Here is a 57,671-nt window from a genome sequence, read left to right as displayed (position 1 = left end):
ACGACAGGAAGCAATGCGACGGGGTGGGCCTACGTGAAGGAAGTTATTCACCATATGACGCTGCCTGTCGTGGTCATGACCTTGCTTGGAGTGGGCTCACTGACACGTTATTTCCGTAGTAACATGATTGATGTCATTCAACAAGATTACATTCGGACGGCGCGTGCCAAGGGGTTAACCGAAAGAACGGTGCTCTTCCGCCATGCGCTTCGCAATGCACTGCTTCCAGCGATTACGCTGGTGGGGTTTGAACTCCCAGGCTTGTTCGGTGGATCCATCATTATTGAGAAGATCTTTAACTGGCCTGGAATCGGCCAATTGTATATGCAGTCGTTCGGGTCACGGGATTATCCGCTGTTGATGGGCTTTACCATGTTCATTGCCGTGTTGACGGTTATCGGAACGTTAATCTCAGATATCTTATATCATCTCGCCGATCCGCGCGTGAAATTGTAAGGGGGGAAACATCATGTCTACGATGAGCAGTGAAGTCGTTAAATCAAGTCGGCAGGACCATACAGCCGTGAAATCCTCCTTATGGACGCAATCGATGCGTAAACTTCGTAAGAATAAGTTAGCCATGTCAGGCCTTATTTTTGTGATCTTGATGTTCCTGGCTTGTTTTGTGGGTCCTTTATTCTCGCCTTATACCGATGGGAAAATTAATGTAACCGCGATGAACAAGGCACCAAGCCTGAAACATTGGCTGGGTACGGATATGCTAGGCCGTGACGTGATGACTCGGCTGCTGCAAGCAGGACGGATTTCGTTGACCGTCGGATTGGCATCCATGCTGCTGTCTGTCTTTATTGGCTCCATTCTTGGTGCAATTGCAGGTTACTATCGCGGTATCGTCGATCAAGTAATTATGCGTATCGCAGATTTGCTGCTGACCATTCCGGGGCTGCCGATTCTATTCATTTTAGGTGCGCTGCTATCCGAATGGAAAGTACCCGTTGATTCACGGATGTACATTGTTATGTTGATGTTAAGTTTTGTAGGTTGGCCTGGTCTTGCGCGGCTTGTTCGCGGACAGATGCTGAGTTTGCGGGAACGTGAATTCATGCAGGCAGCCGTTGTGCTTGGTTTACGCGACCGTCGGAAGCTTTTTAATCATTTATTGCCGAACCTGTTCCCTCTATTAATTGTCGTTGCCACCTTAAGTATCGGGGGGGCGATTCTCTCAGAGTCTGTACTTAGTTATTTCGGACTGGGTGTGACACCGCCTACAGCGACATGGGGGAACATGATAGATTCGGCCAATAACGTGATTGACTTCGAGAAGCATCCTTGGCTCTGGATTCCGCCGGGATTTGCGATATTCTCCACGGTCATTGCGATTAATATTTTCGGTGACGGGCTTCGGGACGTTCTGGATCCTAAACACAAGAAGTAGGTGGCTACAATGAAAAATACACTTGAAATCGATCGTTTAAGTACCTATTTTTACACGGAAGAGGGCACGGTGAAGGCGGTCGATGATGTCAGCATCCGTGTTCGCGAAGGCGAGACGGTATGTATTGTCGGGGAGTCCGGCTGCGGTAAAAGTATTACAGCGATGTCCGTTATGGGACTGATCGAAGGAACGACGGGGAAGGTCGTGAACGGCAAGATCGGATTTGACGGCGAGAACTTGCTCGATCTCAGCAAGAATGAATTGCGCACCATACGGGGCAATGAGATCGCGATGATCTTCCAGGAACCGATGTCTTCCTTGAATCCGGTCTTACCGATTGGACAACAGATCACGGAGCCATTAATGCAGCATCAGAAGCTTTCGAAGAAAGAAGCGCGTCTGCGTGCCATTGAATTGATCAAGCAAGTGGGGATCTCGCGTGCGGAGCAGATTTTCGATTCGTATCCGCATGAGTTGAGCGGCGGCATGCTGCAGCGGATTATGATCGCGATTGCGATCTCGTGTCATCCAAAGTTGTTGATCGCAGATGAGCCGACGACCGCCTTGGACGTTACGATACAAGCACAGATTCTGGACATGCTTCGCGAGATTAAAGAGAAATCAAACATGTCGATTCTTCTCATTACGCATGATTTAGGTGTCGTCGCCGAAATGGCGGATTATGTGGTGGTGATGTATTCCGGCAAAGTAGTGGAAGAGGGTGAGGTTGTTGAACTCTTCAACAATCCGAAGCATCCCTATACGAAGGGATTATTGAAATCCAAGCCGATCATTAATCAGCGTCAAGAGCAGCTGTACTCGATTCCGGGCCAAGTCCCGAATCCCCTGTCGCTGAAGGAGTCCTGTTATTTCCACGAACGCTGCGCACAGTGCATGTCGATCTGTGAGACGCAGCAGCCTAAGTTGAAAGAAGTCGGAGGCAGCACGCAAAAAGTGGCATGCTGGTTGTACGAGGAGGGAATTGCTGATGTCTGAGCCATTAGTTGAAGTGAATCATCTGAAGAAGTATTTTCCGATCAACTCCGGCTTATTGAATCGTACGGTAGGTCATGTGAAGGCGGTCGATGATATCAGCTTTTCCATACAACCGGGGGAAACGTTCGGGCTCGTCGGCGAGTCAGGGAGCGGGAAGAGTACGGTGGGGCGTACGATCCTTCGTCTGCATGATAAGACAGCGGGTGAAGTCAAGTTTAAAGGTATAGACGTTCATGAATTATCAGGTAAAGAGTTACGCCAGATTCGCCCGCAAATGCAGCTGATTTTCCAAGATCCATATAGCTCATTGAATCCTCGCGTTCGTGTAGGAGATGCAATTGGCGAGGCGCTCTTGGATCATGGGATGCTGCAGAAAGGCGAGATTCGCGATCGCGTAGAAGAAGTGCTGGCGTCCTGCGGTTTGTCGTCATATCACTATGACAGGTTCCCGCATGAATTCTCGGGGGGACAGCGGCAGCGGATCGGAATTGCGCGCGCGTTGGTCCTGAACCCGGATTTGATTATTGCGGATGAACCCGTCTCGGCACTCGACGTGTCTATTCAAGCACAAATTATTAACCTCTTTCGGCATCAGCAGGAGACACGCGGTTTGACGTACTTGTTCATTTCGCATGATTTGAGCGTCGTGGAGCATTTATGTTCCCGGATCGGCGTGATGTATCTCGGCTCGATGATGGAGACGGCATCGCGGGATGAATTGTTCCGTAATCCGCTCCATCCGTATACCAAAGCCTTATTGTCAGCGGTCCCAATCCCGATTCCGAAGCTGAAACGCGATCGTATCGTGCTGAAGGGAGATATACCGAGCCCGGCGAATCCGCCGACAGGCTGCAAGTTCCATACGCGGTGCCCGTTTGCTACGGCAATGTGCAAAGAACAAGTTCCTGAATTCCGCCATGTCGGGCATGAGCATTATGTAGCTTGCCATTTGGTGTAGGATCTAAGAGTCCAACTCTCGTAGATGGGCTCTTTTTTTGCGATTCGGGGAATGTATGTTGTTTTTATTCTATGATCGTGGAATTAAATTCGGTATAGTAGAAGCAGGAGCGTGAAGCGGATATGGAAATATACATCGAGCGTCATCTTATGGATTCGACACCGGATGAAGAATTGGTTTCTGTATGTTTTGAGCCGCTCATTGAGGCATATAAAGAAGCATTTCGAATGGAGACGCATGTGGATGCGTTAATTACGAAGAAGCAATTCTATCAAGGTTTAAGTACGGGGCAGCGCGCTCTGTTTTTTTTCAATTCTTACTATTATCATGTGACGAAATCTCAGGCGGAATTTTACTGGTGGAGTGCGTACTTCTATGCGCAGCCGATACAGTGGCAGGGGATTCGATGGAGCATGGAGTATTTCCAAGACCCGACGATGGCGAAATTGTTGGAGGAAATTGAACATATCTTTGATTCGCAGCAGCAAGCGATCAATCCCGAATATTTTCCGCTGCATCCTTACAATCTAGGATTCGATGAGACGATGTATGCCATATTGTCGCCGTTCGATAAGATGTTCCATCAATTTGCGCCCATCACGCGGGCGCGAATTGGAGCGTATATTCGTTCCCATGCAGAGGAGTTTGTTCAATTTAAGAACTAAAATATGATAGAGAAGTGAAATGAATGGTGTGGTGTGCCATCGTAACCGGCGCGGATCGCGGAGTCGGGTTAGCGCTTGTGCGGCGCTTATTAATGGACGGATACCATGTGTTTGCAGGCCGCTATATGGAAGCGTTAAGCGATTCGGATGACCTGCAGAAGCAGTATAAGGATCAATTGCAGGTGATGAAGCTTATATCGGAGGAAATGAAAGCGTTATAACTTTTGCGGAGCGTATCGGTCGTATCACGAATCTGTTTGAAAATAATGCCACGATGCTTGGGGATGTTGAGGCGACGGTGTTATATCCCTTAGATGATTAAGAAATGCTAGGCGTGTATAACGTGAGTACGCTAGGAACATTACGTGTGATCCATGCATTGATGGCATTGCTACACTAATTGCAGCCTCCCCCGGTTATATTGGATAAATCCAATGTAAGAGGTCAAAATCAGCGCGAATCCTCCTCTATAGTGGACGAACTCTTAGGCCCCCTAATTAAACTGGAGTCTTCCTACCCAAATAATTTAAACTAGGAATAAGGGAGATGATTCGTATGGGTGGCAAGAGATTAAAAGAGGAAGTACGACTTAAAATTGTGAAGGAAGCGTTGGCTGGTATCAAGGTGGGGGTATTAGCCCGCTTACATGACATCCATCCTGAAACCATTCGGTTGTGGGTAAAAGAGTACCGTGACTCCATTCCCACAGAAGAGATTCCAATGACTGACGAGTACTTACAAGAGCTGCAACGACTTCAAAATGTGGAACAACGCTACGAAAAAGCAGTTAAAGTTCTTGGCGAGAAGGAACTTGAGATTGAGATACTGCGTGAGTTGCTAAAAAAGAAAAACCCTGCTTATCCGAAAAATTCGAAATAGCGGAACCATTCATTAAGCGGGGCGAACCAACAGCAGTGGTTCTGCGTATCCTTGGCCTCTCAGAGTCCACATATTACGATCGTAGGAAGAGGGCCGCTAATCCTGGGCCGGAACGTTCCACAGAAAGCCGAAAAGGACGCCCTGTACCGGGATATTCCCATACGTTAACGGGTGAACAAGTGAGTGATGAACAAATCAACGAGTGGCTGCTTGAGCTCATCGAGGGCGAAGAACACGTCTACGGCTACAAGCTTCTTGCGCAGTGCATTCGTGATCAATATAACGTTAGTTTGAATAAAAAGAAGGCCTACCGCTTATGTGATGAGCTAGGCATTCTTCAGAAACCACGTCAGCGCATACAGAAGCACCCGCGAAGACTACCGAAGAACCGATTAATAACAGGATCTAACCAATTGTGGCAAATGGATATTAAATACGGCTATGCCGTCGAGCAGAAGCGCTTCTTTTTTATACTCAGCATCATTGATGTGTTTGATCGCGTCGTTGTTGGCCAGTACAAAGGTCTAGTATGCGAGGCCAAGCATGCCGTCCAGACGCTTTGTTATGCTTTACAGAATCGAGTTAACCCGGGTGAAGAGAATCCTGTGATCCGCACAGATAATGGGCCGCAATTTGTCAGCAAACTATTCGGAGACATGTGTGAGTGCCTAGACATCGTTCATGAACGCATCCCACCGCGAACGCCTAATATGAATGCTTACATTGAGTCATTTCACAGTATTCTAGAGCGCGATATATTCAGTAAAAGAGAATTCATGACCTTTGAAGAGGCTTGTGAGGTACTCGATAAGTACATGGATTTCTACAATAACCGCAAGATGCATGGTAGCTTGAAACGGATGGCTCCAGCGGTATTTTCCAAGTGGGTCAAAACGCTGGAGGACACCTCGGCATTCCATAAAGCAATGTAATGGCTCGAAAAAAAGAGCTATGCTACGAACGAGTGATTTTTGTAGGGTAAGACTCCGGATTTAAGGGGCCTAGCCGCGAATCCAATATAGAAGTAGAAATATGCACGAAATGGGCAGATATCCACCGTAGTTATTGGATTTATCCAATATAGAATCGATAAAGCGGTAAATGGGTGTTCTATATTGGATCCATCCAATATAGAGGTTAGTCTACTAACGATGCTGATAAGGAGGGAAGCCCTATAACTAGTGGCTAGTGCGCCAGCGATGATGTCCCTAAAAAGATGGACCGTATCCCTACACCATAAGATGGCGCGTCCTTTACGAAGTGTGCTGCTACTCCAGCGATAGAGAGTAGCAACACGCTTTTTTTGTCGAGATTTTGTCGAGAAATACCTGTGAGGTCCTAACGTTCACAAAAATGACTGGTACTGCCGATACATTATAATAACTAATAAAAAAAGCTCATCACCCCTTATAACTAATTTAATATTTAATTATTCCTAGGTCTTTAGTTGGATTTTATAGCGTTTGTATGGTTCTTTTCCCGAAATGTCAGTAAAATGAGGGGTGTGAACATACAAAAATATACAATTTAATTAAAAATGGGAAGGGGTTGTATGATGTATACGGTAGTTCAGAATCATTCGCAATTGTTGGTGTTTCATCACATTTGGACAGAGGTATGGCGTGAGAAGGGGTTTGAGCTCGAATATGAGCAAGAAGTCCTGGATCGGATGATCGTAAGCAATGAAGAAGGGGTGAGTGTAGGGACTTTCGAAATTAAGCCTTATTGCACAGAAGAGAGCAACCCCATTCATCAAATCGCACCATTTCATGAGCAGCCAGAATTGATGGAACCTACTGCGCATGTCGCAGAGGTGGACAAAGTAGCTCTATTAAAACAACATCGGGGAGCGAACATCTCGCGTTTGCTGTCGGCGATGGTGAATTATGCGGACAAGCATCATTTCAATTATTATATTTGCTTGCTAGAGCCGGTATTTGCCCGGGCTCTTCGTGTATCGTTCCATATCCCTGCACGCCAGATTGCTGGCCGCATCGCATATAAAGGGGATGATGTCATACCTACGATTATCCACGTGGGTAAAATTTGGGGGAACAAATCTGAATTTGAATGGTTGCTGCCGGATACGCAAGAAGTAGGGGTGGCCACGCTGGTGTAAGATAAATCAAGGAATGGGATGTGGGTACGTTTTGAAAGAGCATCATATCTTAGACAAAAGGAACCGATTGTTCGTCAAAATATTATGGGCGATGATCGTGCTAGGAACGGCAACGAACCTTGCGGCAGGGGCTCAAGCCAGCATGGTGTATACTTTAATCATTGGCGGCGTAATAGGCTGTGGATTAGCAACATTCTTGACGTATAAGCGCATTGCAGTTAATTACATCATGTATTTGGTTCCGGTAATTATGTCAGGACTTATTCTATTACTTATGGTCTCGGACCCGAACCCTATATTCAGTACGTATCTCCTTTTGTATGTGAATATGGGCATCATGACACTTTATTCGAATTATCGACCTGTACTGCTAACCGGCGTCCTTAGTTTTGCGACAACGCTGTACGTGTTCTATCATCCGGTTTTGCACGAAGTTTTGTTTGCGAAGGAACCTCTGATTTATTTACTCTTGTATGTGGTTCTAGCGACGATCGTATTGTGTGCGGCAGCCATCTTCAGCGAGAATCTGCAGCGGCAAGTGCTGGAGAATAGTGAAGCAGCACTGCAATCCAAAGCACAAGCAGAGAAGCTCTTAACCGAGATTCGGGCATCGGTCACGATGTTAAATGAATTTAGCTTGGAGCAAAAGGAACGCGTGGTTACGACGAGCAGTATCTCCCGTGAAGTCGTGGGGACCTTTGCCCAGATCTCAAGCTCGATTGAGCAGCAGACGAGTAATCTTCATCAAATGAATGTTTCGGTTCAAGCCGTGGAACGTTCACTTCGTCATGTCGGCGAGGGAAGCGGGCAGTTGGATGAATATGCTACGGAGACGCTGCAGCTGGTGACGCAAGGGAATAGCCAGATATCCACGCTCGTCCAAGAGATTGGCCATGTTCAGACGATGATCCGTGAAACGGTGCAATTGATGAATATGCTTACGGCTCAGACAGATCAAGTGGGAAGCATCGTGCAGACCATTAGTGAGATTTCCGCGCAGACTAATCTATTGTCATTGAATGCGGCGATAGAAGCGGCTCGCGCAGGGGAACATGGTTCAGGATTTGCGGTCGTCGCGAATGAAGTGCGCAAGTTGGCAGATCATTCACAACGTGCCGCACAGGATATTGCCTCCATCCTTGAAAGTATTCAGAACCAGATTACGGATGCGGCGAAGCTCATCGATCAAGGCGAAGGCGCTGTAACATCGAGCGTCGAGGCGACGAATGCTGTGGAAAGCATCGTACAGTTGATTATGGGGAACACGAACCAAGTCAACAGTCAGGCAGAGCTGATGCGTGTTGCGGTAACCGATCTGGAACAGCAGTATGGTACGGTGGCCCAAGGTATGATCTCTATTGCTACGAGTACGGAACAGCATATGATGTCGATTGAAGAGGTGACAGCGAGCATGGAACATCAGGATGGGCAGATTGAAGCACTCGTTCAAGGATATGATCGTCTTGATCAACGGGTATCCAGCCTGAAACAATTAGCAGAACATCAAGAATAACCCTGATGTAATGCTGATCTTCATTTCGAATACATAACAAAACCCCGCAGTTCGGAAAAGGTCCATGTTAACCTTCCCAGATCTACGGGGTTTGTTGTATTTCAAATGAGTCGGATTAGCTATTCTCTACAATAGTGTTGTAGGTTGTGCGATCCGTATGTTTGACCAATTGAACGAGCAATTCTTTGGCTGCATCGATATCATCTGTATGTACGATCGAAGCAGGCGTGTGAATATAACGACCTACGACACCAATGATGGTGGAAGGCACGCCTTTCCCACTGAGGTGAATTTGACCCGCATCCGTACCGCCTGGCGATACGAAATATTGGTAAGGAATTTTGTGTGTATCGGCAATATCCTGCACGAATTCAATCAATCCGCGGTGCGTAATCATCGTCGGATCGAAGATACGAAGAAGTGCGCCTTTGCCTAAATGACCGAAGGAGTTACGGTCACCTGTCATATCATTAGCTGCACTGCAATCGAGCCCGTAGAAAATATCGGGTTGGATAAGGTTTGCGGCTGTACGCGCTCCGCGTAACCCCACTTCCTCTTGCACAGTTGCGCCTGCGAATAACGTGTTCGGTAATTTAAAGTTCTCGCGATGCAAATCTTTAAGCAATTCTATCGCAAGACCTACCCCGTAGCGGTTATCCCACGCTTTAGCCATAATTTTCTTCGGATTAATCATCGGCGTAAATTCACATACAGGTACAATTTGTTGTCCTGGACGGATTCCAGCAGCTTCGGCTTCTTCACGGCTGTCTGCACCGACATCAATATACATCACTTTTGGATCTACGGGTTTGTTCGCTGTTGCTTCATCTAATAGATGCTTCGGAATGGAGCCCACAACACCGCGAATCGGTCCGTTTGGTGTGATCACATCCACTTGCTGCGCGAGGATGACTTGTCCCCACCAGCCGCCGAGGGTCGTAAATTTAATCATACCTGTGTCCGTAATTTGCGTGGACATAAATCCTACTTCATCTAAATGTCCTGTCACCATTACGCGCGGGCCTTGATCGTCTCCACGCATCACGCCGAACACGCCACCGAGTGCATCGTGAATAATTTCATCGGTGTATTTCGAGATTTCACTTTTTACAAGCTTACGAAGTTCTCTTTCGAACCCGGATGCCGCTGGGAATTCAGTTAAAGTACGGAACAATTCCAATGTCTCTTGCTGCATATGTATGGACTCCTTTGCCAATTGAAATGGTAAGCCTACATCGGCTTCTGACTATTCTACCCCTATAGTATGACCTTATCGCACGGAGGAAGCAAGTTTATTGGTAAATATATACTTTGTGAAGCGTGTCACTCCACCTAGGAAAGTCATGCGGTTATGATGAAGAGTATCTTTAAAATTATTAGTAAAAATTTGGAATATACAAAGTGAGGGATTTTCATCATATGGCTGTTCTAAAATCGAACGTTGAGAAGATCATATTCCTGGTGTATGGAGGATTATACGTGATTCTCTACATGGGATTTGATTGGTTTGGAGAGCGTAATCCGATCCAACCTATATTTAAAATAACGACACCGGTTCTAGCTATATGTGTCATGCTGTTCGGGTTGAAATATATCAAGAATAGAACAAAGAAACAAGTCGTATGTATCATTTTTGCGTTGGTCGTATCTAGACTGCTGTACATGATCGGGGATGGGCCGTGGGCAGGGTATGCTATGGATCAGAACATCGTGTTTGTGAAGCAAATATGTCTAGCAGCTAGTAAGGTTATGAAGGTGATTTCCTTATTAGTAGCCGTATCCATTGTTCGATCCGCGATGAATCGCATTCATTTAGCAATCGAGATTCTGCTGTATCTATGTTATGGAGCCATATTCGTTCTATTATCTACATATCATGGGCAAGAAGTCATGTTGATGAGATGGACCTTCTATACGCTCATGGACTTGAATGCATTATTGCTTGCCATTCTAATCTGCCGAATGTATACGAGATACCTTTCTCGCTTTATGAAAGGGTTGCTTATCTTCAGTACAGCTGCTTTTTTAGCGTATACCATACTAGTTGCTTCCTATAAATTGACCTACGGAACGTTGGATCATAAGTTGTTGGACTATGCCGGAATTGTTGGCACGCTGACATCGTTAGGAGTGGGTCTTGTCGTGTTATCCTTCTTGCGGAATACAAAGGAAGATTCAACGCTTGTTCTTCAGGGATATACATTTTCGAAAAGTATGTTGAAGAACGTGCTGCCGTTATTCTGGTTATGTCCAACCTTATATTTCAGCCTCAATATGCGATTTGAACCCATCGTTCAATGGACGCTCTTGTTCAGCGGTATTCTCGTTTTGGTCCGCCAGTTGTTAGTTACAAAGGAGGACTATACGTATTTAAACCGTTTTTTTCGTCTGAATGACGATTTTAACGGGGCCATCGAAGAGAGAACACGAGAATTGCTTGTGAATGAACAACGCTATCGTTCCTTATTTGACCAGATGGAAGAACCGCTTGTGATTTTGGACCGAGATGGCGCAATCCTGACGAATAATCTATCTTATCATCAATTTGTCTATCAACAATTCCAGACGATTGAGGAGTGGGATGGTATGCAGTGTATCATGCGGAATGAAGAGAATATTTGGAAGCAGCATATGAAGCAGGCGATGCGAAGCAAAAAGGTCGCATTTCGCTCCCATGTCATCAATGCGTCAGGAAAAACGCTGTACTTAGATGTGAAAATCTTTCCTTACCTGCTGAAGGATGAAGTGTTGGGCGTCACGATCCTCATGAAGGATCAGACCAAATTCCTGGAAAGCCAGGAGCGCATTCAACACCTTGCTTATTTCGATCAATTGACGCAATTGTCCAATCGCCATGCCTTCTATCGCGAAGTGAACAGTTTATGGGGTACCGTTCATTCCCAAGCTTCGATTTTATTTTTGGATTTGAATCAATTCAAGGAGATCAATGATACGAAAGGCCACGAGTTAGGCGATTATATCCTAAGGGAAGTCGCGCAGCGAATTCGCGCTGTCACACATGGACGGGGGATCGCCTGCCGTCACAGCGGAGATGAGTTCATCATTTTTTTGCCGAATATGGGACATGAGCAGGTGGAGAGCTTTGTGAAGCAATTCATAGGCGAATTGGAACCTCCCGTTATCCATGAGGAGCACCGGATACATGTGAGCGCGAGCATAGGGATTGCTGTATATCCAGAGGATGGGATGATGTTGAGTGAACTGATTGCGAACGCGGACTTAGCGATGTACTGGGCGAAGCATAGTTCGGGAGAGATGTACTGTTTCTACGATGAGTCCCTTCGTTCGGAAGTGGAGCGTAAATCGGTCCTTCAACAAGAAATGCATCGCTGTATCGCAGAAGATCATTTGAAAGTGTATTATCAGCCCAAATACGATGTGATAAGTGAACAAATCATAGGCATGGAGGCCTTGATTCGTTGGATTCATCCAGAGCTGGGATTCATACCGCCTTCCGAGTTCATTCCCATTGCCGAAGAGAACGGCATGATTAACCCCATTGGCGACTGATCATCCATTCTGTGTGTAGTCAGTTGAAGAGATGGGAAGCGATGGGCATTGAACTGCCGGTAAGCATAAATATCTCGCTGAAGCAGCTGGAGCAAGCGGATTTCGTAGGCCATCTGATAGCGATTGTCGAACAATATGGGGTGGATTACGCTATGTTGGAGTTGGAAGTTACGGAGACGATTGCAATGAATGACGTGGATGATGCGGCCAAAGTATTGCGGGAACTCCATGCACAAGGGTTCTTGATCTCGATCGATGATTTCGGGACGGGGTACTCCTCGTTATCCTATCTCATGTTGTATCCAATCCATACGCTTAAGATCGATCGGGCGTTTATTCGGGATATATCCTCTTCGGATGAAGTGAAGCTGGTCGATATCATCATTAACATGGCTCATCAATTAGGGGTGGATGTCATTGCGGAAGGGGTAGAAACCAGGGAGCAGATGGAATACCTCAAAAACCATCATTGCCGTTATATCCAAGGGTATCTCATTAGTAAGCCGTTGCCGGTTGAAGAGATAACGCAGATGTTGATTCGATCTCAATCCCAGCCCGTATTTTATTAGAGGGTGAATCCCTATTCGTTCATTACCGCAGTAATTGTAAAACCCCGTTGTTCAGATCGGTCATCCGTTCTGCGGCAGCGGGGTTTTTGTATGAGTTTTGTGATTAGGGGTTGTTACTTTGGTGGATTTTATTTACAATATAAATGAGAATTATTCTCACTAATAGGAAAAGAGGATTTTATGATGCTTCGTCGTTTTTTTTCGTATTATCGTCCTTATAGAGGATTATTTATTCTGGATTTCGGCTGTGCCGTATTCGCCGGGTTGTTGGAATTAGGCTTTCCGGTGGCGGTCAACCAGTTCGTGGATCATCTTCTGCCTAGCGGAGACTGGTCACTGATTCTATGGGCTTGTATCGGTCTGCTTATCATCTACGGATTGAATACCATCATGCAGTTCGTGGTCACTTATTGGGGGCATAAGCTGGGGATCAACATCGAGACCGATATGCGCAGCAAGCTGTTTAACCATTTGCAGAAGCTCTCGTTCCGTTTCTATGACAACAACAAGACCGGGAACCTGCAATCCAAGATGACGAACAGCTTGATGGAAATCGGGGAGGTTGCGCATCATGGACCGGAGGATTTATTCATCGCCGTGATGACGCTTGTGGGGGCCTTCGCATTAATGCTCTCCATTAATGTAAAGTTGGCGTTGATTACGGTGCTGGTGGTGCCTGTGCTCATCTGGACCGCAGGTTATTTCAGCGGGAAAATGTCCCAAACCTTCCGACGGATGTACAATGATTTAGGAGAATTTAATGCGCGGATGGAAGAGAATATCGGTGGAATGCGTGTTGTTCAATCCTTCGCAAATGAAGAGCATGAGAAGAAATTGTTCGCCGTTAGCAATGGACGGTATCGCTTGACCAAAATTTTATCCTACAAAATCATGGCCATGAGTACGTCAGTCAGCTATATGTTAATGCGGCTGGTATCCCTCTTCGTATTGGTGTGCGGTACATGGTTCGTGATTCAGAAGGAATTGTCGTATGGGGAATTTATCGGCTTCTTATTATTGTCGAATGTATTCCTGGCACCGATTCAGAAGATTAGCTCAATCATCGAGACGTATCCGAAAGGAATCGCTGGATTTAGGCAATATGTTGAAATGCTGGATACGGAACCCGATATTGCAGATGCAAAAGATGCCGTGGAAGTGAAACATGTCCAAGGGGATATTCAGTTCAAGGATGTTAGCTTCGGCTATGAGTCAGAGAGCCAAGTATTACAACATATCCATCTTCATATTCGTTCAGGGGAGACGATCGCGTTCGTGGGTCCTTCAGGAGCGGGAAAAACAACGCTGTGCAGCTTGCTGCCGCGTTTCTATGAGGTGGACAGCGGTCAGATTACGGTTGATGGGCTAGATATCCGCAACATTAAATTGCAGTCCCTCCGTAAGCAAATCGGGATTGTACAGCAGGATGTGTTTTTGTTCAACGGTTCTATTCGTGAAAATATTGCTTATGGGAAACTGGATGCCAGTGAAACGGAAATTTGGGATGCGGTCAGACGGGCACAGTTAGAGCCGTTTATTCGAGCGCTGCCGGATGAATTAGGTACAGTTATCGGGGAGCGGGGTGTGAAGCTCTCAGGCGGTCAGAAGCAGCGGCTTGCGATTGCTAGAATGTTCTTGAAGAATCCGCCGATCCTCATCCTGGATGAAGCGACATCGGCACTCGATACCGAGACGGAAGCGGCGATTCAGAAGTCTTTAACTGAATTATCGAAGGGGCGGACCACGCTCGTGATTGCCCACCGTCTAGCGACGATTAAGAATGCAGATCGCATCATTGTTGTGACGGAACAAGGCATCGAAGAACAAGGACGCCATGACGAATTGATTACGCTTGGCGGCGTATATAGTCGATTGCATCAAGCACAGTTTGGCGGGGTATAGCAAGAAGAGTCTCGAAGGAGACTTTTTTTTCTAGTTCTGTGGTAAGATGGGAATTGTAAAAGGCTGGGTTGAATTAATTCGTATTGCATAAGGAGTGTGCATGTTAAACGTATGAGATTCATTCGAAATTACCCGAAGATCATGATTGGTATGCTGATCACAGCATGTATCATCCCATTGTTCGTGCCTTATCCATCAGCGAATGCTGCCACAGGAGATGTATCTTGCGGTCCAGGATGCAGTCGGTATGATGTTGTCGTCATTGGCAGTGAAATCCAAGGCGTCCTTCTTGCCAAGTCGGCACGCGACCTGGGACTGAACGTAGTCATTCTAGATCCGCGTAGTAAACCAGGTGGCGAATTGATTCAAGGGCAAATGATGGTTCTAGATGAACCGAATGACAAGAAGAAGCGAAGTCTTGTTCAAGGTGAATTGAAGAATCTATACGCTGGATACAAGGCGGGATCGATTCGGAAGCAAGCCGATTTTCAACGGTATTTTCAAAAGTTAATTCAAGGGATTCCGATACGGAGCGGTATTGTGATCCAATCACTCGATATTGATTCTTCGGATGCGGATAAGTCTATCCGATCGCTGTCATATAAGGCAAAAGACGGTCATAATTACACGGTTCAAGCCAATTATTGGGTAGAGAATACGGATCATAACGCATTAACCGGCAAATTGGGCGTCAAGCGTATTCCAGGGATGGAAAGTATCTATAACGGCAAGAAGCCGGATTATATGGCAGCGACCTTCATGTTGAAGCTTAAGAAGGTGAATTGGAACAAATTGCACCTAGCCATCCTTGAGGATTATCCGCTTACGCATGTTCAAACGAAATATGGTCCGAATTCCTATGTAGATTGGAACTTTGCAACCGGATTTAGCAATATAACAAGCAATTACAAACCGCTAGATTCACAATTGATGCTGAGAGGTTTGAACGCAACGGATCAGAAAAATGGGGAAGTAATCATCAATTCGTTGTTGATTTTTGATGTAGATCCTTCCAACCCGAAGTCGGTTGCATCGGCAGTCACCAAGGCCAGGGCGGAGGCCCCGCATGTTGTGCAATTTCTGCGCAAGAATATTCCCGGCTTTGCCAAGGCAGAGTTAAACGGATATCCTGATTACTTATACATAAGAGATTATAATCGGTATGAGACGGACTATGTGCTTACCGAACAAGATGTGATGGGCAGTAAAATGTTCTGGGATAACGTGAGCATCGGCGGTTATGGTATGGATCTACAGGGAACGAGGGTGATGCCGAAAGGCAATAATGTCGGGACGCCGGATCGGTACGGACTTCCGCTGCGATCATTTGAATTAATGTCTTTTGAGAATGTTATTGTTGTCGGGAACAACGTAGGGGCAACGATTAAGGCATATGGCAGCGCACGGATTGTACCGAATACCGCTTTGGCGGCACAATCGATTGGCATTATTTTAGGACGCGAGTCGAAGCATAAACGGCTGAAAGAACTGACAGCTGCTGATTTCACACGGATTCATCAGTACCTTCAGAAGGATTATGGCATCGTACTTCGTAAGTAGCAGAGTAGTAGCAGAGAGAAGGTGATTTGGTGAAGATGGATCGTTTGCTCGCCATGACGGTTCTCCTGTTGAACCGCGGGCGACTTAGCGCCAAAGAATTGGCGGATCGATTTGAGGTATCTACCAAAACTATATATCGCGATATGGATACGCTCAGTCAAGCGGGGATTCCGATCGTGGCGCATCAAGGGACGGCTGGTGGATTCGAAATGATGGAGGAGTTCACCATCTCGCGCCAGTTCTTAACCTTAGAAGAGATTCAGGCCATCGTCGCGGCTGTCAAAGGCATCAATTCCGCCATGGACGACAATAAGTTAGATCATTTGCTAGAAAAAGTGAATGCGGTGCTTCGCAAATCGGATAAGCTGCAGTCCGCTTCGCAAGGGGAGAAATATATTTTCGATTTTAACCCTTGGGGGCAAGGACCTGACATGCGAGATAAACTTAACCGTCTCAAGCAGGCGATTGAGGAGAAGCGACTGCTGGATTTTCGTTATATGAACATGAACGGGAATGAAAGTGAGCGCCGAGCAGAACCCACCGCGTTGATATTGAAGGGGAATGTATGGTATCTGCAAGCGTACTGCATGCTTCGCGGGGAGTTCCGCATTTTTCGGTTATCCCGGATAAGGGATTTAACAGTCAGCGACATCCGATTCGAGCGCCGGGAAGTTCCTGCATTGGATGGATATGCTTGGGATGAGACATGGAATCAAGTTCAAGAGAAATGGATCATGCTGAATTTTAGCAGAGAGGTTCGCTACCGGGTAGAAGATATGTTCAATGCTGATCAAGTATCGGTTCTGCCGGATGGAACGGTTCGCGTGGAAGGGCGGTTCAGCGATGATGAGTGGTTCTATGGCATGCTGCTGAGCTTTGGCCATTATGTTAAAGTCGAGCAACCGGCTTCGGTGGCGGAGGAAATCATCAGTCGGGCGCAACGAATTATGGAGCGGTATACCAACTAGACAGGCAGTTGTCCAATTTTCCAATATATAATGGGTTCATAACAAGCGAAAAGAGGATAAGCCATGAATCAGCAGTTTACGCATTACCCAGCCATAGAACTTGTAGGGATCAGCACACGCACGACAAATGCCGAGGAAACAGGGCCGAATGGACGCCTGCCGAAGTTGTGGGAGACATACTTCCAATCCAATATGCAGGCCCAAATCAAGGGTGACAATGCCCACCTTCTGTATGCGTTATATACGGATTATGAGAGCGATGCATCGGGAGCCTACACCGTATTGCTCGGGCATGAGAAGGGTGACGGGACGGCTCATTCCGAAACAGAATGGGTCCATGCTACGGTTCCGGAAGCGAAGTATATGGTGTTTACAACGAAACCGGGCCCTGTCTATGAAGTCGTATATGAAACGTGGCAGACGATCTGGGCTTTTTTCCAGGATTCATCCATCAAAAGAGCTTATACAGGTGACTTCGAGCTGTATCGTACGCAACAATTTGATCCAAACCACGCTGTCGTGGAGATTTATATCGCCGTTCAATGATGTCAGAGGATGCCTGCGGGCATCTTTTTTTGATCCCTTTTTAGCCATAAAAAAATCCCCTCCGGTGGAATACGATAAGTCCATCATACAAATGGCCTTTTTCGTATGTCTACCTAAAGGGGTTAAGTGGAATAGGCGCTGTTATCCTCTTCCGATAATGCTTGATCTGCGATCAACTGCTTCCGGTATACGTATCTCGATACAGTAACGCTGATTTCATATAACACAATTAACGGTACAGCCACCATGAGATGCGAGATAAATTCCGGAGGTGAGATCATCGTTGCGATCACGACCAAGATGAAGTAGGCATAGCGGCGAAATTTGCCAAGCTTCTTGGGGTTCAGAATCCGCAATTTCGTCAGGAACATTACGAGCACAGGCAATTCAAAGGCAATAGCCACGGGAATCACGAGACTGAACATGAAGCTGAAATATTGGGATATGCCATACGTTGGAATAAGATGCATATTCTCCGTCATGCGTGTCGTAAATGTAAACGCCATCGGAAAGACAACGAAATACGAGAAAGCTAGTCCGATGAGCAGCATGAAACAGACAAAAGGGATATAACGCAGCGTCGCCTTCTGTTCCTTCTCGCGCAGACCCGGCTTCACGAACTTCCATACTTGGAACAAAGCAAAGGGAAGGGTGATGAGACACGCGAGCAATAAGGTTACATTCATATAAATTCTGACCGCGTCCCAAGGGGAAAAAGCATTCCAAGAAATCGTCGAAGCAGGCGGAACGCTTTTGAAATATAGAATGATTTTCTGTGCAAAGAAGAGCCCCGCTACAGCAGTGAGCAGAAGCATGGCTAAGGTCCATAGGATGCGCTTTCGCAACTCCCCGACATGCTTCAGTAGTGATAGTAATTTTTCAGACATGATTGATCACCGGCCAGATTGCTTATTATTGTTTGTTCGTTTCGTTACTTGCAGATTCTGCTTTGACAGCCGTTTCTTTTGGAGCAGGTTCATCGTTCGAGATCAGTCCGTTCGTTGCATTCTTGAATTCACGCAGCGTTCTTCCGGCCGCACGACCCAATTCAGGTAACTTATTAGGTCCAAATATGATAAGAGCAAGAACAATAATCATGATAAAACCGCTTACCCCAATGTTTCCAAACATGTTTATACGCCTCCGTCATCAATGACATTCAGTTATTTACATCTTAACCCATTATAAACGCTTTTCAAGCAGAAGAACAATGTCGTTTCAATGAATAAAATCACACGAATGCCTTCCAATGAAAACCTTTAGACAAACTAATAATAACCCGCTATCATTTATCTAGATGGGGGTGTTTCGATGCGCAGAAGAACAAAAATCATAAGCTTTTCGATCCTTGGTCTGATTATAATCGTATTCGGAGGATTAGCCTTTGCAGGCAATTATTTCTATAATATCGCTCTAAATCCACATGCAGATCGTGCATTTTTGCAGAATAATCTGGATTTGGGAGATTCGGAGCAAGCCGCGGCGATGGATGAGCAAGCCGAGGCAGATGCGGAACGGGAAGCTGATGCGGCTTGGATGGAGAATACACCGCATAAGGACGTAAGCTTAACTTCCTACGATGGTCTGAACTTACGCGGTTATGAATATCTACAGGAGAAACCGTCGAACAAGTGGGTGATTATCGTTCATGGATATATGGGTTGGGCGAAGCAAAATGGATTTGCGGCGAAAGAGTTCCGTGCTCAGGGGTATAACGTTCTTGCAGTAGATTTACGGGGACACGGGGAAAGTGAAGGGGATTATATCGGGATGGGCTGGCATGATCGCAAAGATATCGTCGATTGGATTAACGGCATTGTCCGTGAGAATTCAGATGCTGAAATTGTATTGTACGGGGTATCGATGGGGGGTGCCACGGTTATGATGACATCTGGCGAAGATCTTCCTGCGAATGTCAAAGCGATCGTGGAAGACTGCGGCTACACGTCAGCGAAGGATGAATTTAGCTACCAATTAAAACGGATATTCCATTTGCCATCGTTCCCGATTCTAAATGCAGCCGATGTGGTAACGCAAATTCGCGCAGGATACAGCTTTGGCGAGGCTTCGGCTGTGAAGCAAGTAGCGAAGAGCAAAACACCGATATTGTTCATTCATGGGGATGCCGATACGTTCGTGCCTTACGAAATGGTGCATGAAGTATACGAGGCTGCCACAGTGGAGAAGGATTTGCTTATTATTGAAGGAGCAGGTCACGGGGAAGCCCACAAAGCAGGCGATGTCTATTGGAATAAGATATGGGATTTTACGAATCTATTTATGACGGCGTAAACCTAGGCTGAACGGAAATGTTGCAGCTCCTTCTGAAATGAGAAGGGGTTGCTTTTTTTATTGCTCGGATTAATTAAATCATGTCGTAATATTAAATAGTGTTGTCGCAATATTATACTGTATTCTCTTGGAATCATGTGATAGATTAATGGCAGGATGTCTTAATATTAAACATAGAGGTGAGCTGAATCATGATTAGAATCGGCAAAATTAGTTATTGGCATGTACACGCATGGGATTACACCAAACAAGCCCAAGAACATCCAGAGGCAGAAATTGTAGCGGTATGGGATGAGAATCCAGAACGGGGTAAGGAAGCAGCGGAGAAACAAGGGGTTACCTTCCACGCATCTTTAGATGAAATGCTGCAGCGTGATGATATCGATGCGGTGATCGTAGATGCGCCTACTTCGATGCACCGAGAGGTCATGATTGCAGCTGCGCAAGCCGGAAAGCATATTTTCACCGAGAAAGTCATTGCTGCTACGTTACAAGAAGTTACGGACATTATCCGTGCCGTAGATCAGAACAATGTGAAGCTGACCGTCTCCCTTCCACGATTAAATGATGGCTACACATTAGCTATTCGCAATATATTGGATCAAGGCTTATTAGGTAAAATAACACTCGTTCGTGTGCGTCTATCCCATAATGGAGCGACAGCGGGGTGGCTGCCGGAGCATTTCTACAGCTTGGAAGAGTGCCGCGGCGGCGCGCTTATTGACCTTGGATGCCATCCGATGTACTTGACACGTCTCTTCTTAGGCGAAGAACCTGTCGAAGTCAATGCGCAGTTCGGGTATGTAACAGGCAAAGAAGTTGAAGACAATGCGGTTGCCATGCTGTCAACGGCGTCTGGCGCCGTGGGCATTGTAGAAGCAGGCTTCGTGAACAACTTCTCGCCGTTTACGGTCGAAGTTCATGGCACGGACGGAACGATTCTATTCGGCACACCTGACAATAAGATGCTTCTTCGTACATCGCAAGAAGAGAAGTATTCCACGGAATGGGTCGAGGTGCCACTGCCAGATAACCGTGAGAGTGCCTTCCATCAATGGATTAGCCATATTGAACAAGATACATCGGCAGATGAGAATATTGCACTTGCCATTGAATTGACGAAGCTCATGGAAGCGGCGAATACGTCGGCCCGTGAACATCGCGCGGTTCGATTGGATGAATTGCAATCCTAATACCGTTGTATTGGGAAGCGTGAAGGAACGAGGTAATCATGAACGGTTTTCCCTATGAAGTCATGCTGGATAAGCAAGATGCATTAGAGCGTCTGGATTTGCGCGTCTATTGGGGGAATTATGAAATTCGGGTGCTTCGTTGTCATCTTACTTCTTTTCCCCCGGGCAAAGTCGTATCCTTCCATAAGCATGCTGAATTTGAGTTTCATTTTATTCCCCGTGGGAAAGGTATGGTGATTCTGATCGATGAGCCGTATCACCTGCGTGAGGGAATGTTCTATTTAACCGGACCGAATGTGGTTCATTACCAAGAAGCAGATCCCGTAGAGTCGATGGAGGAATTGTGTTTACACATCGATATTATTGATCTGGGTGCAACAGAGGAAGAACAAGAGGGACACCGCCCGTATGCGGACCCTTGGGAGATCGCGGAAGCACAGGATTGCATCGAGAAGCTCAAGAGCCTTCCGTTGAAGCCGACGATGGATGTCCATCGGGCGATGCCCTGCTTCTTAGAGGCATATCAAGCTTCTCAGCAAAAATATATCGGGTTATATACGACCATTAAGCAGACGATTGTTCAAATTCTGCTGCGCGCAGTTCGATCGTATGAGTCGAATCCGATGGAAACGGATCTGCCTTCGAGGGATATGAAGGCATATCGTTATCAGCTGGCACTTGAGTATATCCATGCCAATTCCAGCAGCGAGGTCGTACTGGACGATGTGGCAGATAAGCTGCGCATTAGTTCCAGACAACTGCAGCGTATTTTGAAAGAACAAGGAGAAGGTCGTTCCTTTAGCGAGATTCTAGAAGACGTACGTCTGGAAGCGGTGTGCCGCAGACTCGTAGAGACAAAATGGCCGATCGATAAAATTGCCATCCAAGAGGGCTTCTCGAACGGAAGCTACCTACACACGGTGTTTCGGAAGCGTTATGGCTTTACACCTTCGGAATATCGAAGAACGAATGTTAAATCTTAGGAGGATAACAAACGGATGGGAAGAATGTTTCGGATCGGTATCATTGGAAGCGGCGGCATTGCTGGAGAGCATGCACGGGCTTATAAAAACATCGAGGATGTTCAAATTGTAGGGGTTGCGGATATTCTGCCCGGCAGAGCCGATCAATTCATTGAACGCTGGGGGCTAAAGGATGCGGTTGGATTTGATGATCACCGCCGCCTTCTGGAATTGGATTTAGACGGCGTGAGTATCTGCACCCCGAATGTAGCGCATTATCAGACAACGGTTGATGCACTGCGTGCCGGTAAACATGTCATGTTAGAGAAACCGATGTCCGTTACCTTAGAGGAAGCAGCGGAGATGGTGCGGGCGTCCAAAGAAACGGGCAACATGCTGAATGTAGGCTTTCAACCTCGATACGACCCGAATATGGGCATGATTAAAGACTTGGTTCAATCCGGACAACTCGGCAAAGTCTACTATGTGGAGACAGGCGGCGGGCGACGCCGCGGCATGCCGGGAGGAACCTTTATCCGTCAGGACATCGCAGGGGCCGGCGCGATGGCAGATATCGGCTGCTATTCGTTAGATCTTGCACTTAATACATTGGGTTATCCAAAGCCGCTTACCGTATCGGCGTACACATCCAATTATTTCGGTACAAACCCGAAATACCACGGGGAGTCGAGTAAATTCGATGTGGAGGACTTCGGTGTCGCAATCATTCGTTTTGAAGGGGATTTGGTATTGAACTTCAAGACCTCTTGGGCGATGCATATGGATACATTGGGGGCAACGATGTTCCTCGGAACAGACGCAGGGCTCAAAGTGACACCGGCAGGTACAGGTCCATGGAGTGGGGTATGGGATGGTCGTGTTGGCTCCATTTCCATGTTCCATGATATTCAGGGGCACCATACGGAGAGCTCTATCCCACTGGTTCACCATCAGCTAAATGTCTTTGAAGAGAAGATTAAAGATTTTGTACGCGCCCTTCGCGAAGGGACGACAGCTCCGATTCCAGGCGAACAGATTCTGCGCAATCAAGCCATACTTGATGGAATTTTACGTTCATCGTTAACCAAACGTGAAGTCGAAATCCAAGTGGATTAATATCGAAGGACTGACAAAAAGCGATCTGCCGTGAAGGCGATCGCTTTTTGTTCTTCGTTAACCACGTCAGAAAGTATAGCTCGAAATACTCCGATAGGAGTTTTTCTCATCGCCCAGGAAGAATTCGCTTCACGGCATCTACCGCTTCATCGATCGTCTGAGCTTGGATGAAGTGGGATTCCTTCTCGTATTGACTCATCGCATGCTCATATCTAGGATCATAGTAGTGCTCCAGCAGCAGCCTTACTGCACGATCGTAATGTCCGATGAGTAAATTTGCTTCAATCTCCTTGGCAATCGGGGTATGAATCCGAGTTTTAATACGTTTGAAGGCGTGAAGGATCTCGCCTTTATGTGCTGCGGGCTGGTAATCTTCTAAGATATGACGAACTCGTTCTTCGATGGGGAGTTCTATGAAAATTTGAGTACCAGCTTCTTTCTTCTCGACCATAAAGCGAGGAAGGACGGCCTTGCCAATTCGTTTGCTCTCGCCTTCCATGACGATGAATGGCGCGTCCTGCAACTTCAATAGTTGCTCGAGTAGTAAAGCTTCAAAGGTCTTCTGATTGTTCGTTCGTTGTCCGACGTGACCGAAGATGGAGCCTCGGTGGTCTGCCATGTACTCCAGATCCAGTATAGGATACCCTTCGGATTGCAGACGTCGCAATATTGCCGTCTTGCCGGTACCTGTATGCCCGTTCAAGATCATCGCAGGAGGTTTGAAGTCAATCGACTCAAGCGTATGGACGACCCATTGCCGATAGGAACGAATCCCGCCGGCGAGTCGGTAGGCATGAATATCCATTAAGGAGAGTACGGTAGCCGTGGTTCGGCTGCGCATGCCTCCTCGCCAGCAGAAGACCGCCTTCGGACCCGAAATGAGCGAAAATGCCTTAATAAATGCGGGAAGCTTCGCAGAGACAATTTCTAATCCGCGTTCTTTCGCTGCTTCCACACTCACCTGCTTATAGGTTGTTCCAATCTCCGCGCGCTCCTCGTCATCGAAGATCGGGATATTCAAGCTTCCCGGAATCGTTCCGTCGAGATACTCGGAAGGTGAACGTACATCAATGATGGTGAGATCTTTGGTATTTTTGCGAGCCAGTAATTCTTCGATGGTTATATCTTGAAACACGGTATTCGACCCCTTTACAGTACGACGATTCGACCTGGTTCATTCGCAGTTGCCTCACCAATGATGCTGGCTTCGACACCGGCAGATATCAGCTTCGTTAGGAGATCGTCCGCTTGTTCCCCGGCCACAGAGATCAGTAATCCGCCTGATGTTACCGCATCACATAAAATCCATTGGCCGATTTGGTCCAATTCGGCAGGGAACGTAATTGACTCAGACACGTGGGCAAAGTTATTCTTGGTTCCGCCCGGAACAAATCCGTTCTCAGCAAGCTCTCGTACACGCGGCAATACAGGTACTTGATCCGCATAGACGCGCAATCCCACGTTGCTGCCTTTGGCCATTTCAAGTGAATGTCCCATTAATCCAAAGCCGGTCACATCCGTGCAAGCATGCACATCGTAAGGCTCCATGGTCTCAGCTGCCGTTTTGTTCAAAGTAGCCATAACTTCCGTAACGCGCAGAATTTCAGCTTCACTCAATTGCTCCTTCTTAATGGATGTCGTGAGGATGCCGACACCGATTGGTTTTGTTAGAATAAGCTTATCCCCTGGTTGTGCACCTGCATTGGTGCGTATTTTATCGGGATGTACAAGCCCTGTCACAGCAAGTCCGAATTTCGGCTCTTTGTCGTCAATGGAATGTCCGCCAACAAGGGTAACCCCGGCTTCGGCCATTTTATCTCCGGCACCGCGCAAAATATCGCCGAGGATTTGTTTGTCGAGCGTATGAATCGGAAAGGCTACAATATTAAGCGCCGTTAAGGGTTTACCGCCCATGGCATAGATGTCGCTGATCGCATTGGCTGCAGCGATTTGACCGAATGCATAAGGATCATCTACAATCGGCGTGAAGAAGTCTACGGTCTGCACCATCGCGATGTCGTCTGTTAGTTTATAGACACCGGCATCGTCGCTCGTATGGATGCCGACAAGAAGATTAGGGTTAGGTAGGGTTGGCGGGAGAGTCCGAATGACTTGCGAAAGATCTGCGGGACCAATTTTGCAGCCGCAGCCGCCTTTGGATGAGTATGAGGTAAGTTTAATGTTATTTGTTGTAGACATATCCGTGTTCCCCTTTCAAATTTGTTCGATCACGATAAGACAAGCTATTCTTCCATGATAACCGATTTGGCCTTTTAATATCTAATCTATCGATAAAATATCGTTATCTTTTTTTACGAAAAAGGAGGGATTTCCATGTGCGGACGTTATACCGTTACGATGACTTATGAGGAATTAGTCGTCCGATATTTTATTGAAGAAACGAATAGCCCTTTCTATCAACCACGCTACAATGTGGCTCCGATGCAGGTCGTGCCGGCAATTATTAACGATGGAAGCCGCAATCGTCTTGGACCGCTGCGTTGGGGGTTGGTACCGAACTGGGCGAAGGATCAGAGCATGGCAGGACGTATGATTAATGCCAAATCCGAAACGCTCCTGGAGAAACCCTCATTCCGAAATCTGGTCTATCGCAAGCGATGCATCATTCCTGCGGATTCGTTCTATGAGTGGAAGAGTTTCGGTGGCAAGACGAAGCAGCCGATGCGGTTCCTGATGGAAGACGAGCGAATTTTCAGTATGGCAGGCTTATATGATAGCTGGGTGAATCCCGACGATGGCGAGAAGGTCAGTACGTTCACGATCATTACGACAACGCCGAATGACCTCGTATCGGATGTCCATGACCGGATGCCTGTAATCTTGAAGCAAGAGGATGAAGCGGTCTGGCTGGATCGTCAGAATACGGATGCAGGCTTGCTGTTATCGCTGTTGAAGCCCTATCCAGAACAAGAGATGAAACGCTATCCCGTATCGAACATCGTAGGGCAAGTGAAGAATGATACCGCAGATTGTATTGCCAAGGTAGAACCATTGCAGGTATGATCAAGACAAAGACTTGTCCGGAAGGAGGATGCGGTCATTGGAAAAAGAAAAACCCCTATCTCGGATGGCTAAATTTGGTCGCCAATATCAGACCTCGAAGGGGATACGGCAGGATGAAGGCGCAACACCTGCAGATTCAATCAACCTTCGCCACACGATGATGATTGGGCTAATTGTCACGGCTTTAATTTATATGTTTAACTTTGCGAGTGAATTAGAACGGAATATCTTTGAAGAACATCTGATGGATTGGAATGTATCATGGAATATCGCTGTGTATGTAATCAAAGGCGTAGTGTGTTCGATGATGATTCCGATCGCGTTATATCTCCTCCATGTTATGCTCTATTTCATCCAAGATACCCGATACGCCCTGACCCAAGTGAAAGAGTCCTATCATCAGGTATTACGATATGGTGTGTTATGTGTTCTATTAGGGTTCATCATGCCTATGGTGATTGTATATCTTTTACATCCCAATGAAGGATCTATCGTAAGTTATGGGATTCTATTATTGGTGCTGTTGTTCATCATTACTGCCTATTATGTGATTGTTCCCAAAGTATCCACACATCCCCATCCTGTCAAAGGCATGTGGATATACATTGTGAGTATGCTCATATTCATCCTGGGTTTCTCGTTATATCCTTCGACCTGGAACCAGTGGTTTCCATCGATTACGGTTGCCAAACATGAATTCTATGCCTCGCAAGATCATGTTGCTATGGTGGGATTTACTGGGAAGGTGGAAGAAGCTTATCTTGTGCGATCACCATATACCAAGGAGCAGGGAGTTAAGAATGGCATTCGCTTACGAGAATTGGATGGACAGGGACCCTATCATCAATTTCTGATTGATTTCACAGATCCGCGGATCACAGCCGCTTCCTATGATATTGTAATATCGTATCAGGATACAGGCCTATCCACCTTGTTCGGGGATACAAAGGAACGTCCGCTGAAGACCATGACCCAACGGATTTCATACCTGTTTGATGGCAGTGAAACATCGAAAGAGGCGTATGTTGGGAAATATATTGCTTTGTTCAAAAGAGTAGGGACACCATCCGGCATGACCACGGAGGTGTGGGGCCAGACGTTGACGAGGTTAGCGAATACGCTAAGGTATAGTCATTACGATGGCTGGAATCCCAATGTACAGTCCCAATACATGAACTTGAAGAAGATATTACCAGCCTCCGCACAAGATATTCTCGCGGCGATGATGTCTGATCCCGTTCTTAGTCCAATCAAATCATAACATGGATGAAAGCTAGGTGAGGCGATCAGATCGCATTTATCTAGCTTTTTACTTGATATAACTTCAACAGCGACGCTGCTTGTTCAATAACGTTCGTACGAAGCTCCTGCGGCTCAAGCACAACGGCATGCGGGCCATAACTGAGAAGGTAGGAACAAGCCGATTCAAGGGTATCGAACTGAATACGCAGGATCATCCATTCTGGATCTTGTTCATCTGCCATTCGTGACAGTATGCTCGCATATCTTGCATGCTGCAGTGTGTTTAATATGGAAACGTGAATACGTAACAGCGCTTCATAACGGGGAAGGCTCTCTTTAAATTGCTTCATCGATTGCTCCCAATAGGACTGGAGTTGAAATGAATCTGGACGGATGAAGGATTGCCCTGTTCGTTCCAGATGTTGAATGCGAGAGATTCGGTAGGTGCGGTATTGAAGGTTGTGGCGAGCGACGACATACCAGACGCTTCCTTTGGCAACAAGACCTAAGGGCTCAATGATTCGTTCGCCTTGATCTGACGACACCCCTGAAGAAGGATAATGAATTCTTAATTGATGCGCTTCCCAGACTGCATCTTGAATGATCGGAAGCCAATCATTGCTCTCGTGGGTTGCATGCCAGCTTACGCCATCAATATGAATGCGTTCCCTGACAATCTCTGCGTCAGAACGTATGGCAGCAGGTACGGAAGCCAGCAATTTCGTCCATGCGTTTTCATAGTCTTTATGTAATCCCAGATCGGATAAGACTTGCGAAGGGTGTGCGAGCAGCAGCGATTGGAGCTCATCTTTATGCAATCCTGTCAGGTTGGTTCGATAACCTTCTGCTAGTCGCCATCCTCCTGTGTTTCCCCGCTCTGCATAAACAGGTACGCCAGCCACACTTAGAGCCTCCATATCTCGATGAATCGTCCGTTCGGACACTTCCAGTTGTTCTGCTAACGCCGAGGTTGTCATTTTTCCATAACTTTGAAGCGATAATAAAATGGAGAGTAATCGATCGCCGCGCATGCCAAGGCACTCCCTTTTCGAAAATTTACTGTGATATATGACAGTAGTTGTCATGATTCTAATGATACACTACATTTATTAAAAGAAGTAAGGTGGTTGGAACATGACAAATTCTGTACGTTCGTTAGAAGGTAAAATTGCTGTTGTAGCAGGAGGAACACGCGGTGCAGGGCGCGGTATCGCCGTTGCGCTTGGCGCAGCGGGAGCAACCGTATATGTTACAGGTCGGAGTGTGCGAGGGCAGGCCTCGGATATGAATCGCAAGGAGACGATTGAAGATACTGTGGACATCATTCATACGAACGGTGGCGTGGGGATCCCGGTTCGTGTGGATCATACGGTCGAGTCCGAGGTGCGGGAACTGTTCGAGCGGATTCGGCAAGAGCAGCAGGGACGATTGGATATTCTAGTGAATGATGTATGGGGCGGGGATCCGCTGTGTGAATGGACGAAGCCGTTCTGGGAACATTCGCTGTCGAATGGATGGCTGATGCAGGAACGTGCGGTACATTCGCATATCATAACCAGTTATTATGCTGCTCCCTTGATGATTGCCAATCGGACAGGACTTATTATTGAAATTACAGATGGCGTCGATTATAGCTATCGGGGTCAGCTCTATTACAATCTGGCGAAGACTTCGGTCATTCATCTGGCCAAAGGCATGGCAGAAGATCTGAGAACACACGGCGTGACAGCGGTTGCCCTAACTCCTGGATTCCTGCGTTCGGAAGCAATGCTTGATCACTTTGGGGTGAGTGAGGCGAATTGGCAGGACGCAGCGAAGATCGATCCCCACTTTATTGCCTCGGAAACGCCATATTATATCGGTCAAGCTGTGGTTGCCTTAGCGAGTGATCCACAAGTAAGTGAGAAGACCGGTGGAGCCTTTAGTACGTGGGGATTATCCGATGAGTACGGGTTTAAGGACGCCGATGATTCCCAGCCGCACTGGGGACGTTATTTCGCGGAGCATTTCCCGAGTTGACGAGGAAAGGCCTGTCTAGAAAGGGCAGGCCTTTGATGTGATTAAGACAATTCACGAACATAAGGTATTTAGTTTTCCACAATATAGCAACTTTTCTGGCTAGCCTAGCGTCAAAGATACAGTTAGAAGTGAAGGGGTCGAGAAAGGTGAATCATGCTATGAAATGGAAATTATCAGTGGTAACGGCACTCAGCGCCATCATCCTGATGACAAGTGTGCCAGCTTATGCCGCGGTCGAGCCGCAATCCACGAAGGAGACGGTGGGACAGGTACAATCCAAGATCGATTTTCAATCCGTCCGCTATGTGAATCCGTTAAACGGCAGTGTTTACTACAATGTTGGCGGACAACAAGGGGAAGAATATTGGAGAACGATCGTAGAACGGACGAAGGATGGAAAGCTGCTGCGGTGGGAAGATGGGTTTAGCGGTATTTATGGCGGTGAGCGAACAGCTCCCTCCGTGAGTGTCGAATACACGAGACGTATTGATGAAAGTAACATGCAGATGTCTTACCTGGATGTAAAGAACGAGACCGTCCATGAAGGTGCGAATTACAACTACTCGCCAGACGGGACTTGGTCCTATGTGAGTCAAATCAGTTTTACTCCAACGTATACGAAACTGAACAGTTATTGGTTCAAAAACACGGCAACCGGAGACATCGAAGAACGGTTCTCCAGCCCCGCCTACATTCACGCGGAATGGCTGCCGGACAGCCGATTATTAATGAGCCGATATAGTGAGAAATCACAACAGAACGAAATTGTGATGTATACCCCTGCGACGAACAAATTTGAATTTCTGATGTATGGGACCTTAACTGGATACAGTTCAAGTCATCATGCCATGTTGTATGTCAACAATGAACCGTCGCGGCAGGAGAAGGTGTATGATTTCCGTACCAAGAAATCCCGTCTGCTAACGGACGCGAAAGAGCGGGATTCATTCTCATTCTATAATCAGATGTGGAAAGAGTACGATAAGCTGCCGAAGCTGGACCCACAGTTAGATGTCATGAAGCTGCCTGTGAAGTCCATTGATCTGGTCAGCGATCATCTGCATACCGTGCAAATCGATGGCAAGAAAGTGGATGTACCGTACTTGTTGAAGAAGGAGGGTACGCTCTGGATTCCGGTGATGCAGCTTGCGGACGCGCTCCACTGGACGATTCAAGGAAAGGATTTGAGAGCTGGCAAATACCGTTATGGTATCAAGACAGATACGCATCGTGTAGAGCTTGCTCCGTCAAACAGCCAGATTATCGATGGGCACTTATTTATGACGCGAGGGCATTTGAAATCTTTGGGGTATGGTGACGTGACGATTTCTTCGAAACGCTAATGATGCGAAAAAACAAAAGCGAACCCAACGTCTGATGTTGTGGTTCGCTTTTTACGTGCTTATGAAAATTGGATGTGCCTTAACGAGCAATTTCGGTTTTTTCTGCTTTTGTTAATCCCTTAAAGACCAGTTCATAGGAATGGTCAATGAGCATCCGTATCTCCTCGTCCGTTAAATCCCCATGCAATTGCACGGTGTTCCAGTGTTTTTTGTTCAGATGATATCCGGGTTGAATTTCAGCATATTGCTCCCGTAGGGAGGCGGCGCGCATGGGATCGCACTTCAAGCTAATGTTCGATGCAGGCACGTCCGAAGGCATCAAAGCGAACATTTTGGTACCGACTTTGAATACCTGAACCTCGACACCGAACGGATAAGTCAAGCTTGTCCCCGGCTTCGTAAGGCAGTAATCTACCCATTTTTGCATCGTACATCAACCTCTCCGTCTACCTTTTTGAATTTAGCATAGTGATTTTCAATGCAGAAATCAATAGCGATCACATAGGCTCAGATATAGCAGCCTCTGCTTGGATGGGTTCCACGCGACAACTGCGTTTGTAGAACACACCCAAGAAGGAAAACGCGATGAAGAAGGCGCCGAGCAGCCAGAACATTGATGAAATTGAAATATGCTGCATGCCTAGACCCGCGAGGTTCGGAGCAACGATACTTCCGATACTGAAGATAAACGTCGCTACGACGTTCGCTGAAGGCAAATATGCTCTCGGCAATACGTCAGCGGCAAAGGCCAAACCTAAGGAATAGAATGAACCCAGCATGCCTCCAGCGACCATGAATAAGACGAGTATTGCCCATGCATTGGCACCGAACACGGGAAGAACGAGAAAAGCGATTCCGCCCAATAGGCCTGCGCCCATAAGTACTTTTTTACGTCCAATACGGTCACTTAACATGCCAAGCGGCAATTGAAGAATCAATCCGCCAATCCCAAAGAACGGCAGCAAGAACGAAATCCATTCTTGATCCAGTCCGATACGCAGTGCATAAATCGGGAAGCTGCTGTTCATCGAGGCTTCGGTATATCCATACAAGAATGCAGGGAGCAATGCGAACCATGCCCATTGGAACGAGCGAAGATATCGTTTCTCTAAGGCCGGGCCGTCGTTCTTCGCACCCATAACCTGGTAGTTCGGCAAGATGAAGACGACAGCTGCCAACACGACTAAGCATAACAATGCAATGGCAACGAACGGAGCCCATTCGCCGAAATGGAGCAGATTCATGCCTAACGGTCCGATACTAAACCCAATCCCATAGCTCATGCCATAGAAGGATAAGGTGCGACCGCGGTTCTGTTCCGTACTTGTCGTCATTACCCAGAGCTGCGAAGCATAGTGAAGCGCGCTGTCCCCGACTCCGACTAAGAAACGAAGAGCGAACCAGACCCAAATCCCTTTAAATACGGGAAAAAGCAGCAGCACGCAAGTGATGAGTGTTAATGCGTACACCAGCAATCTTTTGAAGCCAAGTCGCTTAAGTAACTTTTCGATGAAAAATAATGTAGAAAAAATCCCGATGTAGAGCATCGTAGCATTCAGGCCGTTTAAATCGGACGATACGCCCTGATGTTCCAGCATGACGGTGAGCAGCGGCAAAAGCAAGCCCTGGCTGGCACCGGCGACGATGATTACACTGATGAGAATGAAATAATGCAGTCGTGCGGACTGCATGGTGGTAGATTTACTTTCCATGATGTCCTCCTCTAGTTGTAAATACACAACCTTTCTAGTATAGAGAAATCATATAGAAATCACAACTGGAGGGTGGAGGGATTACTCTTGAGGTACACCAAAATATAACAATAGGGACAACGAAACGCCAAGCTGGGTGGCGTTTCGTTGTCCCTATTGCTGATTAGACATTACATATTATTCAAGAACCGGCGACTTAAGGATTCCTGTTTGAATTGTTCTTGCTGTTCAGGGGTTAAAGTTTCCTTGCCAGTAAGATGATTGAATACTTGCTTCATGCCGATCGGAGGAGCATCATCCTTCTCTTTAGAAACGTCGCGAAAAATACTCGAGTCCTTGAATGCAAGCGCAATTCCTTTTGCGAAATTTTTTGCAGTAATATCTTGATCCGGTTGTTCGGTCATCATATTACGCCTCCTTCATTGGAACACGTCTTTGATAAGATGTTATGTCTTATCCTACGATCCATAATAAAAGAAGTTTCAATACGTTCAGAAGAACACATTGATAACGATGGTGAAGAGGATATAACCTACAATCGATGTCACAATGTACGTGAGTCCCGCTTTTTTCCGCTCTTGGAAAAGCCGGAGTACGCCGAGACTAAGCAGCGGACAAATGATCAGTAAGAATACAGCGATCGTAATGAATAAAGACGGGCTAATCGAGCTGATATCGACAATAGTCATCGGAATGACAACCTCCGTATATGTAAATTTCTGATGGACTCAGTTGTGACAAGCATCACAGTAGTATTATATAGAATTCAACCAAGTTTTACCTTAAAATATAGAAGTAAAATACGACGAAATTAAGAATTTTCTATTTGCTAGAAAGGGTTATGCTATAATGTCGTTAGTTGAAATTATTCAATTCCTATAGGGAGCAGGAGGAAATTTTGTGAGCTATTTAGTGGGTGTAGATATCGGAGGAACAAATATTGTCTGTGGTCTAGTAGATTTGGAATATAATCTCTTGAAAACGTTAAAACAACCAACCGATCGCCATCTCGGCAGCGACCACGTATTGAACAAACTTGTGTCTATGATTGATGAGTTGCTAGTAAGCGCAGGCGTAGACCGCAGTCAGTTAAAAGCCGTAGGCGCGGGTATTCCCGGATTCGTGGATCCGAAGCAAGGACAAGTGATTTTTAATTCGAATTTGGGCTGGAGTGATCTGCCTGTTGCTCAGATCGTTAGTGAGAAGCTAGGCGGAATTCCTGTATTTATAGATAATGATGTGAAAATGTACGTGTTTGGCGAAGCGATGAAAGGTGCAGGCCAAGGCGCAGGCGTCGTACATGGCGTGACCATCGGTACCGGGCTGGCAGCAGCTACCGTAGCGAACGGCGAACTCTATTATGGAAGCGGTTATATGGCAGGGGAATTGGGTCATGTCACGATCGATGGCGAGAAAACACCTTGCGGCTGCGGATTAACAGGATGCTTAGAGACGGTTGTGTCCGCAACTGGAATTGCCCGCCAAGCAAGAGAGGCTCTTGAAGCGGGTCGGGACAGCTTGCTTCGCCCTGTGTTTGAACGGGATGAACTTACAGCAGCGGAAGTCTCCAAAGCTTACGATGAGGGAGATGCCTTAGCGCATGAGATTATGAACTACACCGGGAAAGTGTTAGGGAAGGGTCTCGCGTATTCCATCAGCTTATTCAGCCCGGATGTCGTCGTGATTGGCGGCGGCGGCGCGCTTGCAGGCGATCGCTTGTTGAAACCAATGCGTGAAGTGCTGGAACGTTCGGTTTACAAGGGTTATCTAGAACGACTCACGATTAAGATTGGTGAACTCATTGATCATGGCGGTGTCATTGGCAGCGCAGCGTTTGCGAATAGCAACGTAAATAAATAAATTAGGTAAGGTCTGAATCCGTATGATGATTGCCATCTTGTTGTTCATCGTCGCAGGGCTTGCTGAAATCGGCGGCGGATATTTGGTATGGTTGTGGCTTCGGGAAGCCAAGCCTGCTTGGTATGGATTTATCGGCGCCGCCATACTTGTTGCGTATGGAATTATTCCAACCCTGCAGAAATTCCCCTCGTTCGGTCGCGTTTATGCGGCCTACGGCGGGGTATTTATTATTCTTGCTGTGCTCTGGGGCTGGCTTGTTGATCGCAAGACACCTGATTTATACGACTGGGTCGGCGCGTTGATCTGTATCGTAGGGGTATCTGTGATGTTATGGGCGCCCCGGTCATAAACCGCAGGCGTGACATCAGGGGTCACGGTGGCGATAGGGAAGGAGAGGAAGATAAAACGTGGATGTTACTTCAGTTCTATTGGAGAAGAAAATAGTCGCAATCTTTCGCGGCATTACAGATCAGCAGGCAGATGCTGCTGCGCATGCGTTGGTGGATGGCGGTATTTCACTGATGGAAGTTACCATGAATACCGATGGCGCATTGCCGATTATTTCAAGATGGCGTGAACAATGGGACGGCATCGCTTATATTGGCGCAGGTACCGTATTGAACGTATCCATGGCACAAGAAGCGATTGCCGCCGGTGCACAATTTTTGATATCACCGAACTTAGATGAAGATGTCATTGCTTATGGAGCGGAACGCGGAATTGATGTCTGGCCGGGTGTGATGACACCTACGGAGATCGTTCGTGCATGGAGTGCCGGAGCGAAGCTGGTGAAGCTGTTCCCCATGGGTTTTCTTGGACTTTCCTATTTGCGCGAAGTTCGTGCGCCGTTGAATCATATTCCGATGATGGCAACCGGGGGCGTGGATTTGAACAATATCGCGGATACCTTTAGCGCCGGTGCGTCAGCTGTCGGTTTAGGGACGAAGCTGGTACGCCCGGATCTCCTTGCAAGAGGGGATTATGCGCAGATGACCGCAAATGCACGCGCTTATGTGGAGGCTGTGGCAGGGGATTTCGTAACGAAAGGGTAACATTCACATTTCACCTGATGAAGAGTATGGAGTTGTTAGCCATTGATTTTGGTAAGGTTCAGACCGTGATAACATTGCTTAGCTTAGAGCATGTTATCGCGGTCTTTTTTTCATGTTTTGGGAACCCTACGAGTAGATACTTATCAATTTGCATCCAGGAGGGCCCTGATGAACAGTGTGGCGATGTGGGAAGTAATAGTCCTTGTGATTTTGCTTATTCTTGTATTGGTATGGATACTCGCTGTACGGACGCAGACACCCCTGCGGCGACCAAATGATCAGTTACCCAAACACGATTACGAAGATGTAAGGTTTCAGAGCGGCGAGAAGCGGTGCTGTGGCTGGTTTATCCCCAGCCGCGAACTTCAGTTGAAGGAAAGAGCTGCAGCGCCGACAATCATCATCGTCCATGGATGGGGATCCAATCGTGCGTATTCGCTTCGTTATGTAGATCCCCTACATGAAGCGGGGTTCTCCGTCTTCCTGTTCGATGTGCGTTGCCACGGAGATAGCGAAGATATCTCAGCATCCTCCTCTTACACGTTCCGGGATGACCTCATCTCCGCAGTCCATTATATTCGAAGCCGATCTGACGTGGATCTAGAAGCGATTGGGGTGCTTGGTCATTCATTGGGAGGCTTGGGCACGATCCTTGCGTTGGATCAGACCCTTCCAGTTCAAGCCGTTGTAACGGACTCGATGCCGATTCGATTGAAGACGGTCCTCCAATCCGAATGCAGTCGGCTACATATTCCCATGTTCCCGCTCGCTTATATGGTGATCTTCATTTGGTTTCTGCGGGCCCGCATGGATTACCGGGCATATCGAAAAATGAATGTGATCGATGTGTTGAATACCAATGCCCGAGGCGCTCAAATCCCCGTCTTCTTCGTGCATTCGCGGCATGATAGATTTATTCCACCTGCGGAACTGCAGTATATCATCGACCATGTGCAAACTCCAGTGGATCATGTGTTTCTAGATATCAACGGCCATAGCTGCTCGGAGCAGGATCATCATTTCTGGGGGCATGTGATGCCCTTTTTTCGACGGCATTTGCAAGGCATTAGATAATTGGACCTATTTTCATCGATTGAAGAAAAAAAGAGGAACTTTTTGCCCAATGTATCGTTTAACAACATATGGAAATCGATTCGAATATTTACATTTCCTCATGTTGAAGGAGCGATGACATTGAAACGGAAAAAGATACGCCGAGCGATCATACAAAAGGCGGCGGTGGTGACCACCCTCAGCCTATGTTTGCTGCAACAAGTAGCAGCAGCTGAAAATTATACGACAACAACAACAACGGCAACATCTGGGGCATATAGCACAGATACAAAAGCGGTAAAGGCAGGAGCACCTGAGGAAGCGGTCTCGAAGGTTAAGATGGAACCCAAGATTACCAAAGAACAAGCGGTTGCCAAGATCATCGGGCTATTCCCGAAATTCAAAGAAGCGGAAGTGGCAAGCGTTACCTTAGGTAATCCTAACGTATACCCTCCGCAGGATGAGGCGATCTGGAATATTCAGTGGAGGTATATAACAGGAAACGGCTCTTCTGGATTTAACAGCGAGGTTGATGCGATAACGGGTGACGTTCTGCAAGTAAGTCTCAGCGGATTTGAGGATTATAATAATCGTACGTACGAGTATCCTCCGAAGCTGACGGAGGCGCAGGCGAAGGAAGTCGCGCTGCAATGGATAGGGAAAATTGCACCTGATATCGATAAGAATACGTTGAAGGAACAAGAACTTTACGGTGGAACACAAAATCTTCCTTTGTTTGGACCTAGCTATTATTCTTTCAACTATCAAATCCTTGTTAACGGATTGCCTTCCGAGAATTCTGTTTCCGTTCTCTTGGATAGTAACGGGGTTCTGCAGAGCTACGGGCGTTCCCAATCCGAACTTACATATCCCTCGGCACAACCCAAAGTGCAAGCGGATGAAGCCAAAAAGGCTATGGGCCATGCGCTGGATCTAGAACTGTCCTATTATCCAGAGTACAGCCCCAATGGAGAAATCAAGCAGTATTACTTAGGTTATAGCCCGAAATGGAAGTCGGTTAGTTCTGTGTTGGATGCCAAGACAGGTGTCTTCATCGATAGTGTAACCGGGCAGCCAAGCAAACCGGCGACATCGACGTATAAACCGCTTGAGCCTACTGCCAAGCCATTCACACCTCATCAAGGTAACGAGTTGACTGCGGAAGAGGCAAAGTCGCTTGTAACAAAGCTTTTGACGCCGCCGAAGGAGAACGAAAGATTCGCAAGCAATAGTACAGCGGACTGGCAGGACCGCACACAGAAGGTCTGGCAATTAAGCTGGGATTCGAAAGATTTTTCATCCTATAGCAATCGATTTGAAGCGAGAGTGAACGTCAAGACAGGACAAATCCTTACCCTAGGCTATCCATACAGTTACGCGTACCAACCGATCGACACAACGAAGAAGCAAGACCCTGCCGCCATTTCACGCGATACGGCCGAGAAGAAAGCGAACTGGTGGGTCAATCAGCTGTATCCGAATGCAGCGGAATCGTTAAAGCTGTTAACGACGGATGGGTTCGACGCGGACAGAGAGGGCCATACCTTTATCTACCAACAATTCATTCACGGCATTCCTGTTCAAATGAACAATGTGCAAGTGGTCATTAGTCCAACGGGAGCTTTGAAACATTATGAGGTTCGTAGCAGAGCGATCGACGAAGCATCCATTCCTGCAGGTACACCGAAAATGACAGAGGAACAAGCGCGTCAACTCTATTTAGATCACCTCCAAGCGGAGCTTCGTTATTCTCGTATTACGGGAAAAGCGGCAGAGGGAAGCGCCAAAGAAATCAAGCCGGAGTTAAGGCTCGTCTACATTCCTAAATTTAATAACGAGGATCGATATGTTATCCGTACGGATACAGGCAAATTCGTGACCGGGTGGTCCAGCGATTTGGTTATCAACGAAGCGAAGGATATTACCGGGAATCCTGAGGAAGCTGCGTTGAAGAAATTGTTGGAATTACGGATTATCAGCCCGGATGAGGAAGGGCTCGTGAAGCCGAATGAAGCGATAAAGTATGGTGAATTCATGCAGTGGATCATGCAGGCCGTACAATCCTATTATTCTACGAATCGTGACGCGGAAGCGAAGCCGGTATTCAAAGATGTGACAAAGGATAGCCCCTACTATCAGAGCGCTTCGATGTTCATAGAGATGAGGTGGCTGCAGAAGGATCCGACCCGAGACCTTCAACCAGAACGGACGCTGACGCGTGAACAACTTGCGGAAATGCTTAGTCATATACTACAATATGACAAACTATCCCAATACCTATCAAAGGACTCCGAAGTGGCGCAATTACAAGATACAGCCGAGATTGAGAACAAAGGCGCTGTTGCACTCATGCTAAAATTAGGTATGATGAGTAGTGATGGCGGTAAATTCCATCCACAAGCCGCTGTTACTCGCGCAGAGGCGGCGAAGATGATCATTAAACTCGCAGAAATACAAGGTCGGGTGGATCAAATCATCTTACGTTAATACGCAAGGAGGTTGAAACGTGCCTAAAGTTCGAAATCGTGTCGTCAAAATTTTGCTCGTATGTGCATTATGTTTTGTCGGCGTTGAATGGATTAATAACCCTGTTACCGCGGCGGTGGATACGTTGAAGGTGAATTCGATGGAGGCTCTATCGAAGCAAATCTATGAATCCATGTTAAATCGAGAGACAGTCATGACGTTTACGTTGAAGGGGAGCGTATCAAAGGAAAAGCTTGAGAGCGCCTTGAAGGAAGCGATTGATACCGATTCCTATCTTCAGTTCATGGTCCGCCAGTATTCCTATCAATATCGAAGTTCAATGCTCTCTTCCAGCATCACGATTTATATGGAATACCGCGAAAATACGGAGCAGACGGCGTATGTGACACGTACGGTGAAAAGTGTCCTGCCAACCATTATTAAGCCGACGATGAATGCACATGAGAAAGTGAAGGCGATTCATGATTGGGTAGTGCTTCATTTAGCCTACGACACCACGTTAAAGAACGATACTGCATACCAAGGATTGACGGAAGGAACGACCGTGTGCCAAGGGTATGCACTATTAACTTACAAAATGCTGAAGGAAGCCGGAATTACAAATCGAATTGCAGAAGGCACGGCAGGAGGGCAACTGCATGCTTGGAACCTCGTCTATTTGGATGGAAAATGGTACCATTTAGATACCACATGGGATGACCCGATTCCGGATCAAAAGGGGAAAGTCAGCTACAGTTATTATTTACGTACCGATAAGCAGCTAAAGGTAGATCATCAATGGACGAAGGTGTATCCTGCAGCAACGCAAAATTACGATGTAACCGTACAATCGCTGAAGAAAAGCGATACGGCACGGCTTGATTTCTATACGCAACTCGAAACCGATTTAAATTACATTTATCTAAGCTCGGAGAATATTGTATCCTCAGTTAATCAGTTAGCAGATCGATTGAAGTCAGCTATGAAAGCAGGTGATACCGTTGTGAAAGTTCGATATACACGCAAAGCATCACTACAAGAGGACCTTAGCAAAGCGCTTGAAAAGATTTCAGGTATACAAGGCATTCGATACACATACCGTGATTTTGAAAATACGGGCGACATCTTGCTAGAAATTACATTCAGATAGGATATGATAAGGTGTTTCACCGTTCGGTAAAATTCTTAATCTCCAGCCAGACGCTATCGAATTTGGCGGATGTATTCGCAACCGTGACACTTGTGACGATGATGTATCACATGAGTGATTCTGTTGCTTATACCGCCCTCATTCCGCTTGTTCGCGTCTTGAGCCAGAGTGTGAGCGGTCTCATTGCACCACTGCTGCTTGATCGCTACAAATTAACCTTTTTATTAAAAATCTCGCAATTTTTACAATTCGTATTATTTGCCTTCATCGCGCTATTCGCGTGGTTAATGCTGACACCGAGCAACTTATGGATTGTTCTAGTACTTATTATGATATGGGCTTTCTTAGACGGCTGGACCGCACCTGCGAGTAATGCCTTGATTCCTCGGCTCCTGAAGGATAGTGAGCAGATATTAAAAGCAAATGGTGTATTTGGGACCGCGAACCAGATCGCACAGGTTGCAGGCTGGGCTGGCGGTGCGATTATTGTTTCGCTATGGGGTGTACCTGTGACGTTATTAGCCGTAGGTATCCTGTATGGCATTGCCTTCGTCATGACCTGTCTCGTTCGAGAACCTAACCTTGCGAAGGTCGATACGGAAGATCACAAAGAGTCCACTACGGACAAACAATCCCCTTCGATGTGGCAAAGACTGCATGAAGGTTGGGTGATTATTTGGCAGCGTCCAGCGCTACGGACTTTGGCCATTATGGATTTCCTCGAAGGGCTCGCAGGCTCTGTATGGGTAGGGGCGTTCCTTCTGGCTTATGTGAAGACCGTACTGCACCAAGATGATACATGGTGGGGATATATTAACGTCTCCTATTTTATCGGTGCTATAGCTGGCGGACTAGGCATTGTCGCATTAGGGAAATTCCTAGATCGCAGCCGTTACGCTTCGATGATGATTGGTATGATGGGGTATGGGGTGTTAACACTTGTATTCGGTTTTGTAACCAATCCATGGCTCGCGCTTGTGATCGTATTATGGATGGGGCCGCTAACGGAAATCCGTACCGTAGCGGTGACCACGATGCGTCAATTAAGTGTAGAGGCAGAGGCGCTGCCTAAGGTTTTGACGGCCATGAACACGATGATTTCCTTTGTCTTCGGTATTTCCGTAATTGGACTTGGCGTCCTCTCGGATCTATGGGGAATCTCGGCGATTTACGTGCTATGCGGGTTGTTAAGTCTGATCGCAGGCGTCATTGGATTGCTGCATCGTCAATCTTTCCGAGAGCATCAACTGCATAACCATTTGGAGAATCGGTCCTTTTAGGACCGATTTTTTGTTGTGGCTAAATAATTGGAAAATGGACAGGATAAATTTAGACTTAGGTTCAACGGCGAAAATGCAGAGAGGAGCGTTAACAAGACGTAATGAACAGCTCAGAAGAACAGAAGCAATTGCGTTGGTATAATGTCGCCCTAATCGCCTTTGTCTCGGTTTGGGGATTCGGAAATGTTGTAAATAACTATGCGAACCAAGGATTAACGGTCATCACCTCCTGGATTCTCATTATCGGACTCTATTTTATCCCCTATGCCTTGATGGTAGGCCAACTCGGTTCCACCTTTAAAGACGGAAAAGGCGGCGTGAGCAGTTGGATTAAAGAGACGATGGGTCCGACGGTCGCCTTTTTTGCCGCGTGGACGTATTGGGTGGTCCATGTCCCGTATTTGGCACAAAAACCTCAAGGCATTTTGATTGCTCTAGGGTGGGCATTCACCGGAACCGGGGGACTTACCGATCGGTATTCTCCGTTAGCTGTTCAGTCGGTTACACTGATTATCTTCTTGGTTTTCCTGTGGGTGGCTTCGTATGGCTTAACATCCTTGAAGCGTATCGGTACGATCGCAGGGTTAGCCGTCTTCATCATGTCGCTCTTGTATATTTTGCTTGCGATAACAGCACCTGCAATAACAGGAGCAGAGATTGCGACGAAGAACATCTCGTTCAAGACGTTTATCCCTGATTTTAATTTTGCCTATTTTACCACGATTTCGATGTTGGTCTTCGCCGTCGGCGGGGCGGAGAAGATATCTCCTTACGTCAATCAGACCCATAACCCGGCGAGGGAGTTCCCGCGTGGTATGATCACCCTTGCGATTATGGTGGCGATCTGCGCGTTATTAGGATCATTCGCGATGGGGCTTATGTTCAATTCCTATGATATCCCGAAGGATTTGAAAATGAACGGACAGTATTATGCCTTCCAAAGGTTAGGGCAATATTACGGGATCGGGAACACGTTCATGATTCTCTATGCCATCGCGAATACATTGGCTCAGATTTCCGCCTTGGCGTTTTCGATTGACGCGCCTTTGAAGGTGTTGTTGAGCGATGCAGATCGCAGATATATTCCGGATGCACTACTCAAAATGAACCAGCGCGGAACACCTGTGAATGGATACTGGATGACAGGCATTCTCGTCGGGATTCTGATCATCATCCCTGCCCTGGGCATCGGGAATATGAACTCCTTATATAACTGGCTGTTGGATTTGAACTCCATTGTCATGCCACTCCGTTATTTGTTCGTGTTTTTGGCCTTCATGGCCTTGATGCGGCTGTCGGATAAATTTCATTCGGAGTATCATTTTGTCAAGAACAGAACTTGGGGTTTTATTATAGGATTGTGGTGTTTCGTATTTACCGCCTTCGCATGTTTTATGGGGATGTTCCCCAAAGTGGAAGCATATACAGGGGAATGGTATTTCCAGTTCATGCTCAACATCGTGACTTCTGGTTTATTGATTGCGTTAGGATTGATTTTGCCGCAGATTGCGAAGCGGAATCGAAGAGCCTAATCCAAAATAGATATGACATCAGGGCGCCTTCCATAGTATGGAGGCGTCTTTTGTCATTGCAGGTTGGATGAAAGATGCCTCTGTGATAGAGGTTTCTATCGATTCGTGATATCGTAGAACCAATAAGGAAAAGGCCAATTACGAGGCAGTTGGAGGGATGAGCCGTGTTTTTGCATTCACGTAGTCATTATCTGAGAGACATGGAACTATTGAGACAACGTATTCCTTCTTTTGAACAATATCCGTTTAACATTGGAGCCATTCAGCATGTAGATCAGTTGAAGTTTCACCCCAAGGTAACGTATCTCATTGGCGAGAATGGCATCGGAAAATCGACCCTCATGGAATCGATCGCGGTGGCTTGGGGTTTTAATCCAGAGGGAGGAACCCAAAATTTCACATTCTCCACGCAAGCGACTCATTCCCGGCTGCATGAATATGTTCGGTTGGTACGCGGAGTACAGAGACCGCGGGACGGCTTCTTTTTTCGCGCGGAGAGTTACTACAATATAGCCACGAATATCGATGAATTGGATCGGGAAGATTCTTATAGTCCACCCATCAAAGAATCCTATGGAGGAAAATCGTTACATGAACAATCCCATGGGGAGTCGTTCTTCGCTACTTTTATGCATCGTTTTGGCGGTCAAGGTCTCTATATTCTGGACGAGCCCGAAGCGGCGTTGTCTCCGCTCCGGCAGATGGCGATGTTATCGCGCATCCATGAATTGGTGCAGAAGAACTCTCAGTTCATTATCTCTACGCACTCACCCATTCTGATGGCCTATCCGGACGCGCAGATTTACCACTTGTCAGCAGACGGGATCGAGAGCAGGACATTAGAGGAGACGGATCATTATATTATCATGAAGCAATTCCTGAATAACAAGGAGAAGATGCTTAACGAGTTGTTAAACGGCTAATTGCATGATCATCCCGATAAGTGTCCTTTAGCTGGATAACCCACGCATCATAAAATTCTAGGGCGGAGCATTGAAATGCACGAGCAAAATCATGGGGATCCCGGATGATTCTGTTCAGTGCATCTTCGCCGTATCTCGTAACCACAAATTCAGATAGTTTGAACGCATATTGGAACCCTTTCATGGTCTCGAAATCCCAAGTGTTATTCTCTAACTTCTCTAAGGTAGGAATCTTTCCTTGATGCACGAACGCGGCAATAGAGTCTCTAATATGATCTTCTGTCATAAGCCTGGCTTCATAGCCCCCAAGACCTTGATATAACCATTTAGGAGCTTTGGGATTGATGTCCTTGACTAACCACATCGTATACAAATGAATTGTTGATTTAATAATAGATTCGTAAGTATGTTCCGGACCAGGGTCCAAAGGTGAAGCAATTTTAATTGTATCTTCTTCAATCATGCCCATGAACCAAGCGGGGGCATCGGGTTCCCCGACTGCGATATGGAAGGATGGGAGATTCGGATAAATTTCAATCGTCACTCTTTTGGTTGGTTGATGCCTTACCCGGGTATGGATCCGCTCGACATTTGTTTTAAGTTCGGAGATAATATCTCGCAACACTTTCTCCTGATCATTCCTGCTATGATCGATGGCGGCAGTTCCTTTATTAACCACGGATATGTAATCGATGATCGACATCAAATGTCTAACATCCTTATCTTCAAGATCTTTTCTAAGTTTGTTCAAGGCTCTGTAAAATCGATTTTTGGCTGTGCTCATCCGTATCCCCATGAGTTCGGATATTTCTTTGAACGTACAACCGATATCCAAGTGCAATGAGATCACTTCGCGATCAATACGATGTAAACGTTGTAGTGCATTGTGAATATCCATTCGAATCTCGACATTATTGGTAAAATCAACAGATATAAACCGGTGTTCATGTGGATACATATCCATATTGAACTCTTGCGTGTGGTATTTTCTCCGCAACTCGTTCCTCAAGATGTTGTTACCAATCGTACATATCCATGTAAATAAGCTTGATTCCCCTCGAAACGAATGGATATTTTCGATCACCTTCACGAACGTTTGTTGCGTGATATCCTCCGCCATTTGAGTGTCCGTTTTTAACGTAAGGAATCTTCTTAACCGATCATAATATTGCTCATATATGTCTTCTATATTATGGTGGATGATTGACATTAATAGAGCCTCCTCTATCTTCTCATCTTTATTAGACACGAAGAAAACTCAAATAGCCACATCATTTTCGCAGTTTTGTAGCTTTTTGAATGCTTCATGTGTCTAATTTGATATAAGGCATAAATTCTAGGAGGCATATCATGAAAGACTCAAGAATGGCACAATTGGCGAGGAATGTGGTTACATATTCAATAAATCTTCAGAAGGGCGAAAAGTTGTTAATTGAAGTTGAAGGCCATGATCAAATCTTGGCTAAAGAAATCGTACAAGAAGCCTATAAGGTGGGAGGATACCCTTTTGTTGTATTCATAGATAAGGATATTCTGCGGACCCAATTGATACACAGTTCATTGGAACATCTCCAAAGTTTGGCCTCGTATGATTACTATCGGATGAATGATATGGATGCTTATGTATTGATTCGCGCTGATACCAATGACAGCGAATTGGTCGATGTTCCTGCAGAGAACATAGATCAGTATTGGAAAGATTATTATCATATTGTTCATGCCCCTCGATGGGAAAAAACGAAATGGTGTATTCTTAGTTATCCGAATCAAGCAGCTGCTCAACGAGCGAAAATGTCAACCGAAGCATTTGAGGATTATTACTATAGCGTATGTAATTTAGATTATTCCGCACTCTCTGACCAAATGGATAACTTGGTTCTTTTCTTAAATCGAACCGATAAAGTAAGGATTAAGGGGGAAGGGACGGATTTGACATTGTCGATAAAAGGAATGCCAGTCCAAAAAGACGCAGGTTTGCAGAATCTCCCTGATGGGGAGGTCTTTAGCATTCCTAACAAGTATTCCATCAACGGTGTAATTAGCTTTAATACCGCCGTTCATTTCAGAGGAACAACATTTGAACATATCGTATTAACCTTTCATGAGGGTAAAATCGTTGATGCTAGATCGAACGATACCGCGAAATTACTGGAGATTCTGAATGTTGATGAAGGAGCCAGATATGTCGGTGAATTTGGTATCGGCCTTAACCCATATATCAGCAAACCGATGAATGATATATTGTTCGATGAAAAAATATGGGGGAGCATTCATCTAGCGATAGGCACTTCTCCGATTCAGTGTCAGGGCGCGAACCTTTCCTCCATCCATTGGGACATCGTCTATATCCAGCGAAAGGAATATGGAGGGGGGCAAATCTGGTTCGATGATGTACTAATTCGCGAGGATGGATATTTCCTGCCCAAGGAGCTTCAGGGGTTGAATCCTTCGCACAGCGATGGTACGGGAAGGGCATGATTTCTTTCTCATGATTGCTTGACAGCTTATCTAGCACCCGATACGATATCGATATTATGACAATGAAAAAAACTTTTCTCATTATCAGTATTTTTCTACTATCTCTTATAAGCATCCGATTGGTTTGGGTATTTCTATCCGCCCCGCAGGAGCATCGGAACGCGGTTCAAGGACAAATCGATCTGCGTGACTGGGACTTCTCGTCGGATCGGGTACTCTCATTGAATGGCCAATGGGAGTTTTACCCGCATCACTTTTTGAATCCGAGTCAAGAGACGACGTATGTAAATCAAGAAAAAATCATGCTTCAAGTGCCAGGTCATTGGGGCGACGCATTATCTAATACGAAGGATCCGATGTTCGGTTATGGCTCTTACCGCCTGAAAATACAGGTTACCCCGGACAAAGATCGTCTTTATGCGATTCGCATGCCAAGCATTCCCTCCTCGTCGGAATTGTTGGTGAACGGTCGATTGCTAGCGAACGCAGGAGCGCCTACATCTCATGCTTACTCCTATATCGCTCGCAACGTTCCATATACGGCTTCATTTACAACCGATCGCAGCGAGATCGAAATTGTGATACATATCGCCAATTACGATGATCGCATGGCGGGAGGATTATTCTGGCCGGTGAAGTTGGGCAGTGAACATGCCATTAACAAGGTGGTGTGGTTTTCCAATGCAACACAGCTCGCGGTATGCCTCATCCTTTTCCTGCATGCCTTGTATACCATCCTTCTATATCTCCTAGGTGTTCGACAGAAAGCTTTGCTATATTTTGCATGCTTGATCGTGTGCGCAATCATTGCGATTCTTATCGATGATGATCGGCTCTTATTAGTTTGGTTGCCAATTACATACGAATGGATGTACAAACTCTATTATTTATCTTTTCTGGGCGTGGCTTTATTTTTATTTCATTATGCTCGGCAGCTGATGCCGGAGGAGTTCACAGAGCGAAGCCGCCAGGGATTGCGGATCTATTCGATTGCCTGCATTATTTTTGCCGTTTTCGCCCTGTTGTTGCCCGTCAATACGATCATGTTCGCGGATATGATCCATATGCTCATGATTATCATCCCTTTTTTGGTTGTACCGACAGGTGCGCTTCGTGCGCTTCGGAAGGGCAACACGGACGCCATTTATTTATTGTTAGGGGCAACGGCTTTTACGGCCAATGTCATCTGGGGTATCATCAAAAATACGGGCTGGATGGAGATGGGATATTATCCGATCGATATGGTCGTAGGCTTTGTCGTTTTTTCGTTATTCTGGTTCAAGCGTTATTTCCGAAGCGCTGCACAAACGGCGAAGCTTGCCGAACAACTGCAGAAAGCGGACAAACAGAAAGATGACTTTTTGGTAAATACCTCGCATGAACTAAGAAATCCATTGCATGGTATTCTTACGATAGCTCAAACCGTACTTGAACGCGATCACATCGCAGACGCCGAGAAAAATCGCGAGCAGTTGCGATTGCTTCTTTCCATTGGCAAAAAGATGTCTTACTTGTTGAATGACTTGCTGGACATTACTCGCCTGAAGGATAGCACCGTCCGGCTGCATGTGGTTGAACTCAGGATTCAATCCGTTGCATCAGGCGTGCTGGACATGATTAGCGTGATGATGGAAGGGAAGGATGTCAGGCTTGTCAACCGAATCCCGGAGACATTACCGGCAGTGAGTGCGGATGAGAACCGAATCATTCAGGTTATGTTCAATCTGCTCCACAATGCGGCGAAATTTACGGAACAAGGAACGATTACGGTGGAGGCGGAATGTAAAGGAAACCTGGCTTACATTTCGGTTACGGATACGGGTATCGGGATCGACGAGGATACGCAGCAAATAATTTTTGAGTCCTACGAGCAGGGGAATACCAACAATATGGTCAGAGCCAGCGGGCTAGGGCTCGGATTAAGCATTACCAAGCAACTGGTTGAGCTGCATCAGGGGACGGTCACGGTTCGTTCTGTACCAGGCGAAGGCTCGTCATTCACATTTACGCTCCCGCTATCGAATGGTTCTAATGATTACGCAGCATCGGTGCAGCAGGCTTCAGTGCCTATCGTCTATCAGGAAACGGCAGCGGCCATGTCTATGAACGTCGTCGAGCCGAGTACTACGCTTGCTCCGGATCGACCGCATATCTTGGCTGTCGATGATGATCCGATTAACCTGAATATCTTGGAAAGTGTTCTACCCGCAGAGCATTATGATATCGTTATCTCTACCAGCGCGCAAGATGCACTAGGTATGCTGGATACGAGGGAATGGGATTTGATCATCGCCGACGTGATGATGCCGCACATGTCGGGTTACGAGCTGTCCCGCGCGATCCGCGAGCGATATTCCATGACGGAGCTGCCCATTTTACTCTTAACTGCGCGCAGCCGCATGGAAGATGTAGAAGCGGGTTTCCTGTCCGGTGCGAACGATTACGTGACCAAGCCGGTGGATGCCGCTGAATTGCGAAGCCGGGTTCGATCGCTTACGGGGATTAAGAAATCGGTACGCGAGCGGTTAAGGATGGAAGCGGCATGGCTACAGTCTCAAATCCAGCCTCATTTTCTATTCAACACGTTAAATGCAGTGATCGCGCTGAGCGATATCGATCTGGACCGCATGCGGAACCTGCTTCATGCATTTGCTGATTATCTAAGAACAAGCTTCGATTTCCAGAACGCCGAACAGATGATTTCGCTGGATCATGAGCTTGATTTGGTCCGCGCATATTTATGGATTGAACAAGAGCGCTTTGGAGATCGGCTCGAAGTTATTTGGGAAGTGGATGAAGGGCTTCAACTTGAGATTCCTCCGCTATCCATTCAGCCGATCGTAGAGAATGCGGTTCGACACGGGATTTCGAAGCAGCCGTATGGAGGCAAGTTATGGATTCGGATCCGGAACGAGGGGCAATATGTTGAAATATCCGTGACGGATAACGGGATAGGGATGGACCGGAATACACTGGAGCATTTGCTGGACAAGCCTCAGGAACGAAGGTCGGGTATCGGATTGCTCAATACGAATCAACGGGTGAAGCAGTTGTATGGCAGAGGCCTTCATATACATAGCGCCATCGGTCATGGCACAACCGTTACCTTTTGGGTCAAAAGATAAGAATAGAACGTACAACAAATAATAGATTAAGCGAGAAATAGAATGAATCATGAAATGAGCCACGCGGAGGGACTTACATATATGACGAATAAGGAAAAGAAATTGGTTGTTATCACCGGCGTAACCCAAGGGTTAGGGCGAGCGATGCTGGATCGGTTCGATCATCTTGGATGGACGATCGCGGGGTGCGGTCGGTCGGACGCAGGGATGGCACGGCTTCGGGAACAATTCGATCGACGCCATATGCTGGAGACGGCTGATGTTACAGATGAACAAGCCGTGATGAAATGGGCCGAGGATACCTTGCAACGTTTCGGGCCTCCCGATCTTCTGATCAATAATGCATCGGCCGTGAATCGAAATGCACCCATTTGGGATATTTCTAACCAAGAATTCGCCCAAGTCATGCGAGTTAACGTTGAGGGTGCCGTGAATGTCATCCGAGCATTCGTGCCAGCGATGATGAGGGATGAGAAAGGAATTATTATTAATATTAGCTCAAGTTGGGGGAGGGCGGGTGAAGCCGGGCTGGCTCCTTATTGCGCATCTAAATTTGCAATCGAGGGGTTAACGCAATCTATGGCTTTGGAATTACCGCCATCGATGGCAGCAGTTGCATTAGATCCTGGAGGGGGTATCCGCACGGCGATGCTTGAAGCCTGCGGTCCGCAATATCTTGCAGATTCCAAAGCGCCAGAGGAATGGTCTCGGATCGCCGTACCCTATATCCTGAGTCTTACATCCGAAGATAATGGGAAGTCATTGACCTGCCCTGACGTCGTGAAATAACATACACAGGTTTGCTAACGTCTCGAGAAATCGAGGCGTTTTTTCATCGGAAGAAAGTAAAATTATGGGACACGGAAAGATTAGATTATGGTACACTAGGTTGGAAGTTGATGGATAAATTGATAATGAAAGGGTCTTGTGACTATGGGAAATTTTCCGCTGGATGATCCACAAAAACGTGAAATTACCAATCAACGAAGTTTATCCTTGCGCTTAAATCTATTCTTTTTTATGTCATTTATCGTATTTACAGCGCTCATTGTGAGACTAGCAATTCTGCAGTTCGTCGAAGGCCCGGAATTAAAAGCCAAAGCGAACGAAATGCGGTACCGCGATGTTCCCATCCCGCCTATTCGCGGATCGATCTTTGATCGGGATGGAGAGACGATTGCCTATTCGACGTCAACACAATCGCTTCAATTCACATTATCCAAAGATTATTCGAAAGAGAGCAATATTCCGGAACTGAATGAACTAATTTTGAAAATGAAAGAAGGGTTTGATACCTACGGCGATCCGAACATACCTGCGATGACCCAAGAGGATATTTGGAATCAAATGGACGTGGATTCAAGATTGAATTACGGGTTTGTACCGCGTCGGATTAAATCGGGATTAACCCAAGCGGAAATCTCTTATTTCATGCAGCATAAAACAGAGTTCCCGGGCATTGAGGTCGTTGAAGAGAGTATTCGTAACTATTCCGAAGATACGATTGCGGTCCAATTAATCGGCTATTTGAAAAAATATAAATCGGCAATCAATCCGGAGGGCGGTCTGGATTATTATCGTAAAATCGAGGAATCTAATAAGGAAAAAGATGAGAAATATTTACCGAATGAAGATGTTGGCTTCGATGGGATTGAGTATATGTTCCAGAATGAATTACGCGGTAAGAACGGCATTAAGACATTTCCGGTCAATAATGCGAATCGTGTTATCGGTCCCATGGAATTGACGAAGCCTGAGAAAGGCAATAATCTATTTTTAACAATACATAAGCAAGTCCAAATGAAGACAGAGGACGCCATCATGGCTGGAATTCAACGTATTAATGCGAATGCCTCCAGTGCCGTTGGCTTTAAGCCGAATGCGCACGCGGGCTACGCGGTTGCGATGGAAGTGAAGACGGGGAATATCGTAGCGATGGCCAGCATGCCGGATTACGATCCGAATATTTGGCGCGGCGGCAAAATCAGTAATGAAGAATATAAGGATATTGAAACACGTTATGTGAATGGTACGATTCGATCTGTATCTCAGAAGTATGCGACCAAAGAGGAGCAGAATAAACATCCCTCTTCCATTGTATATTTAGGGTCGGTGATTAAGCCCTTAACGGTACTCGTTGGGCTGCAGGAGAATTTGTTCACCGCGCGTACGAAATATCCCGACCGTGGGATGTTCATTTACGGGAAAGCAGGATCGGAAGCAAGAGTACGCAATGCGTCCAGTCGAGCCAATGGCGAGATTACGGCGTCTAGCGCGATTGAGAGATCATCGAATGTCTTTATGGCCGAAATGGTGGGGAACAAGCTATATATGCGGGACGGCATGAAAGGCGTCAATAAATGGGATGACTACATGAAGGAGTTCGGGCTGGGGGTCGTTACCGGCAGCGGTCTGTTGAACGAGAATGCAGGAATCATAGATTACTTTAACTCGGCGGCCAAAGATAGTCTACAGTCGGCGCTGGTCTATGCATCTTTTGGACAACAAGGTCGGTACACGACATTACAGCTAGCGCAATACGCGACGGTGCTCGCGAACCGCGGGATACGGATGAAGCCGCAATTCGTGAAAGAAATTCGGGACATTAACGGGAAGGTCTTGAAGTCCTTTCAACCCGAAGTTCTGAATAAAGTGAAATTTAACGATTCGTATTGGAATACAATCGAGGCTGGGATGAGCAAAGTTCCCGTGGATGGGTTCGAGGGATTCCCTTATAAGTACAATCGTAAAACAGGTACGTCCCAGCAAACCGTGAGCGGAGGAGCTATGGTCGAGAATGCGGTGTTTATAGCCTATGCTCCTGCAGACAATCCGGTGCTAGCCGTTGCCGTTGTCGTACCGGAGGGGGGTTACGGAGGCCGGTCGGCGGCTCCGATTGCTCGTCAAATCTTTGATGCCTATGATGCGGAGATTGGGTTGGACGGGGTACCGAAACAGCCTACGAAGAAAATGGCGCCCGTTACGAATCCGAATCAGAACACCGGGAATAAACCATCGAATTCAACAAATACCCCATAATCATCTGGACGACAAATCAAAATAAATGTTATTTAGGCTGTCGATAAAGTCGACGGCCTTCCCATGTTTGTAGAGCTACATCTTTATCCTTCTAGCCATCCGTAACCTTTATGTGCTTTTTCGGCACTTATATATAGAACACAGACAAGAGGAGGGGAGTAACGTGTTACACTGGGTGGAACAAGCAAAACAAGGGGACCAAGAAGCCTTTCATCAACTTGTCCGGCAATTTACAGCCATGGCGTACACGGTAGCGTATGAAAAATTACGAGATGCACATTTAGCAGAGGATGTCGTGCAAGAGTCCTTTGCGGAAGCGTTCATTCATTTGAGTCAATTACAACAAGCGGAAGCTTTTCCCGGCTGGTTCAAGACGATCGTGATCCGTCAAAGTTATCGTGTCTTGCGCGGGAGGCAGCCGCAGATCGTATCGATTCAAGAAGCCGCGCAAACGGCTAGCACTTTTCTAGATGTATCGGAAGTGGTTGAACGAAAGGAAATGCAGCAGATTTTGCATGATTCTATCTCGGCTTTATCGTCCAACATGCGCATCGCGGTTCAGTTGTTTTATTTTCATGGGTACTCTCTTCAGGAAATCTCAGCGTATGTAGGTACCCCGGTCTCTGCATTAAAAAAACGGCTGTTCGACGCGCGCAGCAAATTGAAGGGTACGCTTCCGGTGGCCGATTTCGTCTCGGTGTTCAAGGATCTCTACGAAGGAGGAAAACAAATGCTTCATATCGTTAACGGTGATTTCGTTGCAGACAAGCTAAGGCAAGGAATCGTGCAGGGGGATGTACTTGTATGGAGAGAGGTTTTCCCCGAAGGCCCCATCTTTGTAGACCCGGCGCAATTCGCAAATCGATCGGTTCGCGCGCAATACTTGGAGCACAGCTTGGGGATTCCAAGCGCAGAATATATACGTGGATGTACTGCACAAGAACAAACGCTAGCTGATTTCCAGAACTACGAGGAAGTCGTGTTATGGTTCGAACATGACCTGTTCGATCAGACGATGCTCTGTTATTTATTGCATTGGTTCGCCCAGCGTCCTCTAGGTCGGACCAAGCTCAGCTTATTGTGTATCGGCTCTTATCCAGGGATCGAATTGTTCCGGGGGCTTGGCCAGTTATCCGTTGAACAAATGGAAACCTTATCAGGGACCTGGCAAACGGTAGGTGAGGATGAGCTTCGTCTCGGAAGCGCGGTATGGGAGGCTTATGCTGCTTCAGATCCGTTGCAGCTGGCAGAGATTTTACAAGGGGATACGTCTGCCTTGCCATTCGTTCATGATGCGTTTCAACTGCATTTATCCCGGCTGCCTTCTACATATAATGGACTTGGTGTCATTGAGCAGACCACATTGGAGAAGGTGGATAACGGCGTGAATAATCCGCTGGACTTATTCAAGCAGGTAGGCAATCACTTAAATGATCTCGGGATGGGTGATCTTCAGTATTGGCATAGTTTGTCGAAGATGACACAAGGGCTCTATCCGCTGCTGCATATCGAAGGGCTGGATACTTTTCCAGACTACAAAAATATGCCTTCGTCTTTTCGCCACTGTCATGTTGTTCTGACGGAGATGGGTCGACACATGCTGGAAGGACAAGAAGATCGAGTCGTTAAGAATGGGATTGACGAGTGGTATGGCGGTATCCATCTGCGCGGGAATTCGGTTCCGTGGCGATGGGATGTAGCGGAACAAAGGATCGTTAGCATGGACTAAGGGAAGGGTTCAAAAGTTTCGACGAATACCCTACACATGGAAATTTGCGAAGTTCGTGAATAAGACGTTATCGGAAATTCTTACAAAACTTAAAAGTTGTATTCCAAGGGGGAATTGATTTAGATGACTGTGAAAGATCGCATCAACTTCATGGATAATTTGAAAGTATTTTTAATTATGCTGGTTGTTTCACATCATGCTGGGCAACCATATGGGGGATCAAACGGATGGTGGTATTTCACAACAGATGATTCACCGGGTTTAGGTTCTTTTTTTGCTGTAAATGCCGCATTTTTCATGAGTCTATTTTTCCTAATATCTGCGTACTTTGTTCCAGCATCTCTTGAGAAGAAAGGCTTAGGATGCTTTTTAAGAGAGCGAACTATTCGATTGGGTATTCCCTTGATAATTGGATTCTTTTTGTTAATACCATTTTCTTGGCCAGTGATTAATTTTGGACATTTATGGTTTCTTCAACATCTGTTGATTTATGTAATTATTTTTGCATTAGTTCAATCATATTTGCTGAAGCCTAGGCATTCAAGACAATACGTGTATAAACCATTTCCGAGTTTTTATGTAATTTTTCTCTTCACTGTTTTTGTCGCATTGGTGACGTTTATAATACGAATTTGGTATCCTATTGATCATTGGATTGGATTTATCTGGATTATTCAAACCGAGTTCGCCCATGTCCCTCAATATATATGTTTCTTTATTATAGGATTAGTGGGAGCAAAAAATAATTGGATTGTTCGAATTCCTAAAGTCATAGGAATATTATGGACCATAATTGGGTTTGTACTTGCCTCCGTGGCTTATTCTGGATGGGTAACTTCTTTTCAACCTGGAGGATTGAATTTCGGAAGTCTACAATATTCCTTTATTGAATCATTCCTGTGTATGGGAATGAGCATAGGATTAATATTCCTATTCCAACGAATTGGAAAAAAATCCAATGCTTTATTACGAATATTATCTTTGAACGCATTTACTGTTTACATCATACATGTACCAGTGGTTGTAATATTACAATACCTCGTTGAATCTATTCCTGTATCCGCATATTTTCGGTTTATTTTAGTTACTGGATTGGGGATTTCAGTGAGTTTTTCAATCAGTCACTTTCTTATTAGAAAAATTCCTTATATTAATAAAGTATTGTAGGGATAGTTTGATAGTGATTCAAAGTAGGTAATAACTTCCGATAACAACGTATTCATGCTTCGGGCCATACGGCCCTCGGTCAGCCAGAGGCGATTCGGAGAAGAGGAATCAGGCGGACAACCCTGCGAACCTAACCGCAGTCGCGACCGGCGACTTTATCGCTTTAAGGTTCTCGGGTTCGTGAATACAGGGACGTTATGTGAAATCCCTACAAGATAAAAGGAGAAAAATGAAACCCATGAACTACTTACGAACATTACCTGCTTGTCGCTATACGGATACAGATCCAGATAAAGAAGGAAATAAAAATACTATGTTTGCAGATTTAATTATTGATGATATATCACTTTACCACATGCTTAAGAAATATGATTTAGTTCCGTCCCTTGGGTGGGGAAGTGAAGAATATCAAAGACAAATGGTTGATTATTTTTTACTGAAACAAACACATCCATATTTATACTACAGATTTCCCATTCTAGTTTGTCCATGGTGCGGTGATGAAGAATGTGGATTTATTTCGGTATTTATTGAGAGGGAAGAAAATCTTGTTATCTGGCGGGATTTCAAATTAGAACCAGACAATAAAGCAATTAATATAGGACCATTTTATTTTGAATGGGAAGATTATGAAAAAACAATTAACAAAACGTTTGGAACTGCAGGAATTCAATAATATTTTGAGTAGTTATTTCGAAGAAGGTAGGGACTTCACATAAACCAGCTAATCAAAGTCAAGATTCAACAGATTTAAGATTTCAGAACTCCAAAGAATGCAGACTCAAATAAGCCTACTGCAAGAAGCGAGTTAATGGTAAAATATAACTATTAATATCCGTTATTTGCTCTGAAAGGGCGCGTCGTTACTCAAAATTCCGTAAATCATGCGCAAAAGCTTGTTTGAAGTCGCCACAATGGCAACTTTGGCAGGTTTGCCTTCAAGTCGTTTTTGCTGGTAATATTGCCATAGAATCGGATTTCGAGGGCCGTGGATTTGCTTTGAGATACCCCCAACTGTTGCTTGGTAGAGCGCTGTACGGAGATATGCAGAGCCCCGTTTTGAGATACGATTCTGGTTTGCTTTAAAGGTTCCTGACTCGTAAACAGATGAATCCAGCCCTGCAAAAGCGGTCAACTGTTTCACGGAAGGGAACCTTTTTATGTCCCCAATTTCAGCGTGAATCATTGCCGCAGTAATCGGCCCCACCCCAGGGATCGATCGTAGTAGGTGGTAGGCAGAAGATTCTTGAACTAAGGATTCCATTTGTTTTTCGAGTGCTGTAATTCCTTCTTGGTAAGCCTTGAATAACCCTATGAAATTCTGCATTGCAAATATATGCGCCTGAGATCCACACGGATCAGGAAGGCTACTCCGCGCAATTCCCAGAAGCTGCGCGTATTTATCTTCATTCCAAGTACGACCTCTTCGATTCAGCATAAGAATGGTTAATACGTCCTCTTTGTCCGCAGTCAGTAAAGCTGAGGGGGAAGGGAATTTAGTGAGAAGCTGAATGGATGAAGGGTTGAAAATGTTCTGAAAAGCCTTGTCATAGCCCGGAAAAGCCAAATCCAGAATGGAACGGAATTGCAGCTGAACTTCACCAAGAAGAGCTTTCCATTGGGCATGTTGGCGACAGAGAAACCGTAGTTCAGTGACCTTTTCATCCATTGGCATGATTGGCGTACCTTCCCCTAAATAGAATGCATTAGCAATTCGAATTGCATCAATAGGATCGGTCTTTACCTTACGAGTAGAGCGCTTTTTGAGCTCATGAGTCGTTAAGGGGTTTAACAAGAAAACGGGATACCCGTGCGAGAAAAAGAAAGAAGCAATAGGCTTCGAATAATTACCAGTCGCCTCCATAACGACAGTTGGTCGCAGCGTTGTAGATTCTTCAAGCTGAACAAGAACTGAAAGCAATGACGAAACATGATCAGGTGAATGGGAGAAAGAGAAGGGCTTTTTCACTTGTACGCCATAGGAAGTGAAGGCAGCGGCAACGCTCTTCCCCTTCGCAATATCGATACTTAAAACAGGTTGATTCATATGACCTCCTTGGATGACACTAGGACCCAAAACAAATGCTCTCCACAGGTTGGCACGGTGATACGGGCTCTAGGCCCAACCAGCTAAATCGGGGTATGAACATTGCTAGGGCTGAAACACTTTATGTGACGAGATCTAAGTCCCAACACCACATTCGTTCTTAACCCAGTGCTAATCTTTTAAGTATAAAAGAAAAGCTCATCCCCGATGAACTGGGATGAGCTTAATATACCAACACCHGCTNDGRYANAGTATHNATSSGYAS

The 57,671-nt window shown here is 46.2% G+C and carries 50 protein-coding genes and 1 pseudogene (1 of these 51 running past the window's edge); 39 read left to right on the top strand and 12 right to left on the bottom strand.

The window, feature by feature from the left end; translation table 11 throughout:
• From BVG16_RS26070 to BVG16_RS26025, 10 genes are all read left to right on the top strand, one after another.
• On the top strand, positions 1–456 hold the 3' portion of the coding sequence (locus BVG16_RS26070) for an ABC transporter permease (RefSeq protein ID WP_078502136.1). Its footprint begins 498 nt before the window's first position; the window shows 456 of its 954 coding nt (coding positions 499–954); its start codon lies off the left edge, out of view; it ends in the stop codon at positions 454–456.
• 13 nt (positions 457–469) lie between these two features.
• Positions 470–1,396 carry an oligopeptide ABC transporter permease gene (opp4C, locus tag BVG16_RS26065; RefSeq protein ID WP_078502135.1) on the top strand — a complete coding sequence of 309 codons (927 nt, stop codon included), beginning with the start codon at positions 470–472 and terminating at the stop codon, positions 1,394–1,396.
• A gap of 9 nt (positions 1,397–1,405) precedes the next feature.
• Positions 1,406–2,392: an ABC transporter ATP-binding protein gene (locus BVG16_RS26060; RefSeq protein WP_078502134.1), complete on the top strand. Its 987-nt coding sequence runs from the start codon at positions 1,406–1,408 to the stop codon at positions 2,390–2,392.
• Positions 2,385–3,350, top strand: a complete 966-nt coding sequence (locus BVG16_RS26055) for an ABC transporter ATP-binding protein (RefSeq protein ID WP_078502133.1) — start codon at positions 2,385–2,387, stop codon at positions 3,348–3,350. The genes BVG16_RS26060 and BVG16_RS26055 overlap by 8 nt, the downstream gene beginning before the upstream one ends.
• A gap of 122 nt (positions 3,351–3,472) precedes the next feature.
• Complete coding sequence (locus tag BVG16_RS26050; RefSeq protein ID WP_078502132.1) at positions 3,473–4,015, top strand: hypothetical protein; 543 nt, start codon at positions 3,473–3,475, stop codon at positions 4,013–4,015.
• Positions 4,016–4,038: 23 nt separating this feature from the next.
• A complete protein-coding gene (locus BVG16_RS26045; RefSeq protein WP_078502131.1) occupies positions 4,039–4,236 on the top strand; it encodes a Rossmann-fold NAD(P)-binding domain-containing protein in 198 nt (65 codons plus the stop codon).
• Positions 4,237–4,570: 334 nt separating this feature from the next.
• Positions 4,571–4,894, top strand: coding sequence for a helix-turn-helix domain-containing protein (locus BVG16_RS26040; RefSeq protein ID WP_158081801.1), 324 nt, complete (start codon positions 4,571–4,573; stop codon positions 4,892–4,894).
• Between the two features lie 35 nt (positions 4,895–4,929).
• On the top strand, positions 4,930–5,826 hold the full coding sequence (locus tag BVG16_RS26035; RefSeq protein ID WP_158081800.1) for an IS3 family transposase: 897 nt from the start codon (positions 4,930–4,932) through the stop codon (positions 5,824–5,826).
• Positions 5,827–6,446: 620 nt separating this feature from the next.
• On the top strand, positions 6,447–7,013 hold the full coding sequence (locus BVG16_RS26030; protein WP_233147177.1) for a hypothetical protein: 567 nt from the start codon (positions 6,447–6,449) through the stop codon (positions 7,011–7,013).
• A 31-nt stretch (positions 7,014–7,044) separates the two neighbouring features.
• Positions 7,045–8,526: a methyl-accepting chemotaxis protein gene (locus BVG16_RS26025; RefSeq protein ID WP_078502127.1), complete on the top strand. Its 1,482-nt coding sequence runs from the start codon at positions 7,045–7,047 to the stop codon at positions 8,524–8,526.
• A gap of 115 nt (positions 8,527–8,641) precedes the next feature.
• Here BVG16_RS26025 and BVG16_RS26020 read toward each other — a convergent pair whose 3' ends face one another.
• Entirely contained in the window at positions 8,642–9,721 is a 1,080-nt protein-coding gene (locus BVG16_RS26020) for a M42 family metallopeptidase (protein ID WP_078502126.1), read from the bottom strand.
• Between the two features lie 224 nt (positions 9,722–9,945).
• On the opposite strand from BVG16_RS26020, the pseudogene BVG16_RS33795 reads away from it, so the two are divergent.
• From BVG16_RS33795 to BVG16_RS25990, 5 genes and pseudogenes are all read left to right on the top strand, one after another.
• A pseudogene (locus BVG16_RS33795) lies at positions 9,946–12,626 on the top strand (putative bifunctional diguanylate cyclase/phosphodiesterase).
• Between the two features lie 183 nt (positions 12,627–12,809).
• Entirely contained in the window at positions 12,810–14,528 is a 1,719-nt protein-coding gene (locus tag BVG16_RS26005) for an ABC transporter ATP-binding protein (protein WP_078502123.1), read from the top strand.
• A 111-nt stretch (positions 14,529–14,639) separates the two neighbouring features.
• Positions 14,640–16,088 (top strand): FAD-dependent oxidoreductase, encoded by a 1,449-nt coding sequence (locus BVG16_RS26000; RefSeq protein ID WP_078502122.1) that lies wholly within the window; start codon positions 14,640–14,642, stop codon positions 16,086–16,088.
• A gap of 35 nt (positions 16,089–16,123) precedes the next feature.
• Positions 16,124–17,056, top strand: a complete 933-nt coding sequence (locus tag BVG16_RS25995) for a helix-turn-helix transcriptional regulator (RefSeq protein WP_332888814.1) — start codon at positions 16,124–16,126, stop codon at positions 17,054–17,056.
• A gap of 63 nt (positions 17,057–17,119) precedes the next feature.
• On the top strand, positions 17,120–17,602 hold the full coding sequence (locus BVG16_RS25990) for a GyrI-like domain-containing protein (RefSeq protein WP_078502120.1): 483 nt from the start codon (positions 17,120–17,122) through the stop codon (positions 17,600–17,602).
• Positions 17,603–17,724: 122 nt separating this feature from the next.
• Here BVG16_RS25990 and tatC read toward each other — a convergent pair whose 3' ends face one another.
• Positions 17,725–18,489 carry a twin-arginine translocase subunit TatC gene (tatC, locus tag BVG16_RS25985; protein ID WP_078502119.1) on the bottom strand — a complete coding sequence of 255 codons (765 nt, stop codon included), beginning with the start codon at positions 18,487–18,489 and terminating at the stop codon, positions 17,725–17,727.
• 25 nt (positions 18,490–18,514) lie between these two features.
• On the bottom strand, positions 18,515–18,733 hold the full coding sequence (locus tag BVG16_RS25980; RefSeq protein WP_078502118.1) for a twin-arginine translocase TatA/TatE family subunit: 219 nt from the start codon (positions 18,731–18,733) through the stop codon (positions 18,515–18,517).
• A gap of 180 nt (positions 18,734–18,913) precedes the next feature.
• Here BVG16_RS25980 and BVG16_RS25975 point away from each other — a divergent pair, with 180 nt between their 5' ends.
• The 4 genes from BVG16_RS25975 (at position 18,914) to BVG16_RS25960 (ending at position 23,165) form a co-directional block, all read left to right on the top strand.
• Positions 18,914–19,894 (top strand): alpha/beta hydrolase, encoded by a 981-nt coding sequence (locus tag BVG16_RS25975; protein WP_078502117.1) that lies wholly within the window; start codon positions 18,914–18,916, stop codon positions 19,892–19,894.
• A 191-nt stretch (positions 19,895–20,085) separates the two neighbouring features.
• Positions 20,086–21,087 carry a Gfo/Idh/MocA family protein gene (locus tag BVG16_RS25970; protein WP_078502116.1) on the top strand — a complete coding sequence of 334 codons (1,002 nt, stop codon included), beginning with the start codon at positions 20,086–20,088 and terminating at the stop codon, positions 21,085–21,087.
• A gap of 35 nt (positions 21,088–21,122) precedes the next feature.
• Positions 21,123–22,070, top strand: a complete 948-nt coding sequence (locus tag BVG16_RS25965) for a helix-turn-helix transcriptional regulator (RefSeq protein ID WP_078502115.1) — start codon at positions 21,123–21,125, stop codon at positions 22,068–22,070.
• 15 nt (positions 22,071–22,085) lie between these two features.
• Complete coding sequence (locus BVG16_RS25960) at positions 22,086–23,165, top strand: Gfo/Idh/MocA family protein (RefSeq protein ID WP_078502114.1); 1,080 nt, start codon at positions 22,086–22,088, stop codon at positions 23,163–23,165.
• 106 nt (positions 23,166–23,271) lie between these two features.
• Here BVG16_RS25960 and mnmH read toward each other — a convergent pair whose 3' ends face one another.
• Together mnmH and selD are read right to left on the bottom strand one after the other, a co-directional pair.
• Positions 23,272–24,300, bottom strand: coding sequence for a tRNA 2-selenouridine(34) synthase MnmH (gene mnmH / locus BVG16_RS25955; RefSeq protein ID WP_078502113.1), 1,029 nt, complete (start codon positions 24,298–24,300; stop codon positions 23,272–23,274).
• A gap of 14 nt (positions 24,301–24,314) precedes the next feature.
• Entirely contained in the window at positions 24,315–25,364 is a 1,050-nt protein-coding gene (gene selD, locus BVG16_RS25950; protein WP_078502112.1) for a selenide, water dikinase SelD, read from the bottom strand.
• Positions 25,365–25,499: 135 nt separating this feature from the next.
• Here selD and BVG16_RS25945 point away from each other — a divergent pair, with 135 nt between their 5' ends.
• A complete protein-coding gene (locus BVG16_RS25945) occupies positions 25,500–26,189 on the top strand; it encodes an SOS response-associated peptidase (RefSeq protein ID WP_078502111.1) in 690 nt (229 codons plus the stop codon).
• Positions 26,190–26,226: 37 nt separating this feature from the next.
• Complete coding sequence (locus BVG16_RS25940; protein WP_078502110.1) at positions 26,227–27,450, top strand: hypothetical protein; 1,224 nt, start codon at positions 26,227–26,229, stop codon at positions 27,448–27,450.
• 40 nt (positions 27,451–27,490) lie between these two features.
• Here BVG16_RS25940 and BVG16_RS25935 read toward each other — a convergent pair whose 3' ends face one another.
• Positions 27,491–28,462: a helix-turn-helix transcriptional regulator gene (locus tag BVG16_RS25935; RefSeq protein WP_078502109.1), complete on the bottom strand. Its 972-nt coding sequence runs from the start codon at positions 28,460–28,462 to the stop codon at positions 27,491–27,493.
• A 103-nt stretch (positions 28,463–28,565) separates the two neighbouring features.
• Here BVG16_RS25935 and BVG16_RS25930 point away from each other — a divergent pair, with 103 nt between their 5' ends.
• Positions 28,566–29,450, top strand: coding sequence for an SDR family oxidoreductase (locus BVG16_RS25930; RefSeq protein WP_078502108.1), 885 nt, complete (start codon positions 28,566–28,568; stop codon positions 29,448–29,450).
• Between the two features lie 158 nt (positions 29,451–29,608).
• Positions 29,609–30,793, top strand: a complete 1,185-nt coding sequence (locus BVG16_RS25925) for a hypothetical protein (protein ID WP_078502107.1) — start codon at positions 29,609–29,611, stop codon at positions 30,791–30,793.
• A gap of 79 nt (positions 30,794–30,872) precedes the next feature.
• Here the strand turns inward: BVG16_RS25925 and BVG16_RS25920 are convergent, their stop codons facing one another.
• The 4 genes from BVG16_RS25920 to BVG16_RS25905 form a co-directional block, all read right to left on the bottom strand.
• Positions 30,873–31,220, bottom strand: coding sequence for an MmcQ/YjbR family DNA-binding protein (locus tag BVG16_RS25920; protein ID WP_078502106.1), 348 nt, complete (start codon positions 31,218–31,220; stop codon positions 30,873–30,875).
• Between the two features lie 70 nt (positions 31,221–31,290).
• Positions 31,291–32,505 carry an MFS transporter gene (locus BVG16_RS25915; RefSeq protein WP_198957539.1) on the bottom strand — a complete coding sequence of 405 codons (1,215 nt, stop codon included), beginning with the start codon at positions 32,503–32,505 and terminating at the stop codon, positions 31,291–31,293.
• A 170-nt stretch (positions 32,506–32,675) separates the two neighbouring features.
• Entirely contained in the window at positions 32,676–32,912 is a 237-nt protein-coding gene (locus BVG16_RS25910) for a hypothetical protein (RefSeq protein ID WP_078502105.1), read from the bottom strand.
• Positions 32,913–32,996: 84 nt separating this feature from the next.
• A complete protein-coding gene (locus BVG16_RS25905) occupies positions 32,997–33,194 on the bottom strand; it encodes a hypothetical protein (protein ID WP_078502104.1) in 198 nt (65 codons plus the stop codon).
• Between the two features lie 211 nt (positions 33,195–33,405).
• Between BVG16_RS25905 and BVG16_RS25900 the strand changes: the two genes are divergently transcribed.
• The 9 genes from BVG16_RS25900 to BVG16_RS25860 all read left to right on the top strand — a co-directional run bounded on the left by BVG16_RS25900 (position 33,406) and on the right by BVG16_RS25860 (position 43,821).
• Positions 33,406–34,365, top strand: coding sequence for an ROK family protein (locus BVG16_RS25900; protein WP_078502103.1), 960 nt, complete (start codon positions 33,406–33,408; stop codon positions 34,363–34,365).
• Positions 34,366–34,387: 22 nt separating this feature from the next.
• Positions 34,388–34,714, top strand: a complete 327-nt coding sequence (locus BVG16_RS25895; RefSeq protein WP_078502102.1) for a YnfA family protein — start codon at positions 34,388–34,390, stop codon at positions 34,712–34,714.
• Between the two features lie 58 nt (positions 34,715–34,772).
• The gene (locus BVG16_RS25890) at positions 34,773–35,417 is read left to right on the top strand and encodes a bifunctional 4-hydroxy-2-oxoglutarate aldolase/2-dehydro-3-deoxy-phosphogluconate aldolase (protein WP_078502101.1); all 645 of its coding nucleotides are present in this window, start codon (positions 34,773–34,775) and stop codon (positions 35,415–35,417) included.
• A gap of 168 nt (positions 35,418–35,585) precedes the next feature.
• Complete coding sequence (locus tag BVG16_RS25885) at positions 35,586–36,491, top strand: alpha/beta hydrolase (protein ID WP_158081797.1); 906 nt, start codon at positions 35,586–35,588, stop codon at positions 36,489–36,491.
• A gap of 120 nt (positions 36,492–36,611) precedes the next feature.
• On the top strand, positions 36,612–38,957 hold the full coding sequence (locus BVG16_RS25880; protein WP_158081796.1) for a YcdB/YcdC domain-containing protein: 2,346 nt from the start codon (positions 36,612–36,614) through the stop codon (positions 38,955–38,957).
• Between the two features lie 19 nt (positions 38,958–38,976).
• Positions 38,977–40,086, top strand: a complete 1,110-nt coding sequence (locus tag BVG16_RS25875) for a transglutaminase domain-containing protein (RefSeq protein WP_078502098.1) — start codon at positions 38,977–38,979, stop codon at positions 40,084–40,086.
• 11 nt (positions 40,087–40,097) lie between these two features.
• Entirely contained in the window at positions 40,098–41,366 is a 1,269-nt protein-coding gene (locus BVG16_RS25870; protein WP_158081795.1) for an MFS transporter, read from the top strand.
• Positions 41,367–41,467: 101 nt separating this feature from the next.
• Positions 41,468–42,898 carry an amino acid permease gene (locus BVG16_RS25865; protein WP_078502096.1) on the top strand — a complete coding sequence of 477 codons (1,431 nt, stop codon included), beginning with the start codon at positions 41,468–41,470 and terminating at the stop codon, positions 42,896–42,898.
• Positions 42,899–43,098: 200 nt separating this feature from the next.
• The gene (locus BVG16_RS25860; RefSeq protein WP_144027496.1) at positions 43,099–43,821 is read left to right on the top strand and encodes an AAA family ATPase; all 723 of its coding nucleotides are present in this window, start codon (positions 43,099–43,101) and stop codon (positions 43,819–43,821) included.
• Here BVG16_RS25860 and BVG16_RS25855 read toward each other — a convergent pair.
• Positions 43,799–45,031, bottom strand: coding sequence for an RNA polymerase sigma factor (locus BVG16_RS25855; protein WP_078502094.1), 1,233 nt, complete (start codon positions 45,029–45,031; stop codon positions 43,799–43,801). The genes BVG16_RS25860 and BVG16_RS25855 overlap by 23 nt on opposite strands.
• A 140-nt stretch (positions 45,032–45,171) precedes the next feature.
• Here BVG16_RS25855 and BVG16_RS25850 point away from each other — a divergent pair, with 140 nt between their 5' ends.
• The 7 genes from BVG16_RS25850 (at position 45,172) to BVG16_RS25820 (ending at position 56,035) form a co-directional block, all read left to right on the top strand.
• Positions 45,172–46,299, top strand: a complete 1,128-nt coding sequence (locus BVG16_RS25850) for an aminopeptidase (protein ID WP_078502093.1) — start codon at positions 45,172–45,174, stop codon at positions 46,297–46,299.
• 56 nt (positions 46,300–46,355) lie between these two features.
• A complete protein-coding gene (locus BVG16_RS25845; RefSeq protein WP_078502092.1) occupies positions 46,356–49,424 on the top strand; it encodes an ATP-binding protein in 3,069 nt (1,022 codons plus the stop codon).
• 81 nt (positions 49,425–49,505) lie between these two features.
• Positions 49,506–50,213, top strand: a complete 708-nt coding sequence (locus BVG16_RS25840; RefSeq protein WP_078502091.1) for an SDR family oxidoreductase — start codon at positions 49,506–49,508, stop codon at positions 50,211–50,213.
• A 144-nt stretch (positions 50,214–50,357) separates the two neighbouring features.
• A complete protein-coding gene (locus BVG16_RS25835; protein ID WP_078502090.1) occupies positions 50,358–52,463 on the top strand; it encodes a peptidoglycan D,D-transpeptidase FtsI family protein in 2,106 nt (701 codons plus the stop codon).
• Positions 52,464–52,626: 163 nt separating this feature from the next.
• Entirely contained in the window at positions 52,627–54,192 is a 1,566-nt protein-coding gene (locus BVG16_RS25830) for a sigma-70 family RNA polymerase sigma factor (RefSeq protein ID WP_078502089.1), read from the top strand.
• A gap of 123 nt (positions 54,193–54,315) precedes the next feature.
• Positions 54,316–55,359, top strand: coding sequence for an acyltransferase family protein (locus tag BVG16_RS25825; protein ID WP_078502088.1), 1,044 nt, complete (start codon positions 54,316–54,318; stop codon positions 55,357–55,359).
• Between the two features lie 229 nt (positions 55,360–55,588).
• Entirely contained in the window at positions 55,589–56,035 is a 447-nt protein-coding gene (locus tag BVG16_RS25820; RefSeq protein ID WP_078502087.1) for an oxidoreductase, read from the top strand.
• Positions 56,036–56,197: 162 nt separating this feature from the next.
• Here the strand turns inward: BVG16_RS25820 and BVG16_RS25815 are convergent, their stop codons facing one another.
• Entirely contained in the window at positions 56,198–57,406 is a 1,209-nt protein-coding gene (locus BVG16_RS25815) for an IS110 family RNA-guided transposase (RefSeq protein ID WP_078501439.1), read from the bottom strand.
• Between the last annotated feature and the right edge of the window lie 265 nt (positions 57,407–57,671).

It is taken from the genome of Paenibacillus selenitireducens (assembly GCF_002021565.1).
In the GTDB taxonomy this organism is placed as follows: domain Bacteria; phylum Bacillota; class Bacilli; order Paenibacillales; family Paenibacillaceae; genus Paenibacillus_K; species Paenibacillus_K selenitireducens.
The sequence above is the reverse complement of the archived record's forward strand: the minus strand, read 5'-3'. Positions and strand labels throughout refer to the sequence as shown.

Excerpts from the sequence above, each read along its gene's own strand:
- opp4C (WP_078502135.1), top strand. The coding sequence starts at position 470 with ATGTCTACGATGAGCAGTGAAGTCGTTAAATCAAGTCGGCAGGACCAT.
- BVG16_RS26060 (WP_078502134.1), top strand. The coding sequence starts at position 1,406 with ATGAAAAATACACTTGAAATCGATCGTTTAAGTACCTATTTTTACACG.
- BVG16_RS26055 (WP_078502133.1), top strand. The coding sequence starts at position 2,385 with ATGTCTGAGCCATTAGTTGAAGTGAATCATCTGAAGAAGTATTTTCCG.
- BVG16_RS26050 (WP_078502132.1), top strand. The coding sequence starts at position 3,473 with ATGGAAATATACATCGAGCGTCATCTTATGGATTCGACACCGGATGAA.
- BVG16_RS26045 (WP_078502131.1), top strand. The coding sequence starts at position 4,039 with ATGGTGTGGTGTGCCATCGTAACCGGCGCGGATCGCGGAGTCGGGTTA.
- BVG16_RS26040 (WP_158081801.1), top strand. The coding sequence starts at position 4,571 with ATGGGTGGCAAGAGATTAAAAGAGGAAGTACGACTTAAAATTGTGAAG.
- BVG16_RS26030 (WP_233147177.1), top strand. The coding sequence starts at position 6,447 with ATGATGTATACGGTAGTTCAGAATCATTCGCAATTGTTGGTGTTTCAT.
- BVG16_RS26020 (WP_078502126.1), bottom strand. The coding sequence starts at position 9,721 with ATGCAGCAAGAGACATTGGAATTGTTCCGTACTTTAACTGAATTCCCA.
- BVG16_RS26005 (WP_078502123.1), top strand. The coding sequence starts at position 12,810 with ATGCTTCGTCGTTTTTTTTCGTATTATCGTCCTTATAGAGGATTATTT.
- BVG16_RS26000 (WP_078502122.1), top strand. The coding sequence starts at position 14,640 with ATGAGATTCATTCGAAATTACCCGAAGATCATGATTGGTATGCTGATC.
- BVG16_RS25995 (WP_332888814.1), top strand. The coding sequence starts at position 16,124 with ATGGATCGTTTGCTCGCCATGACGGTTCTCCTGTTGAACCGCGGGCGA.
- BVG16_RS25990 (WP_078502120.1), top strand. The coding sequence starts at position 17,120 with ATGAATCAGCAGTTTACGCATTACCCAGCCATAGAACTTGTAGGGATC.
- tatC (WP_078502119.1), bottom strand. The coding sequence starts at position 18,489 with ATGTCTGAAAAATTACTATCACTACTGAAGCATGTCGGGGAGTTGCGA.
- BVG16_RS25980 (WP_078502118.1), bottom strand. The coding sequence starts at position 18,733 with ATGTTTGGAAACATTGGGGTAAGCGGTTTTATCATGATTATTGTTCTT.
- BVG16_RS25975 (WP_078502117.1), top strand. The coding sequence starts at position 18,914 with ATGCGCAGAAGAACAAAAATCATAAGCTTTTCGATCCTTGGTCTGATT.
- BVG16_RS25970 (WP_078502116.1), top strand. The coding sequence starts at position 20,086 with ATGATTAGAATCGGCAAAATTAGTTATTGGCATGTACACGCATGGGAT.
- BVG16_RS25960 (WP_078502114.1), top strand. The coding sequence starts at position 22,086 with ATGGGAAGAATGTTTCGGATCGGTATCATTGGAAGCGGCGGCATTGCT.
- selD (WP_078502112.1), bottom strand. The coding sequence starts at position 25,364 with ATGTCTACAACAAATAACATTAAACTTACCTCATACTCATCCAAAGGC.
- BVG16_RS25945 (WP_078502111.1), top strand. The coding sequence starts at position 25,500 with ATGTGCGGACGTTATACCGTTACGATGACTTATGAGGAATTAGTCGTC.
- BVG16_RS25935 (WP_078502109.1), bottom strand. The coding sequence starts at position 28,462 with ATGCGCGGCGATCGATTACTCTCCATTTTATTATCGCTTCAAAGTTAT.
- BVG16_RS25930 (WP_078502108.1), top strand. The coding sequence starts at position 28,566 with ATGACAAATTCTGTACGTTCGTTAGAAGGTAAAATTGCTGTTGTAGCA.
- BVG16_RS25925 (WP_078502107.1), top strand. The coding sequence starts at position 29,609 with ATGAAATGGAAATTATCAGTGGTAACGGCACTCAGCGCCATCATCCTG.
- BVG16_RS25920 (WP_078502106.1), bottom strand. The coding sequence starts at position 31,220 with ATGCAAAAATGGGTAGATTACTGCCTTACGAAGCCGGGGACAAGCTTG.
- BVG16_RS25915 (WP_198957539.1), bottom strand. The coding sequence starts at position 32,505 with ATGGAAAGTAAATCTACCACCATGCAGTCCGCACGACTGCATTATTTC.
- BVG16_RS25910 (WP_078502105.1), bottom strand. The coding sequence starts at position 32,912 with ATGATGACCGAACAACCGGATCAAGATATTACTGCAAAAAATTTCGCA.
- BVG16_RS25905 (WP_078502104.1), bottom strand. The coding sequence starts at position 33,194 with ATGACTATTGTCGATATCAGCTCGATTAGCCCGTCTTTATTCATTACG.
- BVG16_RS25895 (WP_078502102.1), top strand. The coding sequence starts at position 34,388 with ATGATGATTGCCATCTTGTTGTTCATCGTCGCAGGGCTTGCTGAAATC.
- BVG16_RS25885 (WP_158081797.1), top strand. The coding sequence starts at position 35,586 with ATGAACAGTGTGGCGATGTGGGAAGTAATAGTCCTTGTGATTTTGCTT.
- BVG16_RS25865 (WP_078502096.1), top strand. The coding sequence starts at position 41,468 with ATGAACAGCTCAGAAGAACAGAAGCAATTGCGTTGGTATAATGTCGCC.
- BVG16_RS25860 (WP_144027496.1), top strand. The coding sequence starts at position 43,099 with ATGGAACTATTGAGACAACGTATTCCTTCTTTTGAACAATATCCGTTT.
- BVG16_RS25855 (WP_078502094.1), bottom strand. The coding sequence starts at position 45,031 with ATGTCAATCATCCACCATAATATAGAAGACATATATGAGCAATATTAT.
- BVG16_RS25850 (WP_078502093.1), top strand. The coding sequence starts at position 45,172 with ATGAAAGACTCAAGAATGGCACAATTGGCGAGGAATGTGGTTACATAT.
- BVG16_RS25845 (WP_078502092.1), top strand. The coding sequence starts at position 46,356 with ATGACAATGAAAAAAACTTTTCTCATTATCAGTATTTTTCTACTATCT.
- BVG16_RS25840 (WP_078502091.1), top strand. The coding sequence starts at position 49,506 with ATGACGAATAAGGAAAAGAAATTGGTTGTTATCACCGGCGTAACCCAA.
- BVG16_RS25835 (WP_078502090.1), top strand. The coding sequence starts at position 50,358 with ATGGGAAATTTTCCGCTGGATGATCCACAAAAACGTGAAATTACCAAT.
- BVG16_RS25825 (WP_078502088.1), top strand. The coding sequence starts at position 54,316 with ATGACTGTGAAAGATCGCATCAACTTCATGGATAATTTGAAAGTATTT.
- BVG16_RS25820 (WP_078502087.1), top strand. The coding sequence starts at position 55,589 with ATGAAACCCATGAACTACTTACGAACATTACCTGCTTGTCGCTATACG.
- BVG16_RS25815 (WP_078501439.1), bottom strand. The coding sequence starts at position 57,406 with ATGAATCAACCTGTTTTAAGTATCGATATTGCGAAGGGGAAGAGCGTT.